This is a genomic window from Clostridium sp. Marseille-QA1073 (genome assembly GCF_054863625.1).
Map to the genome: position 1 here is coordinate 173,015 of NZ_JBSVQM010000004.1, position 57,671 is coordinate 230,685.

Below are 57,671 nucleotides of genomic sequence, written 5' to 3' on the forward strand. Positions count from 1 at the left end.
GTAGCCCAGTGGTAAAAAGCAGTATTATTGTCTCTTGCGCACTAACTATAGCAAGAATTAATGCGGAAGAAAAAAATACAGTAAAACCAAGAGAAATATTAGAAACAGCAGCTATCGCAATAGGTAGAGTACTTAATGGACTTAAGGTCAACCCAATCACGGGTAAAAATACAGGTGCTGATTGGAATAATACAGCTACTGCTGTTAATATACCTCCAATACAAATAAATCTTCTTATATTCATTTTTTTCAATTTAAATGCCTCCTATCAGGTGCTACTAGTATTTTAGAATACTGATTGATACGCGCATATTTCTGTATAAGCACTGAAGGTATATCTTCTTAATATACCTTCAGTAAAGGCTTTCATCATTTACATCAAATCAGTTTCAAAATTGATGAGGAAATATGATTGCTCTCTCTTGTTTGTTTTATATTTCGATTCAATAAGTCCTAGAAAGGAATTTATCTGGTATTAAGTCGAATTTTATAGTTATGAATCATGGAACAATTTCAAAAACAGTACCTTGGTTAAAATCAGTCACATTCATAGAGCCATAAACCCCTAAATATAGTCTGGCTTGATCCAGATTCGTTCCCAAACTAACATAAAAAGCTGATTGTGATCCAAAATTATAATCGGTTTCAATAACACTAAAATCATTTAGTTTACAATCTGTTCTTACTCTGGTGTAAGCTAAAACACCTTTAATGGTCGGTTGAGATTCTTCATCCCGAGCAAAATCGGTAAAGACAACGCTTCCTGTTAAATCTGGGATTCCATTCCCCATATATGACTGGACTCCTGTAAGTGCAGTTCCTCCAAACTTATCCGGTCGGGGATCTTTATGAAAATAACTAGTTAGAGGCTGAAGACGATGTACTGAAGTTTTTACTGCTTCATTGTAATAAGCAATTGCTTTCTCATCCAAAGTCGGACTTGCAGAGCAGCTCCTTATAATCGAAGTAGGAAAAGCACCTTCCCATCCTCGCCAGCCAAAGTTAATAAATCCTTCTTGGTCAAGTTCAGATTTCATTAAAGAAGCTTGAATAAGTTGAGTAACCGGTATTGGTTTATAATGAATGAATGAAAAAATCGACTCTACCAGATCCTGTCCAACATTTCCCACATATTTGATATACTGATTATAAAACCTTTGAAATGAAATGCCAGGTATATTGCGAACCCCTTTGGCAATTACCGTAAGCGTTTTCTGAATAGGTACAGGGAGTTCATTAAAACGTGTGACTACGGGTGGATTATAGATAAATGTATTCTTAACTACATCAATTTCAATTATTTTACCGGCGATTTCCATATCATCCTGGCTTAAATTAAATGGATCATAGCCTGATCCACCATCTCCGGTTGTTAAAATAAGTTTTCCTGTTTCAGGTGAAAAGTTTAAGCTATTGACACCATTATGGTTAAAAAATGGTCTTCTTAAATTAAGTAATGTCCGCCGTTTTTGAGGTTGACCATTCGGTTGTAAAATCCATTCTTCAACTGTGTCAATATGATCATATTGAGTTTCTCTATTTATCCACTTTAGGTTTAAGGTTCTAGGGTCACACGGATTAGGATTAAAAAATTCAGGAAGAGCACCCGGACCTTGTGTTCCAGCAACTGAATAATGAAGATAAAACAGACCGTTATAATAAAATTCGGGATGAAACGCTAGCCCTATTAATCCCCGTTCATCATATCCACCACCAGAAACACCTAATTTTATGATTCGTGGGCGAATATCTAAAAAAGTCCCTATAACTCCGTTTCCTATGTAAAAAATTTCTCCTACCTGAGTTGCAATAAATAATCTTTCGATTGAGTCACCCGGAAGTATAGTTGTTTTCAAAACAGTGGGTAAATTTATCTCACTAACAATAGGTCGTAAACTAACTTTAACTTTTTTCAACTTATTTTTACACTCCTTCTTATTGTTTTCTTTTATAAGAATATGATTAAAACTGTTATATTAGTACCAAATTGTGGACGAGGAATCTGATTATGCATTGCACCATTTTCCGCACCAGCATCGGAGAAATCCAGGGCGGCCATTTGGGACGTGCCTGTTTTTGCATATTGAATTGACAAATATTTTTTTGCGGCGTATTTTAATCCGTTACACCCACTTGATTATGCACATCGAGAATATTGAGCTGGAGCTGGCACATTTCCCAGTGAAAGGAATATTATCGAATTCGTCATAATCAAAATTTTAGATCAGACATAGCCAATAAAAAAATTTAATATGGATTTGTTTTTAATATGTTTAAAGAAGAGGCGTTTGACTTTTTTTTAGCTGAAAAGAAATTGTGGTGGTTTTACTACCGTAATATTATTTAAAAATTTAATTGACGATATGACCATCTAGTCGCATAATATAATTAATAATATGACCATATGGTCATAATGTGCGAAAGGAGAATCAATAGTGCCTAATCCATCATTTTTTAACTTATCAGAGGATAAAAGAAATCTAGTTACATCAGTTGCTTTAGAAGAGTTTTCTACTGCCAATTATGATACAGCCAGTATTAATCAAATATGCAAGAAAGCAAATATTGCAAAAGGAAGTTTTTATCAATACTTTACAGACAAACTTGATCTATATGCATATATAATGACTTTAGCAATTGAAGCAAAAATTACTTTTTTTTCTGCGAGTTTAAAGCAATTTAAGACATTGACTCTACTAGAACAAATTCATCTGCTGTTTATTAAAGGTATTGAATTTGCTAAAGATTATCCTCAATATGCGGCTTTAGGAGAACAATTTTCAAAGGAGAATAATGAAACTGCAAAGTCAGCAGTTATGAAGGAAGGAGATAAACAATCGGAGTCACTATTTATTCAAATGATAGATCATGCAAAATCAAAAGGAGAAATTGACAGTAATATTGATACATTAGCTTTAGGTATGATGCTGCAATCTCTTAATAAAACAGTAAATGAATATATGTTGGATAAATTTGGAAATATCAGTTATAAGCATTTTGATGAAGATATTAATAAATTAGTGAATTCGCTACTTAGCATTATTTTTAATGGAATTAAAAATAGGTAAATATAAAAATTGTGGGGGTATTAATTATGCCTAAGAAAATGGATTATATATTTGGAATGATATTCGCAGCTGCAACAGTGATATTTGTAATAGTATTTCTAACAAATGATATGTTTTTCAACTGGGCATTTGAAAGACATCATAATGTATTGAGCTGGTATATAAGGCCTATATTTATTATACCAATCGCATTATTTGCTTATAAGAAAAGCTTCACTGGAATATTTGCTTCTATATTTGCTTTGTTCACAAGTATGTTTTGGTTTCCTGCCACTGCAACAAGCAGCCCTCAGGTATTGTCATTTCTTGCATTTGAGATGGAATATTTGAAAGGCGCATGGACAGCTCCAAAAATCATAATGAGTTTATCTGTTCCAATATTCTTTATAGCTCTTATTATAGCTGCTTGGAAAAGAAACTGGAAATGGCTTCTAGGAGTTGTTATTGCAGCAGCTGCATTAAAGATTCTATGGAGTGTAGTATTTAGTGGAGAAGCTGGGATGTCTATTTTAAAGCCAGCAATTACGGGGTTAATTATCTGTATTAGTGGTTTTTATTATCACAAAAAACGTCAAACAGTTAAAAAGAAGTAAAAACAACTATTTCTGGGGGGATTCAAAAAGTACGGCTTCAAATTCAAGCTTCTATATCGGTTAGGAGGTAAATTTGAATGATATTATGTTTTGTGCTGTCGGAAAATTTAAATAGTTGGTAGAAGTAGAAAAGAGTATTGGACATATAGTGAGGAATGCTAATATGGATATTGATTCAATATTTTTAAAATATGAAAAAAGAAAACTCAAGCAAAATAGTGCAATAGCAACTTATGATGCAGATAGGCAAAATGTGTGGGATTTATAGAGTTTTCAGAACATAATAATAGCATTATATGGCTTGGGGATTAGAAGAATACCAAAATCAAAGAATGGGGTTAAAATTACTAGAACATGCAATAGCTAATTTAGATTACAATTGTCGAATAACAGTAAATGCTTATGCTGATATCTATACTTTAGGTCAACCCGCTAGAAAATTATATTTTAAGCATGGGTTTGTTAAAACTAGCAGTGAAATATTCAATATTAATGACATGAAATGGTTGAATTCTCTTAGAGTTGTTGCAAAACTAATTGAAGAAATTAGTGGAGCAACAACTTTTTTGTTTAAATTTGTTTTGTTATTTTAGAAATAAATAATATTAAAATATCTATAAAAATATAGAAATAAGAATAGCTAGGATGATACCAGAGGAAGATTGTAAACTATAAATAATTAGGTTATAATAAGCTAAATATTTAAGCACATATCATAAATTAATAGAGCTACTTTTTATAAAGTAATATTATTAAATGGCTGTTATAAAACATAGTGTGAAAGAAGGTATTAAATGGGGATAGAATTACTTAATCTTGTAGAACATTTTGCTAATACCGCTTTTCAAGTAGAAGGAGTATATAATTATAATATTGAACCAGGAAGGTCTGGTAGTATGAAAACAGCACCCTTTCCCGGATTTATTTTCCCCTTAGGAGGCCAGGCAAACTTACTTTTTAATGGCACTTCATACATAGCAGGTGTTGGAAATGTAATTCATGGTGGTGCAAATATGAGTTTGAATAAAAGTGTAGTTGGTGATAAAAAATGGAATTATATTTTGGTTCTCTACAGTATACGTAAGTCAGAACCAGAAGGGTTTTCATTGGAAAATTCACATTTTGAACTTGTTATAGGACAAAGTGCTAGGCTTGTTGAGTTGTTACAACGATTATGGAGAGTATCAAATCAACCAGGATCGATTGCTAAATTTCAAACGGAAACTGTATTTCGCTGCGTATTGGATGAAATTTTTACATGTGCACATAACCAATCAAATAGTGATGATCGGACATTATTTAAACAAGTATCAGATTATATTCATGAGTATTATATGGATACTCTTACAATTCGTTCTCTTGCGGAACTGCATGGTGTAAATGAGAATAGGTTATTTTATGTGTTCTCAAAATATGCAGGGATGGGAGCAGGAGATTATCTTATGATTCATAGGCTTAATCGTGCAAGGGAATTGTTAGTAACAAGTGATGCTACCATAATAGCCATAGCAAAAAGCGTTGGATATCATGATCCATATCATTTTAGTAAGAGATTTAAAAAGCAATTTGGAGATTCGCCAAGTAAGTTTCGTAAGAAATTCAGATATAAAGAGTGACGATTCAAGTCTATGTTACCGTCTACTAAAATTTAATAATCATATATTAATTTTCATATTGAAATAGATAAAAGAAAGTTTTTAGATTCTTATTGGTTAAGAATTTAAAAACTTTCTTTTTTAAATCACAATAAAGATTGCAGTTTATCTTATGAAAAATTTTAATCATACTATTAATTTGATAATTTGTAATTTAAAAGAAATTCAGGAATAATGCATTATAGATTCAGTAATTATCCATTTTCATAGTATTTTTTATTTGATATATTAGTCATAGTTAAATTAGTCATGACTAACTTTCTTAATATAATTATATAGATATAATATCTCTAAAATTAATTTCCACCATAATTGTGAATTTTGCATTTTGCATTGTGAATTGAAATACTCAAGAGTGTTGTTATGTTTAGCTATATATTAAATTTTAATGAGTTTATCTATATTGTTTAAATTGTTGTTTAGGAGGAATGGAAATGAAAAAAATTATGGGATTATTTGTCTCACTCTTATTAATAGTAGGTATGCTATCTGGTTGTAGTGGAGCTAATAATAAGGATAGTGCAAGTAAATCAGATAATACATCTATGAAAGAGATAGAAGATAAGGGGAATTCTCAGTGGCCTAGGACTATAAAGGATACAACAGGAAAAGAGATTAAATTTGAAAAAAAACCTGAGAGAATAGCAATTCTTCATGCAGCATTTTTGGATTATTTTTTTGCTTTGGAAACGCCACCAACTGCTTCTGCTGGAGCAACGATTGGTAACGCAATGAAAGCTTTAGATGAATTTGAAACCCTTAAGCCATATGCTGGTACAGCTAATATTATAGATTTAGGTAGTGCTAGAGATTTAAACATAGAGGCAATTCTTGAATCAAAGCCGGATGTAATCGTGACATTTAAAGGTCATGTAGATAAGATATATGATAAATTAGCTAAAATAGCTCCTGTGGTTCAAATAGATTTTAAAGATTCTTGGCAAAATAAAACTATCCAATGTGCACAAATTGTTGGAAAAGATGAGTTAGCTACTAAAATTATAAATGAAACTGAAGATGAAATTCAGAAAACTAGAGAGTTATTAGAAAAGGATAAAGACAAATCATTTGCTTTACTTCGAGTTGATGGAAAGGGAAATTTTGTTGCATTTGGCTCAAGTAATACTGTTTATTATAACAAGGATGATGGTTTTAATTTGTTAATACCTAATGGTTATCCTGAAAATAGTGAGAGTATTTCATTAGAAGGATTATCTTAGATGAATCCAGATTATATTATATTTAGACATTTCCAGGATATTGTTAATTCTGCTATTGAAAAAGAAAAATCTTCTCCAGTATGGCAGTCGCTTAATGCAGTAAAGAACGATAATATTTTATTTTTCGATGATTCTTTAAATAGTGAAAGTCCACTAGCATTGCAAATTGCAGCTAAAAATTTAATAAAAGCCCTATCAAAATAACCTTTATTCACAGACTATATTAGATTTAAATAAAAGTTTGTGATTTCTGTGACCTAATAAAGACAGTTTACAGTAATGAGGAGGTAGCAGTTATATGAAGAAAAAAGGTCATATATGGGCGATGTGGTTTATTCTATTGGGTGGACTAGGATTACTTATTTTTATTATGATATTTTCTATTACCAAGGGAGCAGCAAATATTCCAGTATCTTCTGTTTGGGATGCTCTATTTCATTTCAATGATGGAGAAATGAATCATCTTATTATACTTAATATCCGTATACCTCGTGTTATAGCAAGTGCTCTAGTTGGTGCTGCTCTTGCTGTCTCAGGAGCAATTATGCAAGGAACTACAGGAAACCCACTAGCTGATTCAGGTTTGCTGGGGCTTAATGCTGGGGCAGCATTTGCTCTTTCAATATGTTTTGCTTTCTTTCCTGAAATGAAATATATGCATATTATATTGGTCTCTTTTTTAGGAGCAGCTTTTGGAGCTGGATTAGTTAATGGAATTGCTTCTATGGGAAAAGGGGGAGCAACACCTATTCGTCTTGTATTGGCAGGTGCAGCTGTCAATACATTGCTTATAGCACTTAGTCAGGGGATTGCCCTTTATTTTGATGTGGCTCAAAGCATAATGTTTTGGACAGTTGGTGGTGTTGCTGGCTCTAATTGGGAGCAGGTTAGGATAATGTTTCCTTTGATAATTGGGGGATTAATAGGGGCAATTGGATTATCACGTTCTATTTCTATTTTAAGTTTAGGTCAAGATACTGCTAAGGGATTGGGAACAAATATAAAAGTAGTAAATGCATTATCTTCCTTTATAGTTCTCATTTTGGTAGGAGCCTCTGTATCTGTAGTAGGTGCAGTTGGATTTGTAGGGCTGATTGTTCCTCATATTGTACGTTTCTTTGTGGGAATGGACTATAGATTAATTATTCCTTCTACAGCAGTAATAGGAGCTTTGATAGTTGTATTGGCTGATCTAAGGGCAAGAACCTTAAACCCTCCTTTTGAAACTCCAATAGGTGTTATAATTTCTCTCATTGGTGTGCCATTATTCTTAAACTTAGCTCGTAAGCAAAGGAGCGCAATGTAATGAAAGAACAACAACAAATAACTGAAGCATATAAACGTAAGATAGCTATTCGTAATACATTAATTATAATTGGATGTTTAGTATTACTTATAATCTCCTTAATTATAAGTATGAATGCTGGATATATTAAAATGTCTCCACTTGATACTTTAAGGACTCTATTTGGGGAAAGTACAGACAAAGAAAAGATGATTTTATTTGATTTTAGGCTACCTCGTATAGTTATCTCAATGTTGACAGGAATGGGACTAGCTCTATCAGGATGCATAATACAAAATGTAGCAAAAAATCCTTTAGCCGATTCAGGACTTTTAGGTATTAATGCAGGTGCTAGTTTAATGGTAATTTTGTATGTAATGATTTTTAGTACGGAATCCTTTCTATCAGTATTTACTTTACCTTTTCTAGCATTGATAGGGGCAGGGGCAACGGCAGTTTTAGTGTACATTTTTTCTTATAAGAAAAATGAAGGTGTTACAACTATGCGACTTATTTTAACAGGAGTTGAAGTACAAGCTGGGGTTTCTGCATTAACCACTTTATTGGTGGTGAAGTTAGATGAAACACAGTATAACTTTGTTGTCGCTTGGATGTCAGGAAATATTTGGGGGTCAAATTGGAATTTTGTTTTAGCATTATTGTCATGGTTATTGGTATTAATTCCTTATACATTAACCAAAGCGTCTGTTATGGATATATTAAACCTTAGCGACGATATAGCCTATGGACTTGGTGTTTCAGTAGAGAAAGAGCGTAGAAGATTACTTATGGTGGCTGTTGCGCTTGCTGCTTCATGTGTATCTGTTATTGGAAATATTAGCTTTGTTGGCCTCATATCACCACATTTATCAAGGCGACTTGTTGGATCACGTCATCGTACACTTTTATTGACTACTTCACTTGTTGGTGCTTTATTAGTATCTATTGCAGACACTATTGGACGTGTTATAATTCAACCTTCTGAAATTCCAACAGGAATTGTGGTAGCTGTTATAGGGGCACCATATTCTCTTTATCTCCTTTCTCGTAGCAACCAATAACAAGAGGAGAATTAAGTGGAAGAGGGACTGTATTCTCAATTATTAATAATGCAAAATATGATTTAATTTTACACTTATACTTAGAACTCTAAGTTAACAAATTTTACTATAAGAAAATATGTATTTGATATAAGGAGTAACCACTTATGAACAGTATTGCAACAAAGCATTTATCCATTGCATATGATTATAAACTCATAGTTGATGATTTGAATATGAATATACCTAAGGGTAAGATAACTACCATAATTGGCCCAAATGGTTGTGGTAAATCAACTGTACTTAAAACTATAGGGCGTATTTTAAAGCCTAAAAATGGCATGGTGTACTTAAATGGTTATGATATTAGAAAATTTTCCACTAAGGATGTAGCACAAAAGATGGCGATATTGCCACAAACTCCCCAGGCTCAATCAGGTATTACTGTTGGCGAGCTTGTATCTTATGGCCGTTTTCCCTATCAGAGGGGACTTGGTAAACTGTCCTTTGAAGATAAGAAAATAATTGGGTGGGCATTAGAGATTACAAAGTTAACTGAACTTGAAACAACTGCGGTGGATAACCTTTCAGGGGGTCAACGTCAGAGAGTATGGATTGCAATGGCATTAGCACAACAAACTGATTTGATATTGTTAGATGAACCTACCACTTATTTGGATATGACATATCAGCTAGAGCTGTTGGAGCTTTTATACAATTTGAATCGGGAACAAAATCGTACAATCGTTATGGTACTCCATGATTTAAATTTAGCGGCACGTTTTGCCGATCATATGATAGCAATGCGTAGTGGAAGTATTATAAGTCATGGAACTCCCAAAGAGATCATGACTACAAAGGTTTTAAAAGATACTTTCAATATTGATGCGGAGATTGTGTGGGGATCTAAAACAGGTCGTCCCACATGTATTTCCTATGAACTGATCAAGTAGTAGAAATAGTATTAAAGGAAGATGGTTATATGAAAAAAATTGCAATTTACGGAAAAGGAGGCATTGGTAAGTCCACTACAGTATCCAATGTATCTGCGGCTATGGCAGAAATGGGACTAACAATAATGCAGATTGGATGTGCCCCTAAGGCAGACTCTACTCGTAATCTAACTGGTGGTAAAAACATTCCCACAGTATTAGATACTTTAAGAGAAAAAGGGGATATCAATCTAGATGACCTTGTATTTAAAAGTAGTACTGGGGTTTTATGTGTAGAATCAGGAGGACCAGTTCCCGGTGTAGGTTGTGCTGGACGTGGAATAATCACTGCTTTTGAAAAATTAGAAGAATTAGATGCATATGAAGTGTATAAGCCGGATGTTATTCTCTATGATGTATTGGGTGATGTGGTATGCGGTGGATTTGCTATGCCTATTAGAGGAGGATATGCTGATGAAGTGTGCATAGTCACATCAGGAGAAATGATGTCACTTTATGCAGCTACAAATATTGCACATGCTGTTAAAAGTTTTGGTAAACGTGGATATGCATCCCTACGAGGACTGATACTCAACTCTAAAAATATTGAAAATGAACAAGAATTAGTTAGAAAAGTTGCAGAGGAAATTGAAAGCCCAGTAATTTATTGCATGGAGAGAGATCCTTATGTACAGAAGGCTGAGGCACTAGGAAAAACCGTAGTTGAAGCTTTCCCAGAATGTGAGATGACAAAGAATTACCGAGCTTTAGCAAAAATTCTATTGGAGGGAGGAAAGTGATAATGAAGGAATTAGAACATTTAAAGCCCTTATCTTCAGTTAAGACAAATGCTGGTGTAAAGTTTCTAACTCCAGCTGCTTTCCCGGGAAATCACTGCCCTATGCACACTGCATTGGCACTTAGTGCACAAGTTAAAGGAATGTCTACATTGGTTGTAGGCACAGCAGAATGTGGAACTTATAGTCGTAATGTTATTTCTCGTATTAAAAACGAAGAGGGTGAGCTACATTGGACGTATATTTTAGATTCAACTGAGGTTGTATTTGGATGTCGCAAGGGATTGATTAAAGCTATCAAAGAAATGGATAAGTCCGGTGCAAAAGCCATTATGATAATTTTAACCTGTGTTCCAGAGGTAATTGGTGAAGATATAGAGGCAATTGTGCATGAGCTACAGCCTCAAGTTTCAGCCATGCTTACATTTGTATTAATGGCACATTTTAAGTGTAATAGTTATCCTTCAGGTTATTGGAAAACTTTAGTAGCGTTTGAAAGCTTAATGAAGAGGGAAAAAACAAGAGCTGATACAATCAATATTCTTGGTCGTAGTCCGAGAGAAAAGCATGTTCCTATGCCTGAGTTATTAACAGCATTGGAGAAAAGAGGATTTTACCTTAGAATGCTTGCTCCAAAATCTGATATTGAGGATTTTATTGTTTCACCAGATGCAGCCCTTAATCTTGTACTTTCACCTTTCATGAATCCTTTGGCTGAAATGATGTGGGAGAAGTTCCAAGTTCCATTTATAAGTCTTCATGAAATTTATGATGTATCTGAAATTGATAACATTTATGAAGCTGTAGCAAAAGCATTGAAAATTAAATTTAACCATGAATTTGATGAATCAAGAGAAAAAACTATTATATTACAGAATCAGGCAAAAGATGTGTTTAAAGGAAAAAGCTATATTTTGACTCATATTGGTGCCATGATGCCTTTACCTCTTGTCTTATATCTAGCTAAATTTGAAATGAATCCTACACTGTTACATATGGATGAATTTTATCCTGATGATAGAAAATGGGCAAAAGCTATTAAAAAGCAAGGTTATGATCCTATGATATGTCATATGGTAAATGATAATACGGATATAGACATTTTGGAACGTATTAAGGCAGAATTTTCTTTAGGGGAACTTCTAAAAGATTCAGTTTCAGTTCATTGCGTACAATACTTAGAGGACTTGTATGGACAAATGGGCTATGAAAGAACAGTAGCTTTATTTAAGTAGGATGTTAAATGTGTATGAAAAAGTAAATATGCCGGAAATAAGGAGGAACAGCCATGGGAATTCATAAATTCAAGCCACCAATGTCAGGTAGAATGGGAACATTATGGACTCTTGCTTCAATTCGTGACGCTGCTTTAATTGAATACGGATGTATGGGACACATGCAGTATGGGCGAATGTTTTTAAATCAAGCTGGGATATCTGAAGGATGCAAGCTATACTCTACTCATATTGATGAAGCAGATATTTCATTAGGTGATACTAGAAGACTTAATCATACTATCGCTCAAATTATAGAAAGAGATAAGCCTAAAATTGTTTTTTTACTGCCATCTTCAGTTCCAACGATTATTGGAACGGACCTAATGGCTATATGCGAAGAATTACAACCGGAATATCCTGATGTTCCTTTACTTCCATTTGGATATGGAGGTTTTGATATATGTGGACATCGTGGTGTTCAGGAAGCACTTTTGCTTCTTGTAAAAACATTACCAAAGGATATAGAAAAAACAGAAGAACCTACATTTAATATAATTGGTTCTTGTGCTGATTTATTTCGCTTTCATGCTGATGCAGAAGAACTTATCCACATAATGAAGGGTGCCTTTGGTATGAAGAAACTTTGTGTTATGACCTCTGATACATCTGTAAACCAAATTGAGAATATGGGTGGTGCCCATATTAATTTAGTAATACGACAAGAAGGTGAAGCTGCTGCAAAACAACTAAAAAAGCGATTTGGAACGCCATATTTATTAGATAGACCTTATGGAGTTGAGGGGACTCTTCGATGGATAGATAAAATAGCTAAGATTTCTGGATTAACTCCAAATAATAGTTTTGTAAAATTAGAAAAAGAAAAAATTATGAAGCAAATTTCACCTGCAATTACTGTCTTTGAACATATAATACGAGAACACCCTGATGAAGCAAGAATTTCATTAGGAGGTCATGCTGATGTGGTAAAAGGTATTCTTTCCTATGCAGAAGAAGAATTATCGCTAATTAAGGGAACTTGCTGGTGTGACTGTGAAAGTATGACAAGCGAAGAAATCCCTTATTTTTCGGAAGATGAATGGGTACAGGCTATAGCATCAGAGAAAAATGGGCTTTTAATGGCAAGCGGAGAAACTTTGAAATGGGCAAAAAGAAACATAGATCTTCAAATATCTAACCCCGATATAAAATGGAGATTAAATCCTTATGAATCACCATTTATAGGCTTTCGCGGGGCAATAAATTTAGTTAACTTATGGCTTAATGAAATTTTAGAACAAATAAATACTTAGCCTATTATCATTTAAAATCAATAAGAATTTCTATTATTTTAGAAACTAAAAATTAAATAAAACTTACTAAATACAATGATCTTGTAATTTTGGCAAGATATTTAAGAATTCTAAATCAATTAGGATATAAAACTATATAAATAGAAAAGTCTGACCTGCAAAGAGAGGAGGCTCTTTTTGCAGGTCAGATTATTGTAGTGTTTTTCTAGCATATTTCTTCGAGCTATCCATCCTTATAAATCTACCGGTGTAGTAATTTTAAAATTACAGGTTGATTATAAAAAAGACTTTCTTTTAATTTTAATTATCTTTAAGACGGATTGTTAGCTTTAGATCCATATGCGTTTGAAAAAATATTAATAACATATAATTTTATGATGTAATATAGTAGCAGCTTTATTAGTTAGCCCAATTTATAAAACAAGAAGTTATTAAAAATATTAACTGCTAATTTTCATTGATATCATTGATTGATAAATCTCTTGGGCATAATCGTTCAGCAGGCGGATTGTGTTTCTCATATCACTCTCTGTAGCATCAGGGTGAAGTGCACAAATACGCAAAACTTTTTTACCGTTCAATTCTGTAGTAAAGACACCTGCATAGCCGTTATCGATGATTGCTTTAGAGATGTTTTGATTAAGTTCATCTATTTGTTTTTCAGTTAAACCAGATGGAGCAAAACGGAAATTTACTATGGCAAGTTGTGCATGAGAAATGATTTCCCAATCTCTTTTCTTTTTCAGTTCATCCTCTGCCCATTCTGCAAGTTGAAATCCATGCTCTATTGCTTCACCAATGGCGTCTGATCCCATCACTTGTAGAGTAAACCACAATTTCAAACCACGGGCTGGTCGCGTAAGTTCCATTCCCATATCCCCATAGTTTACTTCGCCTTCCTTTGCTTCCAAATCCTTAAGGTATTCTGGATGGGCACTGAAGCTGTTGAACAGGGTTGATTTGTCCTTTACTAGAACCATACCGCAGCCATAGGTTTGAAATAACCACTTGTGTGCATCCCAACTGATGCTATCTGCAGCTTCAATTCCTTTGAGTAGATGCTTATATTTCTTCGTCAACAACACAGAAGCTCCGTATGCGCCGTCCACATGCATCCATATGCCATAGCTTTGGCACAAAGAGGCAATTTCCTGCAGTGGGTCAATACTTCCAGTATTGGTACTTCCGGCACTTGCAACCACAACAAATGGAATAAGTCCATTCGCTACATCCGCTTCAATGGCAGCTTTTAACTGATTCATATCCATTCGGAACCAAGGATCAGTAGGGATTTTCCTAATTCTGGTATTTGGAATTCCGATAATGCGCAAGCCTTTTGCCACAGAACTGTGAGTTTGATCTGAAACGTAAGCAACGCCTAAGTGTTGTTTTTCTTCTTTCAATATTGTATCACGAGCGGCGGTAAGTGCCGTCATATTAGCCATGGAACCACCAGACACAAACAGTCCTCCAGATTTCTTTGTATAGCCAGCCTGAGTACAGAGCCAGTCAATCAATTTCTGTTCGATACAGCTTGCTGCAGAACTTGTTGCCCAATTTGCAGCATGAATGTTATAAGCTGCTGTCATAACATCACCTAACCAGGATAGCATGGACGCCGGTCCCGGAACGAAGCCAAAAAATCGGGGATGATTTACGCAAGCTCTATATTTATAAACGTCTTCCATCATTTCGGTTACCACTGTATTTATAGGGCATCCCTTAGCGGGTATGTCAATTTTCTTAAGTTTTGAAATTTGATTTTCATCGGCTTCATGCATAATTCTATTAGCAGCTAATTCCTGCTTGTCAGCACAAAATGCCTGAATAAAATCTTCAACTGCATGTTGTACTTGATTATTTAATGTCATTTTCTGTTTATTCATTCTATCGTCACCTTACATATCTAGTATATTAGAAACGTCAAACTAAAAGATTGACATCTTCCATTACCTATAGTAGCATGTAACTATATATTTGTGAAATTTATAGATTTCATAATATATATTAAAAATATTAATAGGTGATATACATGGAATTTAGAAATATTGCAACATTTTTGAGGGTAGCAGCAACAAGAAATTTTTCAAAGGCAGCAGAGCAGCTGGGTTATTCTCAGTCCACCGTCACAATTCAGATGCAGCAATTGGAGAGAGAGCTTGGGACACAACTTTTTGAAAGAATTGGTAAACAAGTAAACTTAACAGAGCGAGGAGAGGCATTTATTCTTCATGCTAATGAAATTATGAGAGTTACAAATGCAGCTATGACATTTGCATCTAATGCTGATCTCACAACGGGGGCTCTTCGTATTGGAGGAGTGGAATCCCTATGTACCGCTATACTTCCTGAACTATTGCTGCAATTTCATCACATTTGTCCACAGGTGGAGACAATTATAAAAACCGCTAAGACGGAAGAATTGATAGATATGATCAAATGCAATGACATTGACCTGCTCTTTACATTAGATCAAAAGATATATGGTTCAGAATGGGTACGAGCCGTGCAGCAGGAGGAAGATATTGTTTTTGTGACCTCGAGCCGCCATTCTTTTATAGATGGACAAAAGATTGACCTACAAGATATTATAAAAGAACCATTCATATTGACGGAAAAGGGTGGAAGCTATCGTTACGAACTGGAAAGGATGCTTGCTGCAAAGGAGATGGAGATTAGACCTGTGTTGGAAATCGGTAACACTGAAACCATAATCCATCTCCTAGAACAAGGAGTAGGAGTTTCCTTTCTGCCTCTATTTTCTGTAAAAAAGGCAATCAAGCAGGGCACATTATCTCGGATTCAAACGGATATCCCCACCATTCAGATGTGCAGTCAGCTCCTTTATCATAAGAATAAATGGGTGACTCCACAAATGCAGGCATTTATTGAAATAGTTCAAGATTTCTATAAAAGAGAATAGAATAACAAAGCTGTCGCACTAATTAGTGCGACAGCTTCTTATTTAACATGGGATTTTATTGAATTAACTTTTAAACCTCTTCTTTATGGGATATGAAAGGATATATCACAATACTTTTGGCTTAAAAGTTTCCCTGGAAGCATTATGTATCATTATATTACTCTGTTCTGAGAGCTGTAACCGGGTCTTTTTTGGCAGCTTTTCCAGAAGGAATCAGACCAGCAATCAAAGTTAATACCATGCTGATTACAACAAGTATAACTGCATATTCCCACGGCAAGGAAGCAATGCCGGAAACACCAGACACTGAGGCGATGATTGCATTGGTTGGAATCAACAGTAGTAAAGTGATAACGATACCGAGTACACCAGAAGCAAATCCAACAATCATAGTTTCTGCATTGAAGATACTGGAAATGTTTCGCTTAGATGCACCGATACTACGCAAGATACCAATTTCCTTTGTACGTTCTATAACAGAGATATAGGTGATGATACCAGTCATAATCGAGGATACTACTAGAGATATTGCCACAAATCCAATCAATACATAGCTGATCATATTGATGATGGTGGTCACGGAAGACATCATCAGACCAACCATATCAGTATAGCCGATGGTCATTTCTTCATGACCGGCGGTGGTTTGTGCATCGTTATAATCCTCAATGATTGATGTAATTTCGTCTTTGGATTCAAAGTCTACAGGATAGATATTGATGACAGATGGCTGATCCATATCTACGATGCCCAATGTGGAGATGTTATTCTGGTAAGAGGATTCCTCTTCGGCATTTGCTTGCATTTGTTCACCAAAGGTCTTCAGAATTTCTTCTTCGCTCATGGTGGAGAACATCACCTGAACCTGCTGTTGTTCCTCAGGAGACAACGTTGCCACATATTTGTTCACATCATCCATGGTCAGATTGTTCGCATAGTCGTCCATATCAAAAGGCATATTGGTAAAGATGTTGGTGTCAGGGTTGGCAAGCTGCGCTTTTGCAATTTCACTGTCATTGTTACCATTGACAATGTATTTGGTAAGTGCAGAGGTATATCCCACTGATCCACTGATGGAAGTAGCGCTGGCTTCAAGATTTGGACGAAGAATACCAACAACTTTCAGTTCAAGGCCATTATCAACCAGTTTGGTCATATAATTTTCATCTTTACGCATATCTTCCCAGACACCGGCTTCTTTGTCATATTTATAGTAATCGGTGTTCAGAACCAGTTTGAATGTAGTGCCGAGAATTTCATCATAAGTAAAGGAAGCCTGTTCAGATTCTTTGACATCATCACCACTCATGACAGCCTTCATTATTTCCTTGTATTCTTCTGGATTCATTAAACCTATGGAGTAGAGAGACATATCACTGATTTCGTTGTTTTCATCAACTATAAGCACTACCTCGTTATATGCGTCTTCATCCGGAAAGCGTCCGGAAAGAACATCATATTGAGATTCCAAAAGCTTTCTGTTGCCGAGCATTTCCTCAAAAACATCAATACTCATCATGCTTGGGGCACCGAAACCACTCATGTTGCCCATGCCACTACTGTTCAACAGTTCACTGGGATTTAATTGTAAAACGCCATCCGAGGTATCGGAACTGTAAATCTGCAAGTCTAAATCGTATCCATATTGGATGGAGGAAACATAATCGAGAATGTTTGATTCATCACTTTCAATATATTTCTTGAAAGCTCCTAAGTCGTTTGCCTTTGTTTCTTTACTTAGTGTAAAAAACATCCTCGTGGTAATATTATTAGAATATACTTTGTCAAGGTCATGATCCACGCCGTCTTCTGTATTCTTAAACATAAATTCAGACATCATGGAGGTCATATTCGTGTTGTTACTTTCAATGCTGACAGGATAGGTTGATAGAGTGTCTTTCTGCACGTTTCCAATATATGCGTTGATACCGCTGGAAAGTGCCAGTATTAGTGCGATTCCGATAATGCCTATACTTCCAGCAAATGAGGTAAGAATCGTCCTTGCCTTTTTTGTCTTCAGATTATTGAGGCTTAGAGATAATGCTGTTAGAAAGGACATGGACGTTTTACCCATATTTTTGTGCTGCGGAGGCACAGTTTGTTTTTCATTTACCTGACATGGGTTGGAATCGTCGGTTATATTTCCATCTCGCAGTTTCACAATACGGGTAGCATATTGGTCTGCCAGTTCCGGGTTATGTGTAACCATGATTACAAGTCTGTCTTTCGCTACTTCTTTCAGTAGCTCCATAACCTGTACACTTGTTTCACTATCCAAAGCACCCGTTGGTTCATCAGCAAGAAGGATATCCGGATTATTGACAAGGGCACGGGCGATTGCAACACGCTGCATTTGTCCGCCAGACATTTGATTCGGTTTTTTGTGAAGCTGATTACCCAGCCCTACTTTTTCAAGGGCTTCCACCGCACGTTTTCGACGCTCGCTCTTGGAAATACCAGAAATCGTCAGTGCCAATTCAACGTTTGACAATACTGACTGATGCGGAATAAGGTTATAGCTTTGAAAAACAAAACCGATTGTATGGTTTCGATAGGAGTTCCAATCGCCATCTTTGTACTTTTGAGTAGAGATACCGTTGATGATAAGATCGCCACTGTCATAGTTGTCGAGACCGCCGATGATGTTCAGCAATGTGGTTTTGCCGGAACCGCTGGGACCAAGAATGGCAACAAATTCATTATCACGAAGGTTCAGACTGACACCATCGAGGGCGGAGTGCACCAAATCCCCTGTGGTATATTTTTTACATATATTTTTGATTTGAAGCATATTGTGTCAACTCCTTTTTTGTTTGTCTTTATTGAGAATTTTTTTCAACAGAATCTATTCTACAATGCTTTCAAAAACTGAAAATAAACTCAGACAGTAAAAAATAAAATTTGAATTAGTTTATTTTAGGTTTATGTTCCCAGGGTATAATATCTATAAAGGGCAGGGCAAAGTAATCATGGACAGTGATGTTAAGTTTGTTTAAGCAGGGTTATTTATGATTATTTGACGAGCGAAGTCACCGAGGAACGTGAAAGGCATTTTGAGGTTTTGCTTGAAATTATGAAATATTTTCGAGTTTGACCATGACGAGAGAACAGTTCTGCTATTACTTACCAAAAGCAAAAATGATATAGGAGGAAGGATTTTATGTTCCAGATTTTAGTTGTAGAAGATGATAAAAACACCGCACGACTGATGCAGGCGGTGCTGAAACACGCAGGATATGAAGCGCTTCATGCGGAAAATGGTGTTGCTGCGCTGGAGCTGATGGATACGCAGCATATTGATTTGATTATTCTGGATATTATGATGCCGGAAATGGACGGGTATGAATTTACCAAACAGCTTCGCAGCTGTAAAGTTAATACACCGATTCTCATGGTAACAGCAAAGCAGTTGCCTGAGGATAAATGTAAGGGGTTTATTGTTGGAACGGATGATTATATGGTAAAGCCTGTCAACGAGGAAGAAATGCTGCTTCGTATCAAGGCATTGCTGCGCCGTGCACAGATTGTAAACGAACGTAAACTGCATATTGGCAAAGTTACACTAGATTACGACTCATTAACAGTTAGCAGAGAGAGGGAAAACCAGACACTGCCCCAAAAGGAGTTTTATCTGCTCTATAAGTTATTGTCTTATCCTGATAAGATTTTTACTCGCATTCAATTGATGGATGAGATATGGGGAATGGAGTCTGAAACGGTAGATACTACAGTAAATGTGCATATTACCCGTCTGCGTAAGCGGTTTGAAAGCTATCCTGAATTTGAAATTGTTGCTATTCGTGGTATTGGATATAAGGCGGTGAAGAAGTGTGAATAAATTTTGTAAAAAGCCAGGGAAGTTTCAGCTAGCGATGGTGTTTGCAGCTATTATTTTTATAATTATGTTATTGTCGACATCATTTCTAGTTGTAGTGTTTTTGATACTTAGCCATACTGGCTTGTATAATCCGAATCTTTCACGAGAGCCTATCATGCCGTTTTTGGGTTTTGCGATGATCAGTGTGCTTGTAGGAACAATCATTGCGATGATTTTCAGTCGTATTCCCCTTACTCCTTTGCGTGTAATTATTTCAGCAGTTGACAGATTGGCTGAGGGGGATTTCAGCGCGCGGATTCATCTAAAAGGGGCGGACGAATTACAAAAGCTGAACATAAGTTTCAACCATATGGCAGAAGAACTGGGAAGCATAGAAATGTTACGCTCTGATTTTGTCAATAATTTTTCCCATGAATTCAAAACGCCCATCGTTTCTGTACGGGGCTTTGCAAAAATGCTGAAATATGATGACCTTTCCAAAGAGGAGAGGGATGAATATCTTGATATTATCATCAGTGAATCAGATCGTCTTGCTGACCTCGCCACCAATGTACTGAATCTTTCAAAAGTAGAAAATCAAACAATCGTAACAGACAAAGTTTGTTATAATGTTAGCGAACAAGTCCGCAGAGTGGTTGCATTGTTGGAAAGCAAATGGACAAAGAAGAATATTGAAATTTCTTTTGATTGCGATGAAATTTTTCTGTATGGAAATGAAGAATTGCTTAAACAGGTGTGGATTAACTTAATTGATAATGCCATTAAATTTTCACCGGAAAATTCAACTATCGATATTTGTATTATTAATAAGCAAGGGAATATTATCTTCACTATTTCTGATCAGGGAAGCGGTATGAACTCAGAAACGGCAGCGCGCATTTTTGATAAATTTTATCAGGGCGATGCCTCTCATGCAACAAAAGGTAACGGTATCGGTTTGACGCTTGTCAAGAAAATTGTTGAACTCCATGATGGAAATATACAGGTTGTAAAAACAGATAAAAGTGGAACAACTTTTGAAGTGTATTTATCTTCAAACTTACATTAAATAAATAGAAAATAAAGCAAAAAAACTATTTGACAAAGTAAGATTATTAAGGTTATTATAGATATATAAAGTCTTTAATTGGAGGTGATCATGCGTTATGAAGTATTCAAAAGCTACAAATTATGCTCTTCATACCATGCTTTTTCTTGCAATGGACACACCAAATAAACTTGTGAGTGTACAGGAGTTAGCAGAAAAACAAAAAGTTTCTCCAACGTACTTGTCCAAAATACTGACCAAGTTAGTTAAGGAAGGAATGATCAATTCTTCTTCAGGTGTCAACGGAGGTTATTCTCTTAGTGAAAATTGGGAAGATATTTCATTCTTGGACATTATACATGCTATTGAAGGTAAATCATCTTTATTTGATTGCTGTTTAGAATCTCATTCAGAATGTGTTATAAAGAAAGTAATGCTTTCGGCGGAAGAAAAAATGGAGGAAGAGTTAAAGAATAGAAAAATATCAGATCTTGTTAAGAAAATATCTGTGGATTCATAATCCACTCTTATTTTTTACCTAATTACAGATATAAAGAGTCTTTAAAGTCTTTAATTATAAATTTGATTGATTATTGGTATGGATAAATATTAAATCAATTGAGTTAAATATCTTTTATCGATTCTAAATATAAGGCAATATTACGGAAAATCTATTCAACTGTTCCTATTGCGATAGTTAGATAAAAAGATTGATCTTTGATTGTTATTTCAGAAAATAATTTTAATCGTATCATTACAATTTAAAAATAAAAGTAATAAATAAAAGGAGGCAAGCTTATGCAAATCACACTTTACTTAATTATGGGTATAATTATAGGGATGTTTTTCCCTATTCAGGCATCTATAAGTGCTCGTTTAAGCTCTTATTCAAAAACACCTTTAACAGCTTCATTTATCGCATTTTCTTTAGGAACAGTAATACTGCTGGTTATAAATTTAATCATAGATCCTATAGGAATTACAGTTGGAATTGATTTTTCATATCCATTGTATGTTTTTATCGGTGGAGCAATAACTGGTGTTGGTTTTAATGTGGCTAATATCATTCTTTTTTCAAAACTTGGTGCTTCAGTTACAACGCTAGTAACCGTAACTGGGCAAATGATTGTAGGAATCCTAATCGATCACTTTGGGTGGTTCGGTGTACAAGCTAATCCGGTTAGCATTACTAGAACACTAGGGGTTGTTATTATGATTTTCGCCATTTCATTGGTTCAACCTAAAAAGAGAAAAGATTTAACTATGGCGTCACAAGAAGAAAAGAAGGATGGTAAAATTATTTGGATAATTTTAGGACTTTTAGCTGGATTTTTACCACCATTGCAAACTGCCATTAATGGAAAACTTCGTGTTGCAACCAGTTCTATTTTAGGGGCTACCTTTATTTCTTTTTTCGTTGGCACCATTATCTTGGCTACTTTGATATTGATTACTCAAAGTCGCTTAGAGTTTCCTATGTATGACACTGAAAAAAAGCGTATTCCTATTTGGACATATATGGGCGGTATCTTTGGCATATTTATTCTAACAGGCAACATTGTCTTGTTACCTGTACTTGGATCGGTTCTAACTACTATGATTTTCCTATTGGGTCAAATGATTATGGCATTAATAATTGATCAGTTTGGAATGTTTAATTTACAAAAAAGAAAAATTGATAGTAGAAGAATTGCTACTCTAGTATTGATGATGATTGGAATCATATTTGTTAAATTCTTATAATCTTACATTTAATACTAAGCATATGCTTAATATATTTGAAAAGCTACCAAGTTGTACTAACTTGGTAATTTTTTCTTAAAGCTATTATAGTTAAGATATTTATTTTTATAAAAAACTATAATAATAAAGGTCTTTTTTATATTTACTAGCTAATTCAAACTTTAGATTAAAATATTTATCTCTATAGTAAGAATAATTATTCATAAAATCTCTAAATAAAATTAAGTTTTCTCAATTTTTATCCCCATATTCAACAATATGAAGATTATGAGTATTAATGCCATCATTACATTTCCAAAAGAAAAACCTATTATTCATTCCTAATGAACCCTTAAAATGGTAACTTATAGACTTTATGTCATCTATTAATTGAAAGCTTCTATTTAAATCTATTATTGCTACAGCAATATCAATAATAAGCTTAGATGGCATATCAATAATTGATGTACTTCCAACATGCTGAATGTCAACAAGGTACTCTTTGGTACAGTTATATAGGTTAGCTTTTTCTTTCTCAAAGTATAATTTCCATTCTTCTGAATAGGGGCATAATGTTACTGAATCTCTAGGTATCCCCAACACATAAACTTACCTCCTCAAACTTCAAATATAAAACAATTACGCATATAATTATCTATTGTTTTCATAAGTATATTCCATTGTGGGATATATTTGTATATATCCGAAATTTTTTAAATCTAATATATTAATTTAAACTTTTATTTATTAAATGGAAAATTATATATGCAAATAAAGTAATAAAATCTTAAATTTTAAACTCATATCTGCATAATAATTGCTTTAATGTTGCAAGAATTGTATTTTTCTATTTAATTTAACATAATTATATTGTATAATAAAAATATTCTATTAAATGTAAATATTGGATATGAAGTTATTTAAATTTTTAATAACTAGTATTTAAGTATTTATATGAATCTAGAATATTGGAAATAAGCATTTCAGAGCTCAAGGAGGTGTAATAATGAGGTTTATCAAAAATGCTGTTTTAATTTTATCAGATGAGTTAATATTTGTTTTATTACATATTTAGACATTTAAAGTATATTTATATGATATATGTAAACCATATCATATTTAGACGGAGGAATAAGATGAAAAACATATTTAAAATAATAACATCACTTTTTATAATATTAACAATATCAGCTAATATTTCCTATGCAAGTGATTTCCCAGAAAGTAATAATTATGATAATTTTATAATTGAATTCATAGAAGAAACAAAAGGTAATTTTGATGATTGTACTTGGAACAATGGCTTTAATATTGATAACATAATAGAACTTTATGGTTTAGATGAGAACATAAGTGGATATATTTATGAGATTTCTTCCAATCAAAATAAAGCAGGCTTTGTAGAAATCAATATTATAACTGGACAACCTATAGTTACAGGTTTTGCATTTAACGATGAGCATGCTATTAATAAAATGTTAGATAGTAGTAAAATAAATCAAATAAATGATAAAATTTATGATATGGGTAATTATAATTATTTGGTTAAGGAGCGTAATACTGCTTTAAATGAAAGTGATACACTATATAACTTAAGAACTGGAGAAAAGGTAGAATCATTTATAGAACTTAAAAAACAATATAATGAATTATTACAGACAAAGAAAAATAATCTAAAAAATGAACTTAGCCAAACAAATTATAGAACAACAGCAACAGCAACAGAAGTAAAAAAATATGTAACAAATGCCAATTATGATATTCTTGTAGAAATGAAAGATTTTAGGGGATTATATATAGGCTCTTGGAAAGTGAATAATCATTGTGGGCCTACATCTGCCACTAATATTGTTAAATATTGGGCGAAAAAAAGAGGAGTAAGTAATTTGTATTATAGCGATGATGTATGGGTATTTAAATCTTTATGTGTAAATATGAAAACTAATATTAATAATACTACATCTATCAACAATGCATATGATGGGCTTTGGAGTTATGCTCAAGATACTAGAGGGGTAACACCAAGAAGCGGGGATATAGATATATATCCAGATTATTCAAAAACAAAATCTTTAATCGATAAAAACTTTCCTTTTATGATAGGATTAAAAGATTATGATGGAACTGTAGGTGGACACATTGCAACATGTTTTGGGTATTATGAAAATAATGGGATTAATTATTTAATAATTAATGATGGTTGGAGTAAAACTTGGACATTTCGCCCATTCAACTCTCTAAACATAATTTTTTATTCATATGCTGAATGGACTGGAAAATAGGGGGAAAAGGGTATGAAGAAAAAAATAGGGTTAATTTTAGCTTTAATAATAGCTGTTATTTTTCTATCTGTTAAACTATATCCAGTAGTTTTCTATGTAAATATGGAACATGAACTAGGAGTCAAATTTTCTGAAATTGACAAAATTACATTATGTAATGGTTCAACTGGTAAAAGTATTGAGATATTAGAAAAAAATGAGATAGATGAGATATTATCTAAATATAAGAATACAAAAGTAAAGAAAGAATTAAATCAAGAACCAAGGTTTGGTTTTTCCCTAGGCATCACTTTGTATAAAAATGATCAAAGGGTAGGCTATATCGATTCTCATGATAATTATGCACACATTTCTAGAAAAAATAGTGAAGTAAAATATTATACTGCTATAGATGCACCAAGTTTTGAAGCAATTGAAGAAATTGAAGAAAAATATAATTTAGATTAAGAAGTAGAATAAGTAAATCATATATTTTTTAAATATAGCTATGTATTCACATGTTAAATTGAATAAACAATAAGGAGAAAAGGGTACGAAGAAAAAAATAGGGTTGATTTTAACTTTAATAATAGCTGTTATTTTTCTATCTGTTAAACTATATCCAATAGTTTTCTACATGAGTATGGAACATGAACTAGGAGTTAAATTTTCTGAAATTGACAAAATTACATTATGTAATGGTTCAACTGGTAAAAGTGCTGAAATATTAGAAAAGAGTGAGATAGATGAGATATTATTCAAATATAAAAATACAAAAGTAAAGAAAAATTTGGATCAAAAACTAAGGGAGGGTTCTTCTCTAGGCGTCGCTTTGTATAAAAATGATCAAAAGGTAGGCTATATCGATTCTTATGATAGTGGTGCAAAAATTTCTAGAAAAAATAGAAGATTAAAATATTATACTGCTATAGATGCACCAAGTTTTGAAGTAATTGAAGAAATTGAAAAAAAGTATAATTTGAATAAGAAGTAGAATAAAGGAATGAATATTGCTTTGCGATATTCATTCCTTTAATTTTATAGACTGATTTTTATGCTTAATAATAAATTTGCCTGCTGCCATTGATGGTATCATTGATGGAGGTGGTCAGCCATTTCACAGCTTTCATCGTGTCTCTCTGTTCAATGTAATCACACAAAACAGCTGTGTTTTTGTGTAAAGATTCTAGGCCGTATAACCTACAAAAACGTTCCCATAATGATAAAATAGGAACTTTAAATGAGAAGAAAATTAGAGGCATCAGTGTGTTTCCAGAAAGAAAGGCAAGCTCATGCTGAAAACGAAAGGCTAGTTCAGAAGCCGCCTCTGGAGATTCTGCCTCTCCCATTTGTTTTACATATCCTTTTAATATTGCAATTTCATCATCTGTAATCTTAGGAATACATAATTCTACTGCAAGACAGTCAAATGCAATTCTAAGCTCCAGAATAGAACGTATTTCTGCCTCTCTTAATATTCCACCATTATAATTCATAATGGAAATTAAAGTTTCTAAAGTTCCATTTCTACGATAATCAGCTACAAAGGTACCCACTCTTGGCTTAACTAGTAAAAAGCCTTTTCTTGCCAGTTCGGAAATACCAGCATTGACTACAGCTCTGCTGACTTGCATGGATTCAGCAAGTTCTCTTTCTGAAGGAAGCTTTTTTCCTATGGACAATTTGCCAGATAGAATCATAATCTCCAGTTCCTTAATAAATAATTCTTTTAACGATGGTGAACTCAATTTTTTAAACTCCATATGGTTTTATCACTCCTTTAAACTGGTTGTGGTATGTACAGAAACCAATAATAATTATAAGGTAATATTATTAAATAAACAAGAAAAAAATAGAAAAAAAGGATTAAAAACCATGTAAAATATTGCATATAGAGCATAATTATGTTAACATTTTATCAAAGCTATACCTGTTATACTGGTATGACCAGAGAAGTGGATATCATAAAATGGACAGTTCACTATCCTAGAATAGCGAAACTGGAGTAAATAAGGAGGAGATTTGGAATGTTTGTATTCAATTATGAAGGCGGTGCATCCGCAATTTCTGTGTGGCTTGTTTGGATATTAGTATTTGTTCTATTATTTGCTTTAAATGAAGTAACAAGAAGATCCAAGAAAGCAGGATTTTTATGTTTCATTATTATGCCTATTATACTTTCTGTTCTCTGGTTTACAGTATTGAGTGATACTACCTATACCGACTGGTTCCATCTTGCTAAGGTATATTCTTCTACTGCAGGTTGTATTGGCTTTTGGTGTATTCGTCATTTACATGGGAAAAATAAGAACACCGGGAAAGAATGGCGTCTTTCTGACAGTCGTTTTGCCCTTTGCTTCCCACCATTGATTCTTGCAATTAATATATGTGAAGCAGTAGTTCGTGACATCGAAGTAGGACTTAATTATGCACAAGGTGGATTTCTTGCTGATGAAGCAATGTATGTACTTGGAGGTCCATGGAATTTTATGAACGCAGCAGCAGGTATCATAAATATCATCGCTATTACTGGTTGGTTTGGTATATGTATACGTAAGAAAACTGAAAAGGATGGAAGTCAGGATATGTTATGGCCAGATATGATGTGGTTCTGGATTGTAGCCTATGATATTTGGAACTTTGCATACACATATAACTGCTTACCAGGTCATGCATGGTACTGTGGATTTGCGTTACTGTTAGTTCCTACCCTATGTGCATTTACCGTTGGCAAAGGTGCTTGGTTACAACATCGTGCCCACACATTAGCACTGTGGTGTATGTTTGCGCAAACTTTCCCATCATTTATCGATAGTGGAAAATTTGCTGTATCTTCCACATATAATACTACTGCACTAACTATATGGAGTTTTGCAGCATTATTAGTTAATATCGTAGTCTTAGTTTTTATGATTTATAAAACTATAAAAACTAAGAGAAATCCATATAAAGGGGAACTTTATATAGATATGAGTAGATATCAAGAAGTAAAATCATTTGCTGAATAATAAACTATTTGGGGGTTAAAATTATGGATAATTTTAGAGTTCTTGAGATTAAACAAAGTATTTTTGAAGACAATGATCAACAAGCTAGGCTGCTTAGAGAAGATTTGAAAAAGGAGAAAACTTTTCTACTTAATTTAATGTCATCACCAGGTTCTGGTAAAACCTCAACTCTTACAAGAACAATTAATGCTTTAAAGGATGAAATGAATATTGGGGTTATGGAAGCGGATATTGATTCTGATGTTGATGCCCATACTATTTCCGAAACCGGTGTAAAAGTAATTCAACTTCATACAGGTGGTATGTGTCATCTTGACGCAGATATGACAAAGCAAGGATTAATCGGCTTAGGAACTGAAAATATAGATTTTGCTATTTTAGAAAATGTGGGAAATTTGGTATGCCCTGCGGAATTTGATACCGGTGCATCAAAGAATGCAATGATTTTAAGTGTACCTGAGGGTGACGATAAACCGCTAAAATACCCACTAATGTTTTCTATTGTTGATGTTCTCTTGATAAACAAAATAGATGTATTGGAACACTTTAATTTTGATTTAGAAGCATGTAAGGAAAGAGCAAAAAAATTAAATCCAAATATTAAAATTTTTGAAATTTCTGCAAAAACAGGTAAAGGAATTGATGGATGGGTAGATTGGCTACGTACTGAAGTAAAAAATTGGAATGAGAATTAGTATTATCATAATCTCTATTGGGGGTAAATATTATGGCTAAAGAAAAAGTACTTGACCTTGCCAATCATATTAGTAACAAAAAACGGGGCTCAAAAAATGAAATTAAACCAACAGATCCAGAATATATGATTCTTGAACCGGTTGTTACAGAAGAAATGGCAGAAGTAGCACTTTGTATGAAGATACGTAAAAAAACAACTGCAAAAGAGCTTGCTTTACTCTGTGGTAAATCTGTAGAGAAAACCACTAAATTATTATTTGATTTAGCAGTGGCTGGTGTTTGCTTTGTCAATGAAATTGATGGAGTAGATCATTTCTGGTACGACACTTGGGTTCCAGGTATTATGGAAATGATGGTTAACAACAAAGAGAATGTTGCAAAATATCCTCAAATTGCAGAAGCTTTTGAGGCATATGGAAGAGTAAGAGGACCAAAGACCACAGGTAATTTTCCAGTAGGGGTAGGACTTATGCGTGTTATTCCTATAGAAAGGGCTATTGAAGGTGAAACTAGAAGAGCGTCTTACGAGGAAGTTTCTAAATATCTTAATGAAAACGATATCTTCACAGTTTCAGATTGTTCTTGCCGTACAGCAAGAGAAGTTATGGGAGAAGGCTGCGGTCATTTAAAAGAAGATATGTGTATTCAGATGGGGCATGCTGCTGAATACTATATCCGTACAGGTAGAGGTCGTCAAATTACCCGTGAAGAAGCTTTTGAAATTATTAAAAGAGCGGAAGAGAACGGTTTGATGCATCAGATACCAAATTTAGATGGTTCAGGAAAAACTCATGCAATTTGTAACTGCTGCGGATGTTCCTGCCTTTCCTTGAGAACTGCTGAGATGTTTATAAATGCTGACATGGTACGTTCAAACTATGTTTCACATGTAGATAAAGATAAATGTGTTGCCTGTGGAGAATGTGTACAGAATTGTCCAGTTAATGCATTACAATTGGGACAAAAGCTATGTTCTAAAACACCGGTTACTGAATCAATAACAAGAAAAGAAACTCCACGTGATACAGAGTGGGGTCCGGAGAAATGGAATCCAGATTATCGTATTAATAGAAAAAATGTAGTTGATACTGGCACGAGTCCTTGTAAAACAGAATGTCCTGCACATATTGCTATTCAGGGTTATATTAAGTTAGCATCTCAGGGAAAATATACAGAAGCCCTTGAACTTATAAAAAATGAAAATCCATTTCCAGCAGTATGCGGACGTATTTGCCCAAGGAAATGTGAATCTGCTTGTACCAGAGGAGATATTGATGAACCTATTGCTATTGATGACATCAAAAAATTCATTGCACAGCAAGATTTAAATATGGAACGTCGCTATGTACCTAAACGAAGACATGAATATGGCAAAAAAATTGGGGTTATCGGTGCAGGTCCATCCGGTCTTTCTTGTGCTTACTATTTAGCTATTGATGGTTATAAGGTAACAGTATTTGAAAAACAAAATGAACTTGGAGGAATGTTAACACTTGGAATTCCATCCTTTAGGCTAGAAAAAGATGTAATTAATGCAGAAATTGATATTTTGAGAGAATTAGATGTTGAATTTAAAACAGGTATTGAAGTTGGTGTGGACATAACTATTAGTGAATTGAGAAATCAAGGATATGAAGCCTTCTACCTCGCAATTGGTGCTCAATCAGGAAGAAAAATTGGTATTGAAGGTGAAGATGCACAAGGTGTTATTACAGGTATTGATTTCTTACGGAATGTAAATTTAGGTGACAACTCCAAACTTGAAGGAAAGGTAGTTGTAATTGGTGGAGGCAATGTTGCTATCGACGTTGCAAGAACTGCTGTAAGAGTTGATGCTTCAAAAGTAGATATGTTCTGCCTTGAAAGTCGTGAAGAAATGCCAGCTCTTGAAGAAGAGATTGAAGAAGCTTTATCTGAAAATATTACAATAAATAATTCTTGGGGGCCAAAGTCTATTATTACAGAAAATGGACGTGTTATTGGTATAGAGTTTAAAAAGTGCATTTCTGTTTTCGATAAAAATAGAAAGTTCAATCCTCAATATGACGAAAATAATACAATAATTGTTGATGCAGATCATGTATTGCTTTCAGTAGGCCAGGCAATGGAATGGGGTAACTTGATTACAGACAGCAAAATTGAATTAAATCCTAATAAGACAATCAAAGCTGATTCTGTTACATTACAGACAGGAGAGCCAGATATATTTGCTGGAGGAGATGTATTTACAGGTCCTAGATTTGCTATCGATGCTATTGCTTTAGGTAAAGAAGGGGCTATTTCAATTCATCGTTATGTCCATAAAGGACAGAGTTTAATTATTGGTCGTGACAGAAAAGAATATCATTCATTAAATAAGGAAGAGGCTATATTTGATGGATATGATACTATTCCAAGACAGAAAGCAAGTCATGAAAATGAAAATAAATCTAAAAAAACCTTCAAGGATTTACGTGGTACTTTTACAGAAGAGCAGATGAAAAAGGAAACAGAACGATGCCTTGGTTGCGGTGCTACTGTTGTAGATGAATTCCTCTGTGTAGGATGTGGCCAATGTACAACTAAATGTAAGTTTGATGCTATTTCACTTGTTAGAAAATATGATGGTGAAGGTGTAGCCTATGAAGATATGAAACCGGTAGTTGTTAAACAACTTCTTAAACGTAAAGGAAAAATTGCAGTTAAAAAGGTTAAGAATTTATTTGTGAATAACTAAGCGGAAGGCTTTTACCATTGAAAAGGATAGGTGATTAATTTGCATGAATTAGGTGTTGTAATTGAGGTTGTTAGGGTAGTAGAGAAAATTGCAAAAGAAAATCAATTAGCTAAAATTGATACATTGGTACTGCAAATCGGAGAGCTTTCATCAATGATTCCTATGTATATAGAGCAATGTTATCCCGCAGCAGTTGATGGTACAATATTAGAAGACACAAAATTAGAAATTGAGATATTACCAGGCAATGCTCTTTGCAAAGATTGTAACAAAGTTTTTAACCTTATTCAAAACCATAAAAAATGTCCAAACTGCGGAAGTATTCACTGGGAAATATTAAGTGGAAGAGAATTTTTTATTAAAGAAGTAATAGCCTGCTAAAATAAAAATTAGAAGACCTCTTTTAGTTATTATAATGACTAAAGGAGGTCTTTAAATTCTTCTTAACGATATCTGTAGTGTCAGAACTCAAATATAATATTTGCAAGATAAGAAGCTTTACTTAAACTTAATGATATGAACCCTATATAGATATACCAGTTCTAAATTTAATTTATCTCTAAAAATAGTTCGCATTTTTTGGTATTATATTTGAAACTATTGAATTCAAAATTCACAGTTCACAATTCACAATTATGGATATTTCTCAGTAGTAACTGAGAAATTTAGAAGTGATTATATTTGAAGTTACGCAGTAACTTATTATAAAGAGACTAGCAAATATAGTCTCTCCTTAGTGCTAGTTAAATTTATTAGTGTTGTTCCAAACTATACCTGCCTTAGGGGAACCCTAAAGGGTTTCACTACTGTTCCCCAGAGGTGGAGAATTAGCAATTCTATTGCTAGCTAAAAAATCCATTAAAGAAATTATTTTGATCAAAAATAATTTCAACCTTAATTGTGAATTGTGAATTGTGAATTGAAATGCTCAAAGGTGTAGTTATATTTAGCTATATATTAATTTTTAAGGTAGTTTATCTATATATTGCTATTTGCTTATTCTATACTATTAATAATTTTTGCTATAACATGAAATATTGTTTTTAATTATATAGATTCATTAAGCTCATTTGTATAGAAATACTTTTTTTACACATAATAGATTTCATGTAAAAGAATATATAAGAAAGAAGTCTTCAAAATAGAGTTGGAGCAATTTAAATGTGTAATATATTTACTTATTTGTAAGTGGTAGTTTTTTAATGTTCATGAATAAGACATAAGAATGGTATTTATTTTTATATCTAAAAAGTTATATTTCAATACTTAAAGTATATGCTGATTTTACAATTATAGTAAAAAGGAGAATATAGGTGTATGTTAATTAAGGACTATATCGCACAGGATAAAAGCATTGACAACACTCACGCTTTGTTGCAGGAAGGATATTTGTTTATCAAAAATAGAGTTGATAAGTATCAATCTGACATGTTTGAAACTCGCTTATTAGGACAAAAGGTAATTTGCATGACTGGTAAGCAAGCAGCAGAGTTATTTTATGATCAAGAACGGTTTCAGCGAAGTGGTGCAGCACCTAAGCGGATACAAAAAACACTGTTTGGAGAGAATGCAATCCAGACTATGGATGGACAAACACATATTCATCGAAAGAATCTTTTCATGTCACTTATGACCCCGCCACATCAAGAGAAATTAGCTGAACTTGTAATGGAGAAATGGGAAACTGCTATAGGTAAATGGCAAGTTAGCAAGAAGATTGTGCTTTTTGATGAAGCAAAAGAAATTTTATGCCAGGTAGCATGTCAGTGGGCAGGAGTTCCACTACATGAATCAGAAATAAAGAATCGGGCAGAGGACTTTAGTTCAATGGTTGATGCCTTAGGGGCGGTTGGACCACGGTACTGGAAAGGGAAAATGGCAAGATATAGAACTGAAAAGTGGATACAGGGGATTATCGAAGATGTTCGCTCTGGTAGAGTGGAAGCTGAAGAATGTTCAGCATTATACGCTATGGCTTTTCATAAGGAGCTTGATGGTAGTCAGATGGATACTCAAATGGCGGCTATAGAACTTATTAATGTATTACGACCCATTGTTGCTATTTCAACCTTTATTACCTTTGCAACCTTAGCTTTATATGAGCATCCAGAATGTAAAGAAAAGTTGCGTTCTGGTGACAATAACTATCTTGAAATGTTTGTGCAAGAAGTCCGCAGGTACTATCCTTTCGGTCCTTTTATTGGTGCAAGAGTGCGAAAGGATTTTATATTAAATGAATACGAATTTAAAAAAGGAATGCTCGTGATACTTGATATGTACGGTACTAACCATGATTCACGTATATGGGAAAAACCTGATGAATTTAATCCAGAGCGGTTTAAAGAGTGGAAAGGAAGTTTATTTGATTTTATCCCTCAAGGTGGAGGTGACCCTTCTAAGACACACCGTTGCCCAGGCGAGGGTATTACCATAGAAATTATGAAAGGAAGCTTGGATTTCCTTGTTAACAAAATTGAGTTTGAAGTCTTAGAGCAGGATTTAAACTATAGTCTGGTAAGAATACCTACATTGCCGAAAAGTGGATTTATCATAAGTAATATTAAAAGAAAGTTTTAAAATGTGAGTATATAATTTTCAATTGTTTAAGTTTGCGACGTGACATATATTTAAATGTGTCATACGTCATTAAAGAGAAAAATTTAATAATTAACTTTAAAACACATCCAAATATTGCAATAAGTTGGATGTGTTTTTTATGCAATAAAACAAATTTAGTTTAAAATAAAAATTGAAAATTTATATATATTTTTTATATCTAATTTACTTTAAAATACACACATAAAAGACATATCTTATAAATATAAACTAAAAATATACTCTTTAATATGTTAGTTAATAAGGAATGATGAAATGATAAGGATAGAAAATGAATATTAGGACGCAAGTAATGGAGGTTTATTCACATTCTTTTGTATCATTTTAGAATTGATGCGAGTAAATTAAGACTAATATTAGAAAGTGGAAATATAAGTGAATAATTATTAGAAAGAGTATTTACAATCTTCTGACAAAGGAGTATGATGTGTCTATAATAGTTGATGTAATGTAGACATACTTTCTACATGATTAGGAAATATAGATGAATGATTGAGTTAAAACTTACAACAAATAGCTTAGTTTCACTAGCTAATTCAAAATTTTATGAAAATAATTTATTCGTTATAGGTATTAATGATAAATTGTACTTGAGGCAGTTTAAATTTATATCAATAAGAATGGTCACAGGGGAAAACTTCTCTGTGTATTAGAATGAGGGGGTATTATGAAGGGAGCAATAATTGTAGCAGCAGGCATGTCATCTAGAATGGGTGAGTTTAAGCCCATGCTACCGGTAGGCTCTATTACAATGATTGAACGGATTATTCATACAGTGGAAGCAGCTGGTGTAGAGTATATTGTGGTTATCACCGGAAATAATGCCGAACAGCTGGAAAATAAACTTCGTCATATGGGAATAATCTTTTTAAGAAATGAAGATTATGCTCATACGGACATGTTTGAATCAGCCAAAATTGGATTAGAACATTTGAAAGACAAATGTGAAAAGATTATTTTTACTCCAGTGGATATTCCTCTATTTACTGTTGAAACTGTAAGATTGCTATTACAATCAGATGCCATGGTTGCAATACCTGTTTTCCAAGGGAGGAATGGTCATCCAATTCTATTGAATTGTAAAGTTTTAGATAACATTTTATCTTACCAGGGACAAGGTGGTCTTAGAAAAGCCATTAAGAATTGTGGTTATAATAAGACATTAATTAAGGTAGATGATAGAGGAGTTTTAATGGATGCAGATACCAAAGAAGATTATGAAGAGACATTAAAATCTCACACAAATCAGCTTTTTAGAGCACAGATAAAAATAAGGTTAGCGAAAGAAACACCATTTTTTGATTCTAGTTCTGCTAGTTTAATGAAACAGATTCAATATACTGGTTCGGTACGGTATGCTTGTCAGAACCTAAATCTATCTTACAGTAAAAGTTGGAATATGATAAAAAACATGGAGAGGGAGTTAGGGTTTAAGGTAGTAAATAGACAACAAGGTGGTATAGGCGGAGGATACACTACTTTAACAGAGAAAGGATCAAAACTTTTAGAACGCTATGAGTGCTTTGAGAAAGAGATTAATGAAATTGTTGATGAAAAGTTCAGAGAATATTTTATGGAAGATATTTTAAAAAAAACGTAATAAAATAATAAAGCAAATTTTTTTAAAAGCGAGTTGTATTGAAAAACAATTCGATATTTTACTATGAAAATGAAATATTTTTAGAACAAAATATGATAAGGAGTAATCAGAGATGAATAAAAACATCTATGTACAAGTTCAAGAGGCTTTACAAAAGGGACAAAGAGTAAATATTGTGACAACCTTTTCAGGACAAGAAGGCAGAATTCATGATGACCTATCAAAAAAGCTTATATTAGATGAGACAACAGGAGAATCTATCATAAAACCTGTTGCTCTTAAAGAAGATAAAAGTATATCTTTTTATGAACCCATTGCTTTAAAGGATAGACTGATTATATTTGGAGGCGGTCATGTTGCACTACCTTTATGCGAATTTGCATCTAAGACAGGCTTTCATGTAACTGTGATAGACGATAGGCCAGAATTTGCAAATCATCTACGATTTCCATGGGCTAGTGAAGTAATTTGTGAGGGTTTTAAAGCTGCATTAAAAAAGTTATCTATAAAAGATACAGATTATATTACCGTTATAACCAGAGGACACCGTTATGATGCAGATTGTTTGAGATATATATTGGGACATGCTCAACCATTTTATCTAGGGATGATAGGATCAAAAAGAAGAGTAAAAGGCCTTTTTCAGATTTTAGAAGAAGAGGGATATGACAGAGATAAAATTGATGAGATTTGTTCACCTATTGGACTGGATATTGGAGCTGTTCTTCCAGAAGAGATTGCTGTGTCAATTTTAGCAGAATTAATTTCATATAAACGAGGAAGCAATATTCGAAGAAGTAATGGAAATTTGAAAAAGAATGTTGTTAACTCTGACTTAGATTCTGATGTTATCACATATTTAGCTTCATTAAAAGAACCTGCAGCTATTGTAACCGTAATGAGTACAAAAGGGTCTACTCCAAGAAGTATAGGTGCTAAGATGGCTGTTAATTCATATGGAAAAATATATGGAAGTATTGGTGGAGGATGTGCTGAAAAAGACATTATAAATATAGCAATTCAACTTATAGGAACAGGAAGATATCAAGTGGTACATCAAGATTTAACAGGAGAAATTGCTGAAAACGAAGGCATGGTCTGCGGAGGAACCATGGATATTCTTATAGAAGATTTTAATATTAATTGATTGGAGAAAAGGGTTATGAAATTAATAAAAACAGAAGATGCAGTGGGACATGTTCTATGCCACGATATTACCCAGATTATTCGTGGTGTTACAAAGGATACTATATTTCGAAAGGGTCATATCGTTACTAGGGAAGATATTGCTGTATTATTAAGTGTTGGAAAGGATCATCTTTACATATGGGAAAACAAAGAGGAAATGCTTCATGAAAATGAAGCAGCAGAGATATTATGTTCTATTTGTCGAGGAGCTCATATAGAGAGATCAGATGTTAAAGAAGGTAAAATTGAGCTAATTGCCTCATGTGACGGACTTCTTAAAATAGATAATGAAAAATTAAAACAAATCAATAGTTTAGGCCAGATGATGATTGCCACAAGACATGGTAATTTTCCAGTACAAAAAGGGGATAAATTAGCTGGAACTAGAATTATTCCTTTAGTAATTGAAAAAGAGAAGATGGAAGCAGCAAAGAGATTATGTGGAGAAGAAGCTATATTAAATGTATTGCCATTTTCTAATAAAAAGGTTGGAATTATTACTACTGGCAATGAAGTGTATTATGGAAGAATACAAGATACATTCACCCCTGTTTTAAAGGAAAAACTGGAGGAATATGATGCAAAGGTTGTAAAACATGTTATTTTAGATGACAACCATGAGAAGATAACCATGAACTGTTTAAAAATGATTGACGAAGGTGCAGATATTATTCTTTGTACTGGAGGAATGAGTGTGGACCCAGATGATAAAACTCCTTTAGCAATTAAAAATACTGGTGCAAAGATAATATCCTATGGTGCCCCTGTTTTGCCTGGTGCTATGTTCTTATTGGCATATTATAAAAACACTATACCAATCCTTGGACTTCCAGGATGTGTGATGTATTCTAAGAAAACAATCTTTGATTTAATTCTTCCAAGAATTATGGCAGATGATAAAGTTACTGAAGAGGAACTTGCAGCATTAGGGCAAGGAGGATTATGTTTGTCTTGTCCAACCTGTATATTCCCAAACTGTGGATTTGGAAAAGGGGTATAAATATGGAATTTACACATTTTGATTCTAGGGGTAATGCAGTAATGGTAGATGTTGGCGAAAAGCCGGACACTTTACGAGAAGCAATTGCTAAGGGAAGTATTCATATGAGTAAGGAATGTCTTGAGAAAATTGTAAACAGAACTGTAGAAAAAGGTGATGTATTAAGCGTGGCTAGAATTGCCGGAATTATGGGAGCAAAGCGAACTTTTGAATTAATTCCCTTATGCCATGTTCTAAATCTAACAAAATTAGAAATTGATTTTGAGATAAAGGAAGAGAGTAGCGAAATTGAAGCATGTTGTATTGGGAGAACTTATGGAAAAACCGGAGTAGAAATGGAAGCTCTTACCGGGGTATCTATTGCACTTCTTACAATTTATGATATGTGTAAAGCTGTAGACAAAACCATGGAGATTGGAAATATTCGTTTAAGCCAAAAATCTGGAGGAAAAAGCGGATTATTTCAGAATCCTAAAGAGGTATGATGAAATGGAAAGGTGCAAGTGTTAATATGATTGATTCTTATGGAAGAATAATTGATTATATGAGAATTTCTATTACAGATAGGTGCAATCTTCGGTGTAAATACTGTATGCCAAATGGAATTGAATGGACCTCCATGAAGGAGATACTAACTTTTGAAGAGATTGAAAGGATTTGCAAAAGTGCAGCTTCTCTTGGCATTCATTCCATAAAGATTACAGGAGGGGAACCGCTTGTAAGGAAGGATTGTGCAAAGTTAGTTAATATGATAAAGAAAATACCCGGTATAGAGAAAGTAACCATAACTACCAATGGAGTTTTACTATCTCAATATATTGAAGATTTGATAGCAGCAGGAATTGATGGTATTAATGTTAGCTTAGATAGTCTAAAGCCTAATATATTTTATGAGATAACAGGACTAAGTGCTTTAGATAAAGTTATAGAAGGAATGAAAATAGCAATCTCAAAAAAGATTCTAATTAAGATAAACAGTGTATTAATGGAAGAAAAAAATAGTGAGGAATGGAGACAATTAATTCAGTTCTCAAACAAGATGCCTGTAGATGTAAGATTTATTGAGATGATGCCAATAGGTTATGGAAGAAAATTTAAAGCAGTTAATAATGAAGAATTATTATTTAAAATAAAACAAGAATATCCAAGCATAGAAAAAGATATGAAAAAACATGGTAATGGCCCTGCTATTTATTATCATATTCCAGGATTTCAAGGCAGCATCGGATTTATCAGTGCAATGCATGGTAAGTTCTGTGAAGGATGCAATCGAATTAGGATTACGGCAACAGGCTTTATGAAACCTTGTTTGTGCTATGATAGCGGAGTTGATCTTAAAGAAGTTTCAAGAAATGGGAGTCAAATGGAATTATTAGATACCATGAAAGAAGTTATTAAAAACAAACCAAAAGCTCATTGCTTTGAACATATTGAGAAGATGACTGAAGAAAAAGCTATGGTTAAAATCGGAGGATAAAATTGAACTGAAATTCTAGATGAAAGGTTAGATAAATCATATGGGAATAATAAAAGGAATATGTATCAGCGAAAAGCGAGGTACTAAAAAACGAGAGATTGAAGAGGCAACTTTTATAGAAAATTGGGGAATTGAAGAGGATGCTCATGCTGGTAATTGGCATCGTCAAGTAAGTCTTCTTTCCTTTGACAAAATTGAAGCATTTAGGGAAAAAGGGGCAAACGTTTCTTTGGGGGATTTTGGAGAAAATCTTATTGTGGAAGGTTTTGATTTTAGAAAACTACCTGTCGGTACTAGATTTCATTGTGGAGAAGTAGTTCTTGAGATGACTCAAATCGGAAAAGAGTGCCACAGTCATTGCCAGATATATAAAGCAATGGGAGACTGTATAATGCCAAGAGAAGGTGTATTTGCAAAGGTAATACATGGGGGAAAAATAAAAGTAGGGGATGAAATGACCATGGAATTACCTTCTGTGGATGCAAAACTTACTGCGGCAGTTATTACATTAAGTGATAAGGGCTTTAAGGGGGAGAGGGAAGATGAAAGTGGTCCTGCAATTGTTACTATACTAAAAGAAGCAGGTTATGAGATTGTGGAAACCATAATTCTTCCAGATGAACAAAAAGAAATTGAAAGAAATCTAATTCGATTGGTGGAGCAAAGACAGGTTAATTTAATATTAACTACAGGAGGAACGGGATTTTCTACTAGAGATTGCACGCCAGAGGCAACTATGGCAGTTGCTACTAGAAATGCTCCAGGCATTGCAGAGGCAATTCGATATGGTTCAATGAATATTACAAAAAGAGCTATGTTAGGCAGGGGAGCATCTGTTATTCGCAATGAAACAATTATAGTAAATCTTCCAGGAAGCAAAAAAGCTGTAATGGAAAGCTTAGGATTTATCATAGATGAGCTAGAACATGGAATTAGAATTTTAAAAGGATCTAGCTCAGACTGTGCAAGAAAATAAAATATTGATGGGGGTAAAAAAATGAAAAAAAATCGTTTAGTTAAGGGGATAGCAGCGATGTTAGCTGCAATGGTTGTGATGACAGGATGTTCAAGTGCCAAGAATAATACAGCAGAGAATGAAACGAAAGAAAAGGTTCATGAGGATGTAACTATTATGCTGGCTGCAGCAGCAAGTCTGGAGAATGCATATAAGGATAAAATTATTCCAGCATTCCAAGAAAAGTATCCATGGGTTAAAGTTGAAGGTACTTATGATAGTTCAGGAAAGTTACAGAAACAGATTGAAGAAGGACTGGATGCAGATGTATTCATGTCTGCTGCTACAAAACAAATGAATGCACTAAAAGATAAAAAGCTGGTAGATGAAGGTACTATTGTAGATGTATTAGAGAATAAGGTAGTATTAATTGTTCCAGCAGATGAGGATTCAAATGTAACAAGTTTCAAAGACATTACCAATACAAATATAGTTGCAATTGGAGATCCTGAAAGTGTACCGGCAGGACAATATGCAAAAGAGGTATTAACTAATCTAGGCACTTGGGATGCTGTAAGTTCAAAGGTAAGTCTTGGGACAAACGTAACGGAAGTTTTGAACTGGGTTGCAGAAAAAAGTGCAGATGCAGGTATTGTATATGGCTCTGATGCTATTAGCACAGATAAGGTTAAGATAATTGCAGAAGCTCCAGAAGAAAGCTTAAAAACAAAAGTAATATATCCTGCAGCTGTAGTAACAAATTCTAAAAAGAAAGAAGCAGCGCAGCTTTTTGTTGATTTCCTTACTTCTGATGAAGTAAGTACAATCTTTAAAGAATATGGTTTTACACCAAATAAATAATGGAACTATAGAAAATAAATTAGCCTGCATAGGGTAAATAGAGTTATATAAAATAATTAAAGCTTATATTATAGTAATTAAAACCACTAGATTTACAATTCATAAATTTGAATTGATTTTGTAGCGGCGAACAGTGTTCGCCACATACCTAGCAAATGCATTGCTAGGTATAAATATATTAAAGAAATTATTTTGCTTAAAAATAATTTCATCCTTAATTGTGCATTTTGCATTGTGAATTGTGCATTGACTTAAGTTGTGAATTAAAATAAGTAAGGAGCGCACTATGGATATATCACCAATTTTGATTTCTATAAAAACCGCTGTTGTTTCAATTATAATTACATTTTTTTTAGGCATATTGGTAGCAAGGGCAGTGATTGGATTAAATAATAAAAAAAGTAAAATGATATGGGATGGAATCTTGACTATGCCTATGGTGCTGCCTCCAACAGTGGCAGGCTTCTTTTTACTTCTTATCTTCGGAGTAAATGGACCAGTTGGTAAATTATTTATTGATTATTTTGATGTCAAGATTGCATTTTCGTGGACGGCAACTGTAATAGCAGCAGTTGTTATCTCTTTTCCGCTAATGTACCGTTCCGCAAAAGGAGCATTTGAACAAGTAGATGATAACTTAATGGATGCGGCAAGAACACTTGGAAGATCTGAGTGGTGGATATTTTGGAAAGTACTATTGCCCAATGCTTTGCCCGGTGTAGTATCTGGTGGAATCCTTGCTTTTGCAAGAGGATTAGGAGAATTTGGTGCAACTGCAATGATTGCAGGTAATATTGCAGGTAAAACTAGAACCTTATCCTTGGCAGTTTATTCTAACGTGGCAGCAGGAAATATGGATAATGCGTACCAATATGTTTGGATTCTTGTTGTCATATCTTTTGCTATTGTGGTATTAATGAATTATTTTACTGTAAAGCAATATAATAAACGGCGAAAATAGTGAAATATATTTTAGAAAGCAGTGAAGGAAAGGAATAGCTCTAAAAAACTTTATATAGGGTTTCCTAATGAAAATTTAACTTATGCATAATTTTAATTTCCATAACAAAATTTTTTTTCTATGAATGAAAAATTAAGAATGAAAGATGAAGAATTATGGCTAAAACTTCACGGTTAAGACATTTGAAGTTTTTTGAGAATAAATTTTATTTTAAGAAATTTACTACGGGTTAATTTCATCCTAAATTATTAATCCTTAATTTTTAAGGGATTAAACTGCTTTTATAGAAAATTTATTTTCCAGAGTATATATTAAGTTTTCACATTGTATCCCTATATTAGATAAGGGGCATAATCCATTATTTAAAACCAGAGAACTCAGTGAGAAAGATAAATACTTTCATACTGAGTTTATATTAAATTATCTTGTTTTCAACTGATGCGGAGGGATAAGTTATGTCATTACAAGTAAAGATAAAAAAGAAGTTAAAAGAATTTATGTTAGATATAGAATTTGAAGCATCCCCAGGCTGTCTTGGAATTCTCGGAGCATCCGGCTGTGGTAAAAGTGTTACATTAAAATCAATTGCAGGAATTATTACACCAGATGAAGGAACAATTATATTAGATGGGAACTATCTCTATGATTCAAAGACAAAAGTAAATCTGCGTCCTCAGAAGAGAAGAGTTGGTTATCTATTTCAGAATTATGCTTTGTTTCCTAATATGACTGTAAGGGAGAATATTGGAGTAGGTCTTGTTAGTTCAAAATTATCTACTGAAAATAAAAATAATAGGATAAATCAATTAATTAGGCAATTTCATCTAGAAGGTTTAGAAAAAAGATATCCGGTAAATCTATCAGGTGGACAGCAGCAAAGAGTAGCATTAGCCAGAATTATAGCATATGAACCATCAGTAATCCTTTTAGATGAGCCATTTTCAGCAATGGATTCTTATTTGAGAGAAGAACTCCAAATTGAACTATCAAAACTTTTAAAAAGCTTTGATGGAATTGCAATTATGGTAACCCATGACAGAGATGAGGTATATAAATTAAGCAATGAACTTATGGTTATTGATTATGGAAGTATTATAGCTAAGGGCGAAACAAAAGGATTGTTTGAAAATCCTGTAAAATATCAAGTTGCAAAACTAACAGGATGCAAAAATTTTTCAAAGGCAACAAAAACAGGAGAATATAAAGTAAGGGCATTAGATTGGGGAGTTACTTTAAAAACAGGCAAAAGAGTTCCAAATAATCTATCCGGCATTGGAATTCGAGCTCATGATTTTTATCCTATCACAATAGAGGATGAAAAAAAGATTGGACAAAGTGTTAATATAATAAAGGTAAATCCACTAAATATGGTTGAGGCACCATTTGAATACAATATTATCTTTTCTAGCGGAGAATTAAACCATAGTTTTGAATCAAATAAAATATACTGGAAAAGAGAAAAAAAGATTGGTGAACATAATAATACTGAATTTTTACCCCAATATCTTGGTGTAGATAAGAATGATATTTTACTAATTGAATAAGAATAAAATAATTTAAAATACAATGATTAGGATATATTTTATGTTTATGCATGCTACATATCCAACAAATTAACTTTGAGAAAATGAACTATAAGCTGGTATTTTTACTGTTTAGAAGTGATAAAAAATAATAATGGAGGATGGAATAATGTTACATATAAGTGAAACAGAAGAAAATGAATTAAAAGATATTAAGAGATATTTACATCAACATCCTGAAATTTCAATGAAAGAATATAAAACAACTGAGTTCTTAAAAGAAAAACTCATATCATTGGGAATTGAGTTGCAAGATATGAGTATGGATACAGGAGTAGTAGGCATATTAAGAACGGGAAAATCAGGACCGGTGGTTGGACTACGTGCAGACATTGATGCAATCAAATGTCATGAGATGGCTGATGTAAAAGATAAGTCTTTAATAGAAGGACTAATGCATGCTTGTGGTCATGATTTTCATACTACAGCACTATTAGGTGCTGCTAAAATTTTGTCAAATATGAAAGATGAATTAAAAGGTGATGTTGTATTTATCTTTCAGCCGGCGGAAGAAATTACATCAGGTGCCGAAGAGCTAATTAAGCATGGTTTGTTTGACAAGGTGAAGATAGACTATATATTTGGACTTCATAATCGTCCTGAGATTGAAACTGGGAAAGTTGCTGTAAAAAAAGGAAGTTTAATGGCTGCAAAAGATAATTTTACAATTGTTCTTCGTGGAGTAGGAGGTCATGGAGGAATGCCTCACTTAACTATTGATCCAATTGTATGCGGAGCAAGTATTATTAATTCAGTTCAAACTATTGTAAGTCGCAATGTAGATCCATTAGATGCTGTAGTAGTATCAATTTGCTCCATCCATGGAGGTACGCCGGAGAATCTCATTGTAGATGAAATTGTTATGACAGGATCTATTCGTGCTTTATCCAATAAGGGAAGAGATACTGCAAAGGAGAGACTTGCAGCTATTATAGAAAATACTGCACTTACCTATGGATGTAAAGCAAGTCTAAGCTATGACGGAGATGTACCACTTCTACATAATTCCGAAAAAATGTATCACCTTGCATGTGAAGCTGCGAAAAGAGCTATGGGAGAGGAAAGTGTAGTTGGTACTGACCCTTGTCTAGGTTCAGAGGATTTTGCTGTCTATTCGAAATTTGTCCCAACTTTTTTCTATTGGTTAGGTGTAGGAAAAGAGGAGGGAAGTGCACCTTGGCATAATGCTTATTTCGCTACAGATGATAATGCACTAAAATATGGTGCCTTATTATTAGCACAAAGTGTAATTGTAGCACAGGAACAAAATAAGTAATTAATTTTCGAAAAGTCATGATATAGATATACCACTCTTAAATTTAATCTATTTCTGAAAATAATTAACACTTGGTGGTATCATTCCTAAAACTACTAAATTCAAAATTCACAGTTCACAATTCACAATTTCGGATATTTCTCAGTGGTAACTGAGAAATATCCGAATTACTAATTGTTAATCCTTAATTTTCAAGGATTTAAGCCATTTTTTGAAAAATTATTTTTTAGAGTATATTTTAAAGTTTCATATTGAATGCCTATATTACGACATAGTCTTAAAACAAGCTAATAAAAAACATCTCGCAATAAAAAGCGGAATAAATTCTATTGGGAAAATCATATTTAGTTTTTGTGGCAATTAGATAAAATAAGTTTGCTTTTTGCCCTATTTATGATATTTTCCTGTACACTCTACGATATCAATCTCAATCACAGCAGTCCCCTTAATCATGTTATCAGGAAGCGCTTTCCCAGCAAATTGTGGCGTGTACTTTTCAACCAACTTATTCAGCACTTCACGTTTATAATCCAAGTCCTCAAGTAGCGAAGCGTTTCCGACAATCACAACACTATTGTACTCTGCTTCAGTATCACAGGCATTTTCGATATTGTCAGTCAAGAGACCAAACAATTCATCAACCTCAAAGCATGCTTTGGAGTTTCGGTTTACATTATCGATTTTTTGTCCCTTTGGTAGACCATGCATATAAATTTTATTATTATAGTAAACAAAGTGCATAGCAACCACATATGGATAGCCACTCTCATTGATAGTAGCGAATCGTCCGATATCCGCACGATGAAGTAGCTCGTCAATTTGCTCCGATGTTAATTGAAATTTTTTCATTCTATATTGCATAATTTCATTATCCTCCTTGTATTTTGAACTTGATCGTCATTCAAGAATAAATATGTACTTGAGATACAATCAAACATATTATATCTTATAAGTGTACCTGTTAAAAGATACACTTATAAGATATAATATAGGATACACTTTGATATAAGGATGGTTATAATTATATGATTTATATTCAAGAAAATTCAGATGATCCAATATATCTCCAAATCTATCATCAGGTCAAAAAAGATATTGAACAAGGAGATATTACACCTGGAGAAAGGCTTCCAGGTATTCGCACACTAGCTCAAACATTAGGTGTTGCACGCAATACTGTTAGTCAAGCTTATACTCAGCTGGCTGTGGAGGGATATATTCAAGCAAGACATGGATCAGGTTTTTTTGTTCTAGACACTTCAAGTAAATTTACGGAGAGGAATTACGTGCCGCAGGATATAAATACTTCATCTATTGAAAGAGCAGAACTGAAGCAATCTGCAAGTCTATATGATTTTCAGTATGGTACATTTCCTTATGAGCAATTTCCTTTTAAGTTATGGCGAAAATACACCTCTCAAATTCTCTTATCATCGCAAAAAGAAGTATTTAATCAGTATCCAGATAATCAGGGTGATTTGTTGTTACGACAAGAAATCAAAAAACACCTGCATAGATCAAGAGGTATGATTTGTTGTGAAGAACAAATTATCGTTGGCTGTGGACTACACTATTCATTAGATATTTTGTGTACTATTCTGCGAAAAGAAAATAACACGATTGCTATGGAGGAGCCTGGCTATAATGGGGCAAGGGATGTATTTATAAATAATAATTATAATCTACATTTGCTCCCAGCCAGTAAAGAAGGTCTTAGCATCTCATCCATTTACCGTTCTGACGCATGTGCTGCCTATGTAACACCTTCACATCAATTTCCTTACGGAACCGTGATGCCAATTTCTCAGCGCAAGGAGCTACTTAATTGGGCAAATGCTAATGATGCATATATTATTGAGGATGATTATGACAGTGAGCTCAGATATGATGCCAATCCGGTGCCGGCACTCCATTCCCTAGATACCAACGACCGTACTATTTATATTGGAACTTTTTCGAAGTCTCTTTCTCCTTCGCTACGGATGAACTATATGGTGCTGCCAGTACAGCTGCTGACTATATATTGTAGTCTGTTCTGTTCCTACAATTCCCCCGTATCATGGTTGACACAACGTGTTTTAGGCGAATATATGATGGATGGAAATTATGAGCGCCATATTAGAAAAATGTGCATCACATATAAAAGGCGTCATGATGTATTTGTACAGGAAGCAACAAAAATGTTTAGAAACAAAGTAATTCTACATGGTCGCGGGGCAGGATTGCATTTCGTTTTGGAGTTTACAGATGGTGAAGAACAGGATTGGCTTATTAAACAGGCAGAAAAAGTCGGAGTTAAAGTATATTCTATGATTCCATTCTGGAATAACAGGAATGATTGTCCACGAAATATTATATTTGCAGGATATAGCTTGCTGAGTGAACAACAGATACGAGAAGGTATTGCATTGCTGCAATCCGCATGGTTCAGTGTATAACATAATGAAAATTGAATAGTGAAATTTCGGAAGACATGCTAGGTAAAATAAATATCCCAGACAATGGATTTACTATAATAAGAACTAATTATGATTATTTTCTTAAATATGAAATTTAAGAAGGTAACAGGATCTGATAATTAACTTAATAAAGGAGATATTCCTCTCATTATAAACCTTACAACAACTGTAAGTGTTAATTGATGAATTTTTATTATATAGTATTTATAAGAAAAAGTGATAGTGTAAAGTAGGCTATAAAAAATCAAAGCAAAAAAAGAGATTCAAAAGAATTTTGAACTTTACACTAGTGAAAAGTATAGGGAGGATACGATATGAAAACTTCAGATAAGTTGCTTCGAGTTCAGGAAGTTCATAAGGCATATGGTAAGGGGCAAAGTGAAACTATTGCATTAAAGGGAATTACTTTTGATGTTTTTCCAGGAGAATTTCTTGGAATAATGGGTGCAAGCGGGTCAGGTAAGACCACATTGCTTAATTGTATTGCAACGATGCTTAAGCCAACATCTGGACAAGTTTTATTGGAGGGACAGAATATTTCCTCATTTAGGGGATCCCAGCTAGCAAAATATCGAGGAAGTAAAATTGGATATTTATTTCAAGAATTTGAGTTGTTAGATAATTTAACTGCTAGAGAAAATATAGTTTTGCCGTTATCGATACATGGAGAGAATCCCAAAAAGAATGAGGAACAACTTCAAAAATTAGCGAAGCAATTTGATATTGAGGATGTATTAAATAAATTTCCATCTCAAATGTCAGGAGGCCAAAAGCAGAGGGTTGCAGCAGCAAGATCGCTGATCTCAAATCCAAGCATTGTATTAGCAGATGAGCCAACCGGCGCCTTGGATACAAAAAATGCAAAAAGCTTGATGGAAAAACTATCTTCCATCAATCAGATAGATGGGACTACGATTTTGATGGTTACTCACGATGCCAATGCAGCAAGTTTTTGTTCTAGAATCTTATTTATTCAAGATGGTGTAATTTTTCATGAGCTTCGAAAGAAAGTGCCAGGAGAAACCCAGAATTCGTTCTATGAACGTATCTTAACTGTTATGGCACAGTTGGGAGGAGGCAGTGCTAATGTTCTTTGATTTCGTCAAACGAAATAGTAGTAAAACACGAAAAGAAAATGGGGTTTATTTTGCCTCACTGGTTATTTCTATTGTTGCTTTTTATGTCATCCTTTCCCTCGGAGAACAGGATGTTATGGTGTATCTAAAAACGGTTGAGAGTGATGCGGTAGCTAAGCTTTTATTAATGATTCCGGTGCTCTATGCCGTCTCACTGTTCTTCGTATTTTTCCTGGTTTATTTTGCTAACAGATATCAATTACAACGTCGTAGTAATGAATTTGGAATCTATTTGATGATGGGGATGAAAGGTCGCAGATTGTTCGCAATGATCATGGGGGAAACATTGTGGAATGGTTTAGTAGCTTTGATTATTGGAGTTCCAATTTCCTTATTTTTGACAGAACTAATTAGCCTGACAACTTCTAGACTTATTGGAATGGGCATCATTGGTCATCAGTTTCGTATCTCCTGGGTGGGGCTAGGATTAACTGTATTTGGTTTCATTATGGTGCAATTATTAGCGGTGTTTATTCTTAGCCTTAGGATGACTAAAAAGGAGCCAGTAGATTTACTCAATGAACAGAAAGAAAAATTACAAAGAATTATTTCGCCTGTATGGGGCTGGGTTAGTTTACTACTTGGAGCAGTTTTGCTATGTGCAGCTTATGTATTGGCAATTTTATATTTGCGTACTCTTGATGCTTTGATGTTTGCATTAATATTATTCGTTGGCGTCAGTGGAACTTTTATGCTATTTCGCGGATTGGGAAGTTTCATTGGAAGATGGATAAGACGTAAAAGTAGTTCATCTACCGGATTATTTACATTTACAGGAAGACAACTTCAAGAGAATGTTTTACATCAATCGAGTTCTCTTGCTATATCGTCACTTTTAATTCTTTTGGCGATGGTTTGTTTTGCTTATGGCATTTCTACAGCTTTAAATCGAGGTGAAGCGTCAGAGAGAACAGTAGATTTTACTTTTGAAGGATCAGAAAATGAAATTGTTTCTGTATTGACCTCTGATAAATTGAAACCTTATGTAAAGGATTATTATCCTATGAAACTTGGACATTTAGAGACAGGCATTTTTTCTTGGGCAGGATTAGAAGAAGCAGTTTCAAAAGAAGAAAATTCACAAGAAAAAGAACGTCTATTAAGGACTTTATCTTATCAAAATCCTCCTTATTTAATTTCACTTACAAGTTATAATAAGGTACTTGAATCTACCAATAAATCTCCCATTGTGTTAAGAGATAATGAAGTTGCAATGTATTCTAATCCTGAGTTTTCATTCTCTAATGGTATGTTAAGTAAAGTATTAAAAACTAATCCAACAATTTACATCAATGAAAAACAACATAAATTAACATCAATACCATATACAAGCAATTTTGTTGCAGATCGATCGATTACTATTTGGTATGGTTTGATTATTCCTGATGATATGTATAATGTGTTGACTGGAGATTCCGAAGTATCATTACGTTTGAATATGGCTCTAGACCCTGATTTTGTTCGCAAAAAAGGATTGATGCAAGCCATGTATGAAGTAGATAATTTACTCGATACATCTGGCTTAAACTATGAAAGTTATCTTGCCAGCATGGGAAGACAGTTGTTTTACATAATCGCAGGAAGTTATACGACACTTTATTTGGGCGTGATGTTCCTTATTATTGCAAATACAGTACTAGGATTGAAGTTTCTTATGCAACAAAGTAGTACAAGGCATAGGTATTCTACATTATTTATGTTAGGAGCAAGTGTTAAATCTCTGTGTTCATCAGCAAGGATGCAAATATGGTGGTATTTTGGGTTGGTGATTACTATAGCATTGATTAGTTCAATTTTTGGCATTTGGTCGATGTTTGGTATTTGGTCGAGGTTAGGAACTTTCTTTTTTATTCCAAAGCCATCAAACAGTAGCAGTATTATTTTGCTGGCAGGAATTTCACTTATTATTTTTATCGTTTTTGAGCTATGCTATATATGGATGATTCAGAGGAAGAGTGATGAAGAAATAAATAAATTAAAAGAGGTTTGATAGGAGGTGAAAGCGTGGAAAAGATAGTCATTGTTGAGGACGATATCTTTCTACGTATCGAGTTACAAAATATATTAGAGAAGGAGAGATACTCTGTAGAGTGTATCTCTTCTTTTGATACCGTTTTGGAAGATATTGCCTCGGCTTCTCCTTCGCTAATTGTATTAGATTTGAATTTGCCCAAGCTTTCTGGATTCGATATTTGTCGGGCGCTTAAGTCTAGGGGAATAGGACCTATTTTGGTGTTGACTTCACGTAATCAACTTCGTGATGAGTTACATGCATTAGAGTTAGGTGCAGATGATTACTTAACAAAACCCTGTCATCCTAAACGTCTAATTGCTAGAATTCAAAAGTTAATTCATCTCTATGCCAATATCCGTGTTCTGTTAAATGCTGGTGATTTTCAGTTAGATGATAATATAAATGTATTATATGTTGGCGAGGATTCTATTTCATTATCTGAGAATGAAGGAATTATTATGAAAGCCTTGGTGAAAGCTACTCCTTCAGTAGTAAAAAAAGAGGAGCTTTTTAGCTTACTATGGGGAAGTAGCGAGTATGTTGATGAGAACATATTACAAGTAAATATGACCAGATTACGTAAGACACTTAAAACAGTTGGATTATCTAATAGAATCAAGACAATCAGAGGAATTGGGTATCAGCTAAAAGGAGGTGATTGCGAATGAAGCCAAGAGATTGGCTTAATATTTTAAAGGAATCAGCTTCTTGGATACTACTTCTTTGCATAAGTGATATTTTCTTCATATTTATGGCTTGGTTAGCATATCCAGAAACATTTGGACTTTTAGTTGGTATTATGGTTATTTTTTCTGTAATTAGCATTGTTTTTGGTATGTTACTTGTTTGGAGAAAACAGAAAAAACAAGATAAAGCCTTCTATGATTTTATTCAAGAACCCTCACTAGAACATGAATATCGATTGATAGAATTCATTGGTGAATCTCATAAGGAAGAAGTGAATTATTTAGCTAATAAGTTGCGGATGCAAAATGATCAATTAAATGATGCAAGACTGAAATCCATAGACTATGAAGAGTTTATCGAAAGTTGGGTTCATGAAATAAAGAAACCCATTTTTTTGGCAACGTTGATTTTGGCAAATCGTAAAGAGGAAATGTCGGAACTGGTGTATCAAAGACTTGAGTATGCAACAATTAATATCAGTGATGATGTTGAACAAATACTATTTTATGCAAGATTACAGGCATCGCATGTTGACTATCTCTTAGAGAGAGTCTCTTTGAATCTTTGCTGTGAAGATGTACTTCTAGAACTCCAAGTATTACTCGATGAAAAAGAAGTTGCAGTTATTTCTCAGATTGAAGATGTACCAATTTTATCGGATAAAAAAACACTTCAGTTTATTTTTACGCAAATATTAGTTAATGCAGTAAAATACTCCAATGAAGAAATCGAGAGCTTTATTTGGATAAAAACTGGCTTTGAAAGTGTAAAAAATAGGTATTACTTTAGAATTTCCGATAATGGTATTGGAGTATTGAGTTCTGATCTTCCCTTTATTTTTGATAAAGGATTTACAGGAGATAATTCTAATCAAAGCAAGTCTAGTGGAATAGGATTGTATCTTGTAAAGAAATTATGCGATGAATTGCAGATTGAAATTGAAGTTGAATCTGAGTATGGAAAGGGTTTTGTAATCCAATTACTATTTCCGATAATTGAGAACACGTCTAAGCAGTGAGGAGAAACTATAGGCATCTATATGAAAACTTAAAATATACTCTGGAAAATAATTTTTCTAAAAAATAGCTTAAACCCTTAGTAATTAAGGATTAACAATTAATAATGAAGAGTTTAGGAAAAATTCACTAGAGGTGAATTTCTTAAAATAAAATTTATTTTTAAAAAACTCCAAAGGCTTTAGTGGTGGAGTTTTAACCATAATTTTTCATTTTTCATTCTTAATTTTTAATTCATAGAAAAGAATTTTTGTTATGGAAATCAAAATCATGTATAAATTAGATTTTTATTGCGTAACCCTATAATACAATCTCATTTAAAACAGTTATATTAGTATACAGTCTATAATTGTAAATGTTATCTAATTTTGATGAATAACATGAAAATATAGGATAAAACTAAGTTCTTCATTATTGAAATAAACCGCCTTAAAATATACAATAAAAATATTATTTACGTTATTATTTTCTTGAGTATTAGTTAAGTACATTTAATCTTTAATTTAATTGGAGGAGAGTATTATGATAAAGCACAATAATCTTGAAGAATATCGAGATCCGATTAATTATGATATTGAATTTGGTGGTGAAATTGATAAATATAATTTTTATCTTGAACTTGCTAAGCTGACTCCAGGGGAAGTTTTAGAACTTGCATGCGGCACAGGATTAACAATGATACATTTAGCGAAATGTGGAATAAAAGTTTCAGGCGTTGACATTACACCACAGATGCTTGAATATGGGAGAATTAAAGCAGAGGGGTTGCCTGTGACTTTTATTGAAGATGACGCTAGAACTTTTGAATCTAAAAAGTGTTTTTCTATGATATATCTAACAGGAAATGCATTTCAAGCATTTTTGAGCGATGAAGATCAAAATTCTTTACTTAAAACGGTTTATAAGCATTTAGAACCAAATGGTATATTTGCATTTGAAACGCGTAATCCTATGGGAACTGATTTATCAAACCAAGAGGAAACAAATTGGGGACAATTTATAGATAAGGATGGAATATCAGTTCAAGTATCTGGAACACAATATTATGATGAAAAAAATCATATAATGCATTGGGTGACTTTCCGTGATTGGGGATTTAAGAAAACCACTTCTCGAATTGCTTGTCGTTTTACTGATAATGATACTCTTAAGTCATTATTAAATAACAATGGTTTTAATATTGAAGATCAATATTCAGATTGGGATAAAACTCTATTTTCACCTTTAGCGCCTAACATTATTAGTGTTTGTAGAAAGTTAGGATAACTCTTTAAAGTTGTGTAGTTTATGGGATACATGTATAAGTTAATTATATACAAAATTCAAGATAAAGGCATTATGATACTAGACCCATTAATAAAAGACTATGAAGAATCATTACTTCAAAATATCATTATAAAAAATGTAGATGGAGGTTTTTCATATGGAATTGCATAAACTAATTGCAGAAGGAAATACAGCAAAATTATATCAATGGGAAGATAAGGCGGTTAAGTTATTTCATAAAGAGGCAGCTGAAGGTGAAGCCTATTATGAAGCAGCAAAGCAAGAGTATGCATATAATTGCGGGGTAACAGTTCCAAAGGTTTATGATGTTACATTAATTAATGGAAGACAAGCAATTATTATGGAATATATTGAGGGAGAAGCTCTTGGTAGTCTGCTTTATAAGGATATGAAACAAGCAGAATATTATATGGGACTAGCAGTCGAAACACAGATGAAAATTCATGCAGTGCCCACTGAAAAATTTCAACCAATGTCAGAAAAGCTTACGAAAAAAATAAATGCTGCTATAGGACCAAGTCATATAACTAAACAAAAACTATTAGATAAAATGAATAAAATATCCTATGGAAATAATCTCTGTCATGGTGATTGTCATATATTTAATCTTATGAAGGCAAAAGATAACATTGTAATAATTGATTGGGTTGACTCATCATGTGGTAACATAGCTGCTGATGTATATCGTTCATATCTTTTATATTTACAATTTTCTGTGGATTTAGCTGAATTATATCTTCGTCTTTATTGTGAAAAGAGCCATCTAAGCAAAGAACAAATATTTTTATGGGCACCTATTTTGGCTTGTGCAAGGCTTTCTGAAAATGTTTCTGCTGATAAAGCTAAGCAGCTACTTGAAATAGTTAATCAATATAGTGTTGAGTGAAGGATTATGCATAACAAAATTTCGAATATATGTGTCCTTTTGATTAAATGTATTAAATATTCAAGAGATTTTAGATAATAAATGTATTATTTTAACTTATTTACATAAAATACAAATGATGATATAATAAAGAAAACATTGAAGGAGGGAAGTAAGTTATGACACCAGCTAATTGCTAATATTAATTTTAAATTAATATGTATTTTATAATGAGTTTTAAATTTGCCTAATTATATTTAGGTTTTATTGTTATGCTCTTTATGGAATAAGGCATTTAGAAGGTAACTTACTTTACTGAAATTCAATATTATAATTTATAGAAGGCTTCAAATATTTATTTTGAAATATTGAGCTAGAGTTTTTGAGAAATTTTGCAATTAGATATATAAGCATAATGAATGCTTTTATTTACATTCGTAATTTTTGCTTATATCTAAGTTAAAATAAATTATAATAATAGAGTATTTTAGACTGTAAGAAGAACCATCTTCTTACGGTCTTTTTATTTTTAAAATTCTTTTAAAAAATTATAATAGTATAGTAGTTAAGATTTTTTCTGCCTATCCATAAGATGCTAATTTAAAATATGGATGAAAGAAGGAATTTTTATGTTTGAATTATCATTAAATGGTGTAAAAAAATATATGGATGCTACCCTTATTCTTGAAGATATAACTTTTAAAGTTTATGCAGGAGAAAAGGTTGGTATAGTAGGTGCAAATGGAAGTGGAAAGAGCACCATTCTTAAATTAATAGCAGGAATAGAACCAATGAATTATTGCGTTGGTTACCCAGGTGCTACAAGTCCTGGATATGATGAAGGATTTATTTCCATTCCTAGAGATGCCACTAGAGCTTATCTTGAACAAATACCTCAATATCCTGAAGGTTTGAAAGTTATTGATGTGTTAAATTTAGCTTTTGAGGAAGCTCACAGCATAGAAAAAGAAATGCATAAATTAGAAGATAAAATGAAAGCATTAGAAGGTGATGACCTAGAAAAAGTGTTGAAGCAGTATAGTGATTTAGTTCAACTATATGAGGTTAAGGGAGGATATGATATAGAAGAAAAATTAGGCAAGATTTGTACTGGACTAAAATTTGATGATAGCTTTTTAAATAAAGATTTCAATTTATTAAGTGGTGGGGAAAAAACTACAGTAGTACTTGGGAAGCTCTTGATTGATAACCCAGATATATTACTACTAGATGAACCTACAAATCATCTGGATATGGATTCTATTGAATGGCTTGAAGACTATCTTAAAGCTTATAAAGGAATTGTAATTATTGTATCTCATGATAGATATTTTTTAGATAATGTAGTAACAAAAATAGTAGAAATAGAGGATATGAAGTCTATAGCTTACAAGGGCAATTATTCTTCTTATGCTAATCAAAAAGAAGAAAATATGAGAATTCAATATGAGAATTTTAGAGAACAGCAAAAGAAGATAAATACTATGGAGAAGACCGTAAAGGATTTAAGAGATTGGGCTATGAGAGCTGATAATAATAAATTCTTTAGAAGAGCTGCAAGCATACAAATAAAGCTTGATAAAATGGATAGAATAGAAAAACCAGTTTTTGAAAAACAAAATATGAAACTAAATTTAAAATCTGCACAGCGGTCAGGTAATGAGACTATCAAAGCCATAGAACTTTCTAAAAGTTTTGAAGATAAGGTTATTTTTAAGGATGCAAATTTATTGATTAATTTTGGTGAAAGAGTTGCATTAATAGGTCCCAATGGATGCGGAAAAACCACCTTCTTAAAACTGCTCTTAGGTGAAGAACATCCTGATGAGGGAGTAGCAGAATTAGGAGCAAATGTTATGGCAGCATATTTACCACAGAAAATAACTTTTAAAAATGAAGAACTTACTGTGTTAGAGTGCTTTAGAGAAGATATTTCGATACTGGAAGGAAAAGCTCGAGAATACCTGTCGAAGTTCATGTTTTATGGTAAAAGCGTATTTAAAAAAGTAAAACATTTGTCAGGAGGAGAGAAGATTAGACTAAAGTTAGGTAAATTATTGTATGAAGATATAAATCTATTGATATTGGATGAGCCAACTAATCATCTTGATATTGATTCCATAGAAACCTTTGAGGAAGCTTTGGAAGAGTTTAAAGGAACTATATTCTTCATTTCTCATGATAGGTATTTTATCAATAAAATTGGTGAAAGAGTTATTGCTGTTGAGGACAATGCACTAAAAAGTTATTCTGGTAATTATGATTATTATAAAAGCGTAAAAGATGAGTTGAATTTGAAGGCGCCTAAAGAACCGGTGATAAAGGCTGAAAAAATTAAGAAGCCAAAAAATATTGATGAAAGTAAAAAGAAGGAAGCAGAAAAGGCTAAAGCTGAAAAAAGAGTTGAAAGTCTTGAAAATGAAATAAGAGAGCTTGATTTAGCTATGTCTAACAGCTTATTAGGTTATGAAGAACTTAATAAGTTGTATTGTAGGAAAGAGGAATTAAATAAAGAATTGGATACAATTATGGAAGTATGGTTAAGTCTTGAGAATTAATGCTGAAACTCACAGAATTCACCATTATAAAATGAAAGAATTAAAAAGAACTAGGAGAGAAATCACCTAGTTCTTTTTCTACTAATTTTAGAATTATAATCTTTACTCCAAAATAAAAATATTATATATTAATATAGTTAAATTTATTTTACAAATGATTAGAAGTGAGGAAACATGAGATTAGATAAATTTTTAGCAGAATCAGCAGTTGGAACACGGAAAAATGTTCGAAATTATATTAAAGAAGGGGCTGTTAAAGTCAATGGACAAGTTGTAACAGAACCGATAATGGAAATTAGTGAAAGTACTGATGTTATTGAGTATCTTGATAAGGTGGTTGCCTACACAGGAAAAGTGTATTATATGTTTCATAAACCTATGGGATGTATTACTGCAAGAAAAGATGCGGTGAGTACAACAGTTTTTGATTTTTTTGAGGGAGTTAACACTAATGGAATATTTCATGTTGGAAGGTTAGATAAGGATACAGAAGGATTATTGTTGTTTACCAATGATGGCGATTTTAATCATCAGTTAATGTACCCTAAAAAACATGTTGAAAAGAAATATTTTTTTATTGCATTAGGTTCTCTAAATGAAGAGGAGATAAAAAAGTTAGAAGAAGGCATTTCCATAGGAGAAGGTGAAGCATTGACGAAGCCTGCAAAAATAGATGGAATAAGATGCGGAACATATAAAGAATTTGAACAGGAAACAGATATTAGAAAATTCTACAATATAGATCCAAATCACTATGAACAACCGGTTGTATCCGGATATCTCACAATTTCAGAAGGACGTAAACATCAAGTAAAGCGTATGTT

The 57,671-nt window shown here is 33.3% G+C and carries 49 protein-coding genes and 2 pseudogenes (2 of these 51 running past the window's edge); 44 read left to right on the top strand and 7 right to left on the bottom strand.

All coding sequences use genetic code 11. The annotated features are described in order from the left end of the window. A protein-coding gene (locus ACY1IQ_RS05325) for a hypothetical protein (RefSeq protein WP_461613052.1) crosses the window boundary here: on the bottom strand, window positions 1-244 show its beginning. The gene continues 260 nt to the left of window position 1, outside the view; only the first 244 of its 504 coding nucleotides appear in the window; it begins with the start codon at window positions 242-244; its stop codon lies off the left edge, out of view. A gap of 256 nt (window positions 245-500) precedes the next feature. Then, a complete protein-coding gene (locus ACY1IQ_RS05330; RefSeq protein WP_461612982.1) occupies window positions 501-1,916 on the bottom strand; it encodes a PQQ-dependent sugar dehydrogenase in 1,416 nt (471 codons plus the stop codon). 519 nt (window positions 1,917-2,435) lie between these two features. On the opposite strand from ACY1IQ_RS05330, the gene ACY1IQ_RS05335 reads away from it, so the two are divergent. The 11 genes and pseudogenes from ACY1IQ_RS05335 to ACY1IQ_RS05385 all read left to right on the top strand — a co-directional run bounded on the left by ACY1IQ_RS05335 (window position 2,436) and on the right by ACY1IQ_RS05385 (window position 13,117). Then, window positions 2,436-3,068, top strand: a complete 633-nt coding sequence (locus tag ACY1IQ_RS05335) for a TetR/AcrR family transcriptional regulator (protein WP_461612983.1) — start codon at window positions 2,436-2,438, stop codon at window positions 3,066-3,068. 26 nt (window positions 3,069-3,094) lie between these two features. Further along, window positions 3,095-3,661, top strand: a complete 567-nt coding sequence (locus ACY1IQ_RS05340; protein ID WP_461612984.1) for a hypothetical protein — start codon at window positions 3,095-3,097, stop codon at window positions 3,659-3,661. 332 nt (window positions 3,662-3,993) lie between these two features. After that, complete coding sequence (locus ACY1IQ_RS05345) at window positions 3,994-4,254, top strand: hypothetical protein (RefSeq protein ID WP_461612985.1); 261 nt, start codon at window positions 3,994-3,996, stop codon at window positions 4,252-4,254. A gap of 201 nt (window positions 4,255-4,455) precedes the next feature. Beyond that, complete coding sequence (locus ACY1IQ_RS05350) at window positions 4,456-5,277, top strand: helix-turn-helix domain-containing protein (protein ID WP_461612986.1); 822 nt, start codon at window positions 4,456-4,458, stop codon at window positions 5,275-5,277. A 473-nt stretch (window positions 5,278-5,750) separates the two neighbouring features. After that, window positions 5,751-6,740 (top strand): annotated as a pseudogene (locus ACY1IQ_RS05355) (ABC transporter substrate-binding protein). A 94-nt stretch (window positions 6,741-6,834) separates the two neighbouring features. Beyond that, window positions 6,835-7,842, top strand: a complete 1,008-nt coding sequence (locus ACY1IQ_RS05360; protein WP_461612987.1) for a FecCD family ABC transporter permease — start codon at window positions 6,835-6,837, stop codon at window positions 7,840-7,842. After that, a complete protein-coding gene (locus ACY1IQ_RS05365) occupies window positions 7,842-8,882 on the top strand; it encodes a FecCD family ABC transporter permease (protein WP_461612988.1) in 1,041 nt (346 codons plus the stop codon). The genes ACY1IQ_RS05360 and ACY1IQ_RS05365 overlap by 1 nt, the downstream gene beginning before the upstream one ends. Window positions 8,883-9,028: 146 nt before the next feature. Beyond that, window positions 9,029-9,814 (top strand): ABC transporter ATP-binding protein, encoded by a 786-nt coding sequence (locus ACY1IQ_RS05370; protein WP_461612989.1) that lies wholly within the window; start codon window positions 9,029-9,031, stop codon window positions 9,812-9,814. Between the two features lie 29 nt (window positions 9,815-9,843). Next, on the top strand, window positions 9,844-10,593 hold the full coding sequence (locus ACY1IQ_RS05375; protein ID WP_461612990.1) for a nucleotide-binding protein: 750 nt from the start codon (window positions 9,844-9,846) through the stop codon (window positions 10,591-10,593). A gap of 2 nt (window positions 10,594-10,595) precedes the next feature. Further along, window positions 10,596-11,892, top strand: a pseudogene (locus ACY1IQ_RS05380) (nitrogenase component 1). Further along, window positions 11,879-13,117 carry a nitrogenase component 1 gene (locus ACY1IQ_RS05385; RefSeq protein WP_461612991.1) on the top strand — a complete coding sequence of 413 codons (1,239 nt, stop codon included), beginning with the start codon at window positions 11,879-11,881 and terminating at the stop codon, window positions 13,115-13,117. Before ACY1IQ_RS05380 ends, ACY1IQ_RS05385 begins: the two are co-directional and overlap by 14 nt. A 440-nt stretch (window positions 13,118-13,557) precedes the next feature. Here the strand turns inward: ACY1IQ_RS05385 and ACY1IQ_RS05390 are convergent, their stop codons facing one another. Beyond that, on the bottom strand, window positions 13,558-15,003 hold the full coding sequence (locus ACY1IQ_RS05390; protein WP_461612992.1) for a pyridoxal phosphate-dependent decarboxylase family protein: 1,446 nt from the start codon (window positions 15,001-15,003) through the stop codon (window positions 13,558-13,560). 146 nt (window positions 15,004-15,149) lie between these two features. Between ACY1IQ_RS05390 and ACY1IQ_RS05395 the strand changes: the two genes are divergently transcribed. After that, entirely contained in the window at window positions 15,150-16,040 is an 891-nt protein-coding gene (locus ACY1IQ_RS05395; RefSeq protein ID WP_461612993.1) for a LysR family transcriptional regulator, read from the top strand. A 157-nt stretch (window positions 16,041-16,197) separates the two neighbouring features. Here the strand turns inward: ACY1IQ_RS05395 and ACY1IQ_RS05400 are convergent, their stop codons facing one another. After that, a complete protein-coding gene (locus tag ACY1IQ_RS05400; RefSeq protein WP_461612994.1) occupies window positions 16,198-18,831 on the bottom strand; it encodes an ABC transporter ATP-binding protein/permease in 2,634 nt (877 codons plus the stop codon). Between the two features lie 369 nt (window positions 18,832-19,200). Here ACY1IQ_RS05400 and ACY1IQ_RS05405 point away from each other — a divergent pair, with 369 nt between their 5' ends. The 4 genes from ACY1IQ_RS05405 (at window position 19,201) to ACY1IQ_RS05420 (ending at window position 22,648) form a co-directional block, all read left to right on the top strand. Continuing rightward, window positions 19,201-19,878, top strand: coding sequence for a response regulator transcription factor (locus ACY1IQ_RS05405; RefSeq protein WP_461612995.1), 678 nt, complete (start codon window positions 19,201-19,203; stop codon window positions 19,876-19,878). Further along, the gene (locus tag ACY1IQ_RS05410; RefSeq protein ID WP_461612996.1) at window positions 19,871-20,926 is read left to right on the top strand and encodes a HAMP domain-containing sensor histidine kinase; all 1,056 of its coding nucleotides are present in this window, start codon (window positions 19,871-19,873) and stop codon (window positions 20,924-20,926) included. The genes ACY1IQ_RS05405 and ACY1IQ_RS05410 overlap by 8 nt, the downstream gene beginning before the upstream one ends. A 97-nt stretch (window positions 20,927-21,023) precedes the next feature. After that, a complete protein-coding gene (locus ACY1IQ_RS05415; RefSeq protein WP_461612997.1) occupies window positions 21,024-21,425 on the top strand; it encodes an Rrf2 family transcriptional regulator in 402 nt (133 codons plus the stop codon). 278 nt (window positions 21,426-21,703) lie between these two features. Next, the gene (locus ACY1IQ_RS05420) at window positions 21,704-22,648 is read left to right on the top strand and encodes a DMT family transporter (protein ID WP_461612998.1); all 945 of its coding nucleotides are present in this window, start codon (window positions 21,704-21,706) and stop codon (window positions 22,646-22,648) included. Between the two features lie 231 nt (window positions 22,649-22,879). Here ACY1IQ_RS05420 and ACY1IQ_RS05425 read toward each other — a convergent pair whose 3' ends face one another. Next, window positions 22,880-23,227, bottom strand: coding sequence for a GrpB family protein (locus ACY1IQ_RS05425; protein WP_461612999.1), 348 nt, complete (start codon window positions 23,225-23,227; stop codon window positions 22,880-22,882). A gap of 536 nt (window positions 23,228-23,763) precedes the next feature. Here ACY1IQ_RS05425 and ACY1IQ_RS05430 point away from each other — a divergent pair. The 3 genes from ACY1IQ_RS05430 (at window position 23,764) to ACY1IQ_RS05440 (ending at window position 25,882) form a co-directional block, all read left to right on the top strand. Further along, window positions 23,764-24,909 carry a C39 family peptidase gene (locus tag ACY1IQ_RS05430; RefSeq protein ID WP_461613000.1) on the top strand — a complete coding sequence of 382 codons (1,146 nt, stop codon included), beginning with the start codon at window positions 23,764-23,766 and terminating at the stop codon, window positions 24,907-24,909. 12 nt (window positions 24,910-24,921) lie between these two features. Further along, window positions 24,922-25,356 carry a hypothetical protein gene (locus tag ACY1IQ_RS05435; protein WP_461613001.1) on the top strand — a complete coding sequence of 145 codons (435 nt, stop codon included), beginning with the start codon at window positions 24,922-24,924 and terminating at the stop codon, window positions 25,354-25,356. Between the two features lie 103 nt (window positions 25,357-25,459). After that, a complete protein-coding gene (locus ACY1IQ_RS05440) occupies window positions 25,460-25,882 on the top strand; it encodes a hypothetical protein (protein WP_461613002.1) in 423 nt (140 codons plus the stop codon). A gap of 64 nt (window positions 25,883-25,946) precedes the next feature. Here ACY1IQ_RS05440 and ACY1IQ_RS05445 read toward each other — a convergent pair whose 3' ends face one another. After that, complete coding sequence (locus tag ACY1IQ_RS05445) at window positions 25,947-26,651, bottom strand: FadR/GntR family transcriptional regulator (protein ID WP_461613003.1); 705 nt, start codon at window positions 26,649-26,651, stop codon at window positions 25,947-25,949. A gap of 264 nt (window positions 26,652-26,915) precedes the next feature. Between ACY1IQ_RS05445 and ACY1IQ_RS05450 the strand changes: the two genes are divergently transcribed. The 15 genes from ACY1IQ_RS05450 (at window position 26,916) to ACY1IQ_RS05520 (ending at window position 44,825) form a co-directional block, all read left to right on the top strand. After that, window positions 26,916-27,896, top strand: coding sequence for a DUF5692 family protein (locus tag ACY1IQ_RS05450; RefSeq protein WP_461613004.1), 981 nt, complete (start codon window positions 26,916-26,918; stop codon window positions 27,894-27,896). Between the two features lie 23 nt (window positions 27,897-27,919). Beyond that, window positions 27,920-28,591, top strand: coding sequence for a hydrogenase nickel incorporation protein HypB (gene hypB / locus ACY1IQ_RS05455; protein WP_461613005.1), 672 nt, complete (start codon window positions 27,920-27,922; stop codon window positions 28,589-28,591). Between the two features lie 32 nt (window positions 28,592-28,623). Further along, window positions 28,624-31,308: an FAD-dependent oxidoreductase gene (locus tag ACY1IQ_RS05460; protein ID WP_461613006.1), complete on the top strand. Its 2,685-nt coding sequence runs from the start codon at window positions 28,624-28,626 to the stop codon at window positions 31,306-31,308. Between the two features lie 39 nt (window positions 31,309-31,347). Continuing rightward, window positions 31,348-31,689, top strand: a complete 342-nt coding sequence (locus ACY1IQ_RS05465; RefSeq protein ID WP_454054938.1) for a hydrogenase maturation nickel metallochaperone HypA/HybF — start codon at window positions 31,348-31,350, stop codon at window positions 31,687-31,689. A gap of 936 nt (window positions 31,690-32,625) precedes the next feature. Continuing rightward, window positions 32,626-33,885, top strand: a complete 1,260-nt coding sequence (locus tag ACY1IQ_RS05470) for a cytochrome P450 (protein ID WP_461613007.1) — start codon at window positions 32,626-32,628, stop codon at window positions 33,883-33,885. A gap of 706 nt (window positions 33,886-34,591) precedes the next feature. After that, entirely contained in the window at window positions 34,592-35,524 is a 933-nt protein-coding gene (locus ACY1IQ_RS05475) for an NTP transferase domain-containing protein (protein ID WP_461613008.1), read from the top strand. Between the two features lie 112 nt (window positions 35,525-35,636). After that, window positions 35,637-36,671 carry an XdhC family protein gene (locus ACY1IQ_RS05480; protein WP_461613009.1) on the top strand — a complete coding sequence of 345 codons (1,035 nt, stop codon included), beginning with the start codon at window positions 35,637-35,639 and terminating at the stop codon, window positions 36,669-36,671. 15 nt (window positions 36,672-36,686) lie between these two features. Then, on the top strand, window positions 36,687-37,712 hold the full coding sequence (locus ACY1IQ_RS05485; protein ID WP_461613010.1) for a molybdopterin-binding protein: 1,026 nt from the start codon (window positions 36,687-36,689) through the stop codon (window positions 37,710-37,712). 2 nt (window positions 37,713-37,714) lie between these two features. Then, entirely contained in the window at window positions 37,715-38,197 is a 483-nt protein-coding gene (moaC, locus tag ACY1IQ_RS05490; protein WP_461613011.1) for a cyclic pyranopterin monophosphate synthase MoaC, read from the top strand. Next, window positions 38,197-39,189, top strand: coding sequence for a GTP 3',8-cyclase MoaA (gene moaA, locus ACY1IQ_RS05495; protein ID WP_461613012.1), 993 nt, complete (start codon window positions 38,197-38,199; stop codon window positions 39,187-39,189). The genes moaC and moaA overlap by 1 nt, the downstream gene beginning before the upstream one ends. A 40-nt stretch (window positions 39,190-39,229) precedes the next feature. Continuing rightward, window positions 39,230-40,165 (top strand): molybdopterin-binding protein, encoded by a 936-nt coding sequence (locus ACY1IQ_RS05500; RefSeq protein WP_461613013.1) that lies wholly within the window; start codon window positions 39,230-39,232, stop codon window positions 40,163-40,165. A gap of 21 nt (window positions 40,166-40,186) precedes the next feature. Next, entirely contained in the window at window positions 40,187-41,005 is an 819-nt protein-coding gene (gene modA, locus ACY1IQ_RS05505; RefSeq protein ID WP_461613014.1) for a molybdate ABC transporter substrate-binding protein, read from the top strand. Window positions 41,006-41,291: 286 nt separating this feature from the next. Beyond that, complete coding sequence (gene modB, locus ACY1IQ_RS05510) at window positions 41,292-41,966, top strand: molybdate ABC transporter permease subunit (protein WP_461613015.1); 675 nt, start codon at window positions 41,292-41,294, stop codon at window positions 41,964-41,966. 455 nt (window positions 41,967-42,421) lie between these two features. Then, window positions 42,422-43,510 carry a sulfate/molybdate ABC transporter ATP-binding protein gene (locus ACY1IQ_RS05515; RefSeq protein WP_461613016.1) on the top strand — a complete coding sequence of 363 codons (1,089 nt, stop codon included), beginning with the start codon at window positions 42,422-42,424 and terminating at the stop codon, window positions 43,508-43,510. A gap of 148 nt (window positions 43,511-43,658) precedes the next feature. Next, window positions 43,659-44,825, top strand: a complete 1,167-nt coding sequence (locus ACY1IQ_RS05520) for a M20 metallopeptidase family protein (protein WP_461613017.1) — start codon at window positions 43,659-43,661, stop codon at window positions 44,823-44,825. A gap of 387 nt (window positions 44,826-45,212) precedes the next feature. Here ACY1IQ_RS05520 and ACY1IQ_RS05525 read toward each other — a convergent pair whose 3' ends face one another. Beyond that, the gene (locus ACY1IQ_RS05525; protein ID WP_461613018.1) at window positions 45,213-45,686 is read right to left on the bottom strand and encodes a pyridoxamine 5'-phosphate oxidase family protein; all 474 of its coding nucleotides are present in this window, start codon (window positions 45,684-45,686) and stop codon (window positions 45,213-45,215) included. 164 nt (window positions 45,687-45,850) lie between these two features. Between ACY1IQ_RS05525 and pdxR the strand changes: the two genes are divergently transcribed. The 10 genes from pdxR to ACY1IQ_RS05575 form a co-directional block, all read left to right on the top strand. After that, window positions 45,851-47,263 (top strand): MocR-like pyridoxine biosynthesis transcription factor PdxR, encoded by a 1,413-nt coding sequence (gene pdxR / locus ACY1IQ_RS05530; protein ID WP_461613019.1) that lies wholly within the window; start codon window positions 45,851-45,853, stop codon window positions 47,261-47,263. Window positions 47,264-47,598: 335 nt separating this feature from the next. Continuing rightward, window positions 47,599-48,381, top strand: coding sequence for an ABC transporter ATP-binding protein (locus ACY1IQ_RS05535; protein ID WP_461613020.1), 783 nt, complete (start codon window positions 47,599-47,601; stop codon window positions 48,379-48,381). Continuing rightward, window positions 48,371-50,410, top strand: a complete 2,040-nt coding sequence (locus ACY1IQ_RS05540; RefSeq protein WP_461613021.1) for an FtsX-like permease family protein — start codon at window positions 48,371-48,373, stop codon at window positions 50,408-50,410. The genes ACY1IQ_RS05535 and ACY1IQ_RS05540 overlap by 11 nt, the downstream gene beginning before the upstream one ends. Window positions 50,411-50,424: 14 nt before the next feature. Then, window positions 50,425-51,102: a response regulator transcription factor gene (locus ACY1IQ_RS05545; protein ID WP_461613022.1), complete on the top strand. Its 678-nt coding sequence runs from the start codon at window positions 50,425-50,427 to the stop codon at window positions 51,100-51,102. Next, a complete protein-coding gene (locus ACY1IQ_RS05550) occupies window positions 51,099-52,139 on the top strand; it encodes a sensor histidine kinase (RefSeq protein ID WP_461613023.1) in 1,041 nt (346 codons plus the stop codon). The genes ACY1IQ_RS05545 and ACY1IQ_RS05550 overlap by 4 nt, the downstream gene beginning before the upstream one ends. Window positions 52,140-52,659: 520 nt before the next feature. Then, window positions 52,660-53,403, top strand: coding sequence for a class I SAM-dependent methyltransferase (locus tag ACY1IQ_RS05555; RefSeq protein WP_461613024.1), 744 nt, complete (start codon window positions 52,660-52,662; stop codon window positions 53,401-53,403). Window positions 53,404-53,433: 30 nt separating this feature from the next. After that, the gene (locus tag ACY1IQ_RS05560; protein WP_461613025.1) at window positions 53,434-53,574 is read left to right on the top strand and encodes a hypothetical protein; all 141 of its coding nucleotides are present in this window, start codon (window positions 53,434-53,436) and stop codon (window positions 53,572-53,574) included. Further along, window positions 53,561-54,310: a phosphotransferase family protein gene (locus ACY1IQ_RS05565; RefSeq protein ID WP_461613026.1), complete on the top strand. Its 750-nt coding sequence runs from the start codon at window positions 53,561-53,563 to the stop codon at window positions 54,308-54,310. The genes ACY1IQ_RS05560 and ACY1IQ_RS05565 overlap by 14 nt, the downstream gene beginning before the upstream one ends. Window positions 54,311-54,918: 608 nt before the next feature. Beyond that, window positions 54,919-56,847, top strand: coding sequence for a ribosomal protection-like ABC-F family protein (gene abc-f, locus ACY1IQ_RS05570; protein WP_461613027.1), 1,929 nt, complete (start codon window positions 54,919-54,921; stop codon window positions 56,845-56,847). A gap of 174 nt (window positions 56,848-57,021) precedes the next feature. Then, window positions 57,022-57,671 carry the 5' portion of a pseudouridine synthase gene (locus ACY1IQ_RS05575; protein WP_461613028.1) on the top strand. It continues 136 nt past the right edge of the window, so the window shows 650 of its 786 coding nt (coding positions 1-650); it begins with the start codon at window positions 57,022-57,024; its stop codon lies beyond the right edge, outside the window.

Bases quoted from the DNA above. Each gene is read 5' to 3' on its own strand.
- hypB (WP_461613005.1), top strand. From the start codon at position 27,920: ATGGATAATTTTAGAGTTCTTGAGATTAAACAAAGTATTTTTGAAGAC.
- ACY1IQ_RS05450 (WP_461613004.1), top strand. From the start codon at position 26,916: ATGTTTGTATTCAATTATGAAGGCGGTGCATCCGCAATTTCTGTGTGG.
- ACY1IQ_RS05565 (WP_461613026.1), top strand. From the start codon at position 53,561: ATGGAATTGCATAAACTAATTGCAGAAGGAAATACAGCAAAATTATAT.
- ACY1IQ_RS05385 (WP_461612991.1), top strand. From the start codon at position 11,879: ATGGGAATTCATAAATTCAAGCCACCAATGTCAGGTAGAATGGGAACA.
- pdxR (WP_461613019.1), top strand. From the start codon at position 45,851: ATGATTTATATTCAAGAAAATTCAGATGATCCAATATATCTCCAAATC.
- ACY1IQ_RS05365 (WP_461612988.1), top strand. From the start codon at position 7,842: ATGAAAGAACAACAACAAATAACTGAAGCATATAAACGTAAGATAGCT.
- ACY1IQ_RS05360 (WP_461612987.1), top strand. From the start codon at position 6,835: ATGAAGAAAAAAGGTCATATATGGGCGATGTGGTTTATTCTATTGGGT.
- ACY1IQ_RS05525 (WP_461613018.1), bottom strand. From the start codon at position 45,686: ATGCAATATAGAATGAAAAAATTTCAATTAACATCGGAGCAAATTGAC.
- ACY1IQ_RS05345 (WP_461612985.1), top strand. From the start codon at position 3,994: ATGGGGTTAAAATTACTAGAACATGCAATAGCTAATTTAGATTACAAT.
- ACY1IQ_RS05340 (WP_461612984.1), top strand. From the start codon at position 3,095: ATGCCTAAGAAAATGGATTATATATTTGGAATGATATTCGCAGCTGCA.
- ACY1IQ_RS05390 (WP_461612992.1), bottom strand. From the start codon at position 15,003: ATGAATAAACAGAAAATGACATTAAATAATCAAGTACAACATGCAGTT.
- ACY1IQ_RS05400 (WP_461612994.1), bottom strand. From the start codon at position 18,831: ATGCTTCAAATCAAAAATATATGTAAAAAATATACCACAGGGGATTTG.
- ACY1IQ_RS05520 (WP_461613017.1), top strand. From the start codon at position 43,659: ATGTTACATATAAGTGAAACAGAAGAAAATGAATTAAAAGATATTAAG.
- ACY1IQ_RS05445 (WP_461613003.1), bottom strand. From the start codon at position 26,651: ATGGAGTTTAAAAAATTGAGTTCACCATCGTTAAAAGAATTATTTATT.
- ACY1IQ_RS05550 (WP_461613023.1), top strand. From the start codon at position 51,099: ATGAAGCCAAGAGATTGGCTTAATATTTTAAAGGAATCAGCTTCTTGG.
- ACY1IQ_RS05480 (WP_461613009.1), top strand. From the start codon at position 35,637: ATGAATAAAAACATCTATGTACAAGTTCAAGAGGCTTTACAAAAGGGA.
- ACY1IQ_RS05500 (WP_461613013.1), top strand. From the start codon at position 39,230: ATGGGAATAATAAAAGGAATATGTATCAGCGAAAAGCGAGGTACTAAA.
- ACY1IQ_RS05435 (WP_461613001.1), top strand. From the start codon at position 24,922: ATGAAGAAAAAAATAGGGTTAATTTTAGCTTTAATAATAGCTGTTATT.
- modB (WP_461613015.1), top strand. From the start codon at position 41,292: ATGGATATATCACCAATTTTGATTTCTATAAAAACCGCTGTTGTTTCA.
- ACY1IQ_RS05395 (WP_461612993.1), top strand. From the start codon at position 15,150: ATGGAATTTAGAAATATTGCAACATTTTTGAGGGTAGCAGCAACAAGA.
- ACY1IQ_RS05460 (WP_461613006.1), top strand. From the start codon at position 28,624: ATGGCTAAAGAAAAAGTACTTGACCTTGCCAATCATATTAGTAACAAA.
- moaC (WP_461613011.1), top strand. From the start codon at position 37,715: ATGGAATTTACACATTTTGATTCTAGGGGTAATGCAGTAATGGTAGAT.
- ACY1IQ_RS05370 (WP_461612989.1), top strand. From the start codon at position 9,029: ATGAACAGTATTGCAACAAAGCATTTATCCATTGCATATGATTATAAA.
- ACY1IQ_RS05475 (WP_461613008.1), top strand. From the start codon at position 34,592: ATGAAGGGAGCAATAATTGTAGCAGCAGGCATGTCATCTAGAATGGGT.
- ACY1IQ_RS05420 (WP_461612998.1), top strand. From the start codon at position 21,704: ATGCAAATCACACTTTACTTAATTATGGGTATAATTATAGGGATGTTT.
- moaA (WP_461613012.1), top strand. From the start codon at position 38,197: ATGAAATGGAAAGGTGCAAGTGTTAATATGATTGATTCTTATGGAAGA.
- modA (WP_461613014.1), top strand. From the start codon at position 40,187: ATGAAAAAAAATCGTTTAGTTAAGGGGATAGCAGCGATGTTAGCTGCA.
- ACY1IQ_RS05415 (WP_461612997.1), top strand. From the start codon at position 21,024: ATGAAGTATTCAAAAGCTACAAATTATGCTCTTCATACCATGCTTTTT.
- ACY1IQ_RS05535 (WP_461613020.1), top strand. From the start codon at position 47,599: ATGAAAACTTCAGATAAGTTGCTTCGAGTTCAGGAAGTTCATAAGGCA.
- ACY1IQ_RS05375 (WP_461612990.1), top strand. From the start codon at position 9,844: ATGAAAAAAATTGCAATTTACGGAAAAGGAGGCATTGGTAAGTCCACT.
- ACY1IQ_RS05485 (WP_461613010.1), top strand. From the start codon at position 36,687: ATGAAATTAATAAAAACAGAAGATGCAGTGGGACATGTTCTATGCCAC.
- ACY1IQ_RS05350 (WP_461612986.1), top strand. From the start codon at position 4,456: ATGGGGATAGAATTACTTAATCTTGTAGAACATTTTGCTAATACCGCT.
- ACY1IQ_RS05560 (WP_461613025.1), top strand. From the start codon at position 53,434: ATGTATAAGTTAATTATATACAAAATTCAAGATAAAGGCATTATGATA.
- ACY1IQ_RS05470 (WP_461613007.1), top strand. From the start codon at position 32,626: ATGTTAATTAAGGACTATATCGCACAGGATAAAAGCATTGACAACACT.
- ACY1IQ_RS05540 (WP_461613021.1), top strand. From the start codon at position 48,371: ATGTTCTTTGATTTCGTCAAACGAAATAGTAGTAAAACACGAAAAGAA.
- ACY1IQ_RS05405 (WP_461612995.1), top strand. From the start codon at position 19,201: ATGTTCCAGATTTTAGTTGTAGAAGATGATAAAAACACCGCACGACTG.
- ACY1IQ_RS05555 (WP_461613024.1), top strand. From the start codon at position 52,660: ATGATAAAGCACAATAATCTTGAAGAATATCGAGATCCGATTAATTAT.
- ACY1IQ_RS05515 (WP_461613016.1), top strand. From the start codon at position 42,422: ATGTCATTACAAGTAAAGATAAAAAAGAAGTTAAAAGAATTTATGTTA.
- abc-f (WP_461613027.1), top strand. From the start codon at position 54,919: ATGTTTGAATTATCATTAAATGGTGTAAAAAAATATATGGATGCTACC.
- ACY1IQ_RS05430 (WP_461613000.1), top strand. From the start codon at position 23,764: ATGAAAAACATATTTAAAATAATAACATCACTTTTTATAATATTAACA.